52 protein-coding genes (2 of these 52 cut by a window edge) are annotated in these 57,671 nt (G+C 59.8%); 32 read left to right on the top strand and 20 right to left on the bottom strand.

Annotated elements, in window-relative coordinates; translation table 11 throughout:
* Window positions 1–499 carry the 5' portion of a response regulator transcription factor gene (locus AGR1_RS00525; protein WP_080789800.1) on the bottom strand. 236 nt of this gene lie to the left of the window's left edge, so 499 of the gene's 735 nt are visible here — the first part of the coding sequence; its start codon is at window positions 497–499; its stop codon lies off the left edge, out of view.
* 239 nt (window positions 500–738) lie between these two features.
* Here AGR1_RS00525 and AGR1_RS00530 point away from each other — a divergent pair, with 239 nt between their 5' ends.
* From AGR1_RS00530 to AGR1_RS00545, 4 genes are all read left to right on the top strand, one after another.
* The gene (locus AGR1_RS00530) at window positions 739–1,737 is read left to right on the top strand and encodes an ABC transporter substrate-binding protein (protein WP_149147245.1); all 999 of its coding nucleotides are present in this window, start codon (window positions 739–741) and stop codon (window positions 1,735–1,737) included.
* Window positions 1,738–1,847: 110 nt separating this feature from the next.
* On the top strand, window positions 1,848–2,873 hold the full coding sequence (locus tag AGR1_RS00535) for an ABC transporter substrate-binding protein (protein WP_149145888.1): 1,026 nt from the start codon (window positions 1,848–1,850) through the stop codon (window positions 2,871–2,873).
* A 98-nt stretch (window positions 2,874–2,971) separates the two neighbouring features.
* Window positions 2,972–5,203 (top strand): iron ABC transporter permease, encoded by a 2,232-nt coding sequence (locus AGR1_RS00540; RefSeq protein WP_149145889.1) that lies wholly within the window; start codon window positions 2,972–2,974, stop codon window positions 5,201–5,203.
* A complete protein-coding gene (locus AGR1_RS00545) occupies window positions 5,200–6,261 on the top strand; it encodes an ABC transporter ATP-binding protein (RefSeq protein ID WP_149145890.1) in 1,062 nt (353 codons plus the stop codon). Before AGR1_RS00540 ends, AGR1_RS00545 begins: the two co-directional genes overlap by 4 nt.
* A gap of 76 nt (window positions 6,262–6,337) precedes the next feature.
* Here AGR1_RS00545 and AGR1_RS00550 read toward each other — a convergent pair whose 3' ends face one another.
* Window positions 6,338–8,374, bottom strand: coding sequence for an NADH:flavin oxidoreductase (locus AGR1_RS00550; protein ID WP_149145891.1), 2,037 nt, complete (start codon window positions 8,372–8,374; stop codon window positions 6,338–6,340).
* Window positions 8,375–8,514: 140 nt separating this feature from the next.
* Here AGR1_RS00550 and AGR1_RS00555 point away from each other — a divergent pair, with 140 nt between their 5' ends.
* From AGR1_RS00555 to AGR1_RS00570, 4 genes are all read left to right on the top strand, one after another.
* Window positions 8,515–9,147 carry a TetR/AcrR family transcriptional regulator gene (locus tag AGR1_RS00555; RefSeq protein WP_187772004.1) on the top strand — a complete coding sequence of 211 codons (633 nt, stop codon included), beginning with the start codon at window positions 8,515–8,517 and terminating at the stop codon, window positions 9,145–9,147.
* A 172-nt stretch (window positions 9,148–9,319) separates the two neighbouring features.
* Complete coding sequence (locus AGR1_RS00560) at window positions 9,320–9,994, top strand: response regulator transcription factor (protein ID WP_149145892.1); 675 nt, start codon at window positions 9,320–9,322, stop codon at window positions 9,992–9,994.
* 35 nt (window positions 9,995–10,029) lie between these two features.
* The gene (locus AGR1_RS00565) at window positions 10,030–11,424 is read left to right on the top strand and encodes a HAMP domain-containing sensor histidine kinase (RefSeq protein WP_187772005.1); all 1,395 of its coding nucleotides are present in this window, start codon (window positions 10,030–10,032) and stop codon (window positions 11,422–11,424) included.
* 252 nt (window positions 11,425–11,676) lie between these two features.
* Entirely contained in the window at window positions 11,677–12,306 is a 630-nt protein-coding gene (locus AGR1_RS00570) for an outer membrane protein (RefSeq protein ID WP_149145894.1), read from the top strand.
* Window positions 12,307–12,430: 124 nt separating this feature from the next.
* Here AGR1_RS00570 and AGR1_RS00575 read toward each other — a convergent pair whose 3' ends face one another.
* Both AGR1_RS00575 and AGR1_RS00580 read right to left on the bottom strand, forming a co-directional pair.
* The gene (locus AGR1_RS00575) at window positions 12,431–12,820 is read right to left on the bottom strand and encodes a hypothetical protein (protein ID WP_149145895.1); all 390 of its coding nucleotides are present in this window, start codon (window positions 12,818–12,820) and stop codon (window positions 12,431–12,433) included.
* A gap of 130 nt (window positions 12,821–12,950) precedes the next feature.
* The gene (locus AGR1_RS00580; RefSeq protein ID WP_004433168.1) at window positions 12,951–13,382 is read right to left on the bottom strand and encodes a MarR family transcriptional regulator; all 432 of its coding nucleotides are present in this window, start codon (window positions 13,380–13,382) and stop codon (window positions 12,951–12,953) included.
* Between the two features lie 205 nt (window positions 13,383–13,587).
* On the opposite strand from AGR1_RS00580, the gene graD reads away from it, so the two are divergent.
* From graD to AGR1_RS00615, 7 genes are all read left to right on the top strand, one after another.
* Window positions 13,588–14,127, top strand: coding sequence for an FADH(2)-dependent resorcinol hydroxylase reductase component (gene graD / locus AGR1_RS00585; protein WP_149145896.1), 540 nt, complete (start codon window positions 13,588–13,590; stop codon window positions 14,125–14,127).
* Window positions 14,128–14,164: 37 nt separating this feature from the next.
* Window positions 14,165–15,394: an FADH(2)-dependent resorcinol hydroxylase oxygenase component gene (gene graA, locus AGR1_RS00590; RefSeq protein WP_149145897.1), complete on the top strand. Its 1,230-nt coding sequence runs from the start codon at window positions 14,165–14,167 to the stop codon at window positions 15,392–15,394.
* Between the two features lie 46 nt (window positions 15,395–15,440).
* Window positions 15,441–16,424 carry a gamma-resorcylate decarboxylase gene (gene tsdA, locus AGR1_RS00595; RefSeq protein ID WP_149145898.1) on the top strand — a complete coding sequence of 328 codons (984 nt, stop codon included), beginning with the start codon at window positions 15,441–15,443 and terminating at the stop codon, window positions 16,422–16,424.
* Between the two features lie 3 nt (window positions 16,425–16,427).
* Window positions 16,428–17,483: a maleylacetate reductase gene (gene graC / locus AGR1_RS00600; RefSeq protein ID WP_149145899.1), complete on the top strand. Its 1,056-nt coding sequence runs from the start codon at window positions 16,428–16,430 to the stop codon at window positions 17,481–17,483.
* A 15-nt stretch (window positions 17,484–17,498) separates the two neighbouring features.
* The gene (gene graB / locus AGR1_RS00605; RefSeq protein WP_149145900.1) at window positions 17,499–18,386 is read left to right on the top strand and encodes a hydroxyquinol 1,2-dioxygenase; all 888 of its coding nucleotides are present in this window, start codon (window positions 17,499–17,501) and stop codon (window positions 18,384–18,386) included.
* Window positions 18,383–18,721: a YciI family protein gene (locus AGR1_RS00610; protein ID WP_149145901.1), complete on the top strand. Its 339-nt coding sequence runs from the start codon at window positions 18,383–18,385 to the stop codon at window positions 18,719–18,721. The genes graB and AGR1_RS00610 overlap by 4 nt, the downstream gene beginning before the upstream one ends.
* Before the next feature lie 221 nt (window positions 18,722–18,942).
* Window positions 18,943–20,229, top strand: coding sequence for an aromatic acid/H+ symport family MFS transporter (locus tag AGR1_RS00615; protein ID WP_187772006.1), 1,287 nt, complete (start codon window positions 18,943–18,945; stop codon window positions 20,227–20,229).
* Between the two features lie 87 nt (window positions 20,230–20,316).
* Here AGR1_RS00615 and AGR1_RS00620 read toward each other — a convergent pair whose 3' ends face one another.
* From AGR1_RS00620 to mprF, 3 genes are all read right to left on the bottom strand, one after another.
* Entirely contained in the window at window positions 20,317–21,645 is a 1,329-nt protein-coding gene (locus tag AGR1_RS00620; RefSeq protein WP_149145902.1) for a telomere resolvase, read from the bottom strand.
* Window positions 21,646–21,866: 221 nt separating this feature from the next.
* The gene (locus AGR1_RS00625; protein WP_149145903.1) at window positions 21,867–23,237 is read right to left on the bottom strand and encodes a virulence factor family protein; all 1,371 of its coding nucleotides are present in this window, start codon (window positions 23,235–23,237) and stop codon (window positions 21,867–21,869) included.
* A complete protein-coding gene (gene mprF, locus AGR1_RS00630) occupies window positions 23,234–25,834 on the bottom strand; it encodes a bifunctional lysylphosphatidylglycerol flippase/synthetase MprF (RefSeq protein WP_149145904.1) in 2,601 nt (866 codons plus the stop codon). The genes AGR1_RS00625 and mprF overlap by 4 nt, the downstream gene beginning before the upstream one ends.
* 275 nt (window positions 25,835–26,109) lie before the next feature.
* Between mprF and AGR1_RS00635 the strand changes: the two genes are divergently transcribed.
* On the top strand, window positions 26,110–26,403 hold the full coding sequence (locus tag AGR1_RS00635) for a hypothetical protein (RefSeq protein WP_080789818.1): 294 nt from the start codon (window positions 26,110–26,112) through the stop codon (window positions 26,401–26,403).
* A 58-nt stretch (window positions 26,404–26,461) separates the two neighbouring features.
* On the opposite strand, the gene AGR1_RS00640 is transcribed toward AGR1_RS00635, so the two are convergent.
* Window positions 26,462–27,502, bottom strand: a complete 1,041-nt coding sequence (locus AGR1_RS00640) for a dipeptidase (RefSeq protein WP_149145905.1) — start codon at window positions 27,500–27,502, stop codon at window positions 26,462–26,464.
* Between the two features lie 234 nt (window positions 27,503–27,736).
* Here AGR1_RS00640 and AGR1_RS00645 point away from each other — a divergent pair, with 234 nt between their 5' ends.
* The 7 genes from AGR1_RS00645 (at window position 27,737) to AGR1_RS00675 (ending at window position 35,581) form a co-directional block, all read left to right on the top strand.
* Window positions 27,737–29,332 carry an ABC transporter substrate-binding protein gene (locus tag AGR1_RS00645; protein WP_080789819.1) on the top strand — a complete coding sequence of 532 codons (1,596 nt, stop codon included), beginning with the start codon at window positions 27,737–27,739 and terminating at the stop codon, window positions 29,330–29,332.
* 2 nt (window positions 29,333–29,334) lie between these two features.
* On the top strand, window positions 29,335–30,348 hold the full coding sequence (locus AGR1_RS00650) for an ABC transporter permease (protein WP_187772007.1): 1,014 nt from the start codon (window positions 29,335–29,337) through the stop codon (window positions 30,346–30,348).
* Window positions 30,345–31,247: a nickel transporter permease gene (nikC, locus tag AGR1_RS00655; protein ID WP_004433196.1), complete on the top strand. Its 903-nt coding sequence runs from the start codon at window positions 30,345–30,347 to the stop codon at window positions 31,245–31,247. The genes AGR1_RS00650 and nikC overlap by 4 nt, the downstream gene beginning before the upstream one ends.
* A gap of 3 nt (window positions 31,248–31,250) precedes the next feature.
* On the top strand, window positions 31,251–32,081 hold the full coding sequence (locus AGR1_RS00660; protein WP_080789820.1) for an ABC transporter ATP-binding protein: 831 nt from the start codon (window positions 31,251–31,253) through the stop codon (window positions 32,079–32,081).
* The gene (locus AGR1_RS00665; RefSeq protein WP_149145907.1) at window positions 32,078–32,818 is read left to right on the top strand and encodes an ABC transporter ATP-binding protein; all 741 of its coding nucleotides are present in this window, start codon (window positions 32,078–32,080) and stop codon (window positions 32,816–32,818) included. Before AGR1_RS00660 ends, AGR1_RS00665 begins: the two co-directional genes overlap by 4 nt.
* Before the next feature lie 226 nt (window positions 32,819–33,044).
* A complete protein-coding gene (locus tag AGR1_RS00670) occupies window positions 33,045–34,556 on the top strand; it encodes a serine hydrolase domain-containing protein (protein ID WP_149145908.1) in 1,512 nt (503 codons plus the stop codon).
* Window positions 34,557–34,684: 128 nt separating this feature from the next.
* Window positions 34,685–35,581 (top strand): LysR substrate-binding domain-containing protein, encoded by an 897-nt coding sequence (locus AGR1_RS00675; RefSeq protein WP_149145909.1) that lies wholly within the window; start codon window positions 34,685–34,687, stop codon window positions 35,579–35,581.
* 7 nt (window positions 35,582–35,588) lie between these two features.
* On the opposite strand, the gene AGR1_RS00680 is transcribed toward AGR1_RS00675, so the two are convergent.
* The 9 genes from AGR1_RS00680 to AGR1_RS00720 all read right to left on the bottom strand — a co-directional run bounded on the left by AGR1_RS00680 (window position 35,589) and on the right by AGR1_RS00720 (window position 44,513).
* A complete protein-coding gene (locus AGR1_RS00680; protein ID WP_080789823.1) occupies window positions 35,589–36,455 on the bottom strand; it encodes a D-amino-acid transaminase in 867 nt (288 codons plus the stop codon).
* 20 nt (window positions 36,456–36,475) lie between these two features.
* Window positions 36,476–37,534, bottom strand: a complete 1,059-nt coding sequence (locus AGR1_RS00685) for a P1 family peptidase (RefSeq protein ID WP_149145910.1) — start codon at window positions 37,532–37,534, stop codon at window positions 36,476–36,478.
* Between the two features lie 142 nt (window positions 37,535–37,676).
* The gene (locus tag AGR1_RS00690) at window positions 37,677–38,636 is read right to left on the bottom strand and encodes a sugar kinase (protein WP_149145911.1); all 960 of its coding nucleotides are present in this window, start codon (window positions 38,634–38,636) and stop codon (window positions 37,677–37,679) included.
* Window positions 38,637–38,656: 20 nt separating this feature from the next.
* Window positions 38,657–39,715 carry a sn-glycerol-3-phosphate ABC transporter ATP-binding protein UgpC gene (ugpC, locus tag AGR1_RS00695; RefSeq protein ID WP_149145912.1) on the bottom strand — a complete coding sequence of 353 codons (1,059 nt, stop codon included), beginning with the start codon at window positions 39,713–39,715 and terminating at the stop codon, window positions 38,657–38,659.
* A 32-nt stretch (window positions 39,716–39,747) separates the two neighbouring features.
* The gene (locus AGR1_RS00700; RefSeq protein ID WP_169538611.1) at window positions 39,748–40,569 is read right to left on the bottom strand and encodes a carbohydrate ABC transporter permease; all 822 of its coding nucleotides are present in this window, start codon (window positions 40,567–40,569) and stop codon (window positions 39,748–39,750) included.
* A gap of 14 nt (window positions 40,570–40,583) precedes the next feature.
* The gene (locus tag AGR1_RS00705) at window positions 40,584–41,522 is read right to left on the bottom strand and encodes a sugar ABC transporter permease (RefSeq protein WP_080789826.1); all 939 of its coding nucleotides are present in this window, start codon (window positions 41,520–41,522) and stop codon (window positions 40,584–40,586) included.
* Window positions 41,522–42,850, bottom strand: coding sequence for a sugar ABC transporter substrate-binding protein (locus AGR1_RS00710; protein ID WP_149145913.1), 1,329 nt, complete (start codon window positions 42,848–42,850; stop codon window positions 41,522–41,524). The genes AGR1_RS00705 and AGR1_RS00710 overlap by 1 nt, the downstream gene beginning before the upstream one ends.
* A 100-nt stretch (window positions 42,851–42,950) precedes the next feature.
* Complete coding sequence (locus AGR1_RS00715; RefSeq protein ID WP_080789828.1) at window positions 42,951–43,607, bottom strand: GntR family transcriptional regulator; 657 nt, start codon at window positions 43,605–43,607, stop codon at window positions 42,951–42,953.
* 21 nt (window positions 43,608–43,628) lie between these two features.
* On the bottom strand, window positions 43,629–44,513 hold the full coding sequence (locus tag AGR1_RS00720) for a dihydrodipicolinate synthase family protein (protein WP_149145914.1): 885 nt from the start codon (window positions 44,511–44,513) through the stop codon (window positions 43,629–43,631).
* A 306-nt stretch (window positions 44,514–44,819) separates the two neighbouring features.
* Between AGR1_RS00720 and AGR1_RS00725 the strand changes: the two genes are divergently transcribed.
* From AGR1_RS00725 to rutF, 7 genes are all read left to right on the top strand, one after another.
* Window positions 44,820–45,431 (top strand): biliverdin-producing heme oxygenase, encoded by a 612-nt coding sequence (locus AGR1_RS00725; protein WP_149145915.1) that lies wholly within the window; start codon window positions 44,820–44,822, stop codon window positions 45,429–45,431.
* A gap of 404 nt (window positions 45,432–45,835) precedes the next feature.
* The gene (gene rutA, locus AGR1_RS00730) at window positions 45,836–46,927 is read left to right on the top strand and encodes a pyrimidine utilization protein A (RefSeq protein WP_149145916.1); all 1,092 of its coding nucleotides are present in this window, start codon (window positions 45,836–45,838) and stop codon (window positions 46,925–46,927) included.
* Entirely contained in the window at window positions 46,924–47,664 is a 741-nt protein-coding gene (gene rutB / locus AGR1_RS00735) for a pyrimidine utilization protein B (protein ID WP_149145917.1), read from the top strand. The genes rutA and rutB overlap by 4 nt, the downstream gene beginning before the upstream one ends.
* A 25-nt stretch (window positions 47,665–47,689) precedes the next feature.
* Complete coding sequence (gene rutC, locus AGR1_RS00740) at window positions 47,690–48,076, top strand: pyrimidine utilization protein C (protein ID WP_149145918.1); 387 nt, start codon at window positions 47,690–47,692, stop codon at window positions 48,074–48,076.
* Between the two features lie 13 nt (window positions 48,077–48,089).
* On the top strand, window positions 48,090–48,869 hold the full coding sequence (gene rutD, locus AGR1_RS00745) for a pyrimidine utilization protein D (protein WP_187772008.1): 780 nt from the start codon (window positions 48,090–48,092) through the stop codon (window positions 48,867–48,869).
* Window positions 48,870–48,898: 29 nt separating this feature from the next.
* Window positions 48,899–49,489 carry a malonic semialdehyde reductase gene (locus AGR1_RS00750; protein ID WP_149145919.1) on the top strand — a complete coding sequence of 197 codons (591 nt, stop codon included), beginning with the start codon at window positions 48,899–48,901 and terminating at the stop codon, window positions 49,487–49,489.
* A 26-nt stretch (window positions 49,490–49,515) separates the two neighbouring features.
* Entirely contained in the window at window positions 49,516–50,040 is a 525-nt protein-coding gene (gene rutF / locus AGR1_RS00755; RefSeq protein WP_149145920.1) for an NADH-dependent FMN reductase RutF, read from the top strand.
* A 177-nt stretch (window positions 50,041–50,217) separates the two neighbouring features.
* On the opposite strand, the gene AGR1_RS00760 is transcribed toward rutF, so the two are convergent.
* The 3 genes from AGR1_RS00760 to AGR1_RS00770 form a co-directional block, all read right to left on the bottom strand.
* A complete protein-coding gene (locus tag AGR1_RS00760) occupies window positions 50,218–51,663 on the bottom strand; it encodes an NAD(P)(+) transhydrogenase (Re/Si-specific) subunit beta (protein ID WP_149145921.1) in 1,446 nt (481 codons plus the stop codon).
* A gap of 20 nt (window positions 51,664–51,683) precedes the next feature.
* A complete protein-coding gene (locus AGR1_RS00765; protein WP_149145922.1) occupies window positions 51,684–53,255 on the bottom strand; it encodes a Re/Si-specific NAD(P)(+) transhydrogenase subunit alpha in 1,572 nt (523 codons plus the stop codon).
* A gap of 191 nt (window positions 53,256–53,446) precedes the next feature.
* Window positions 53,447–55,330, bottom strand: coding sequence for an MFS transporter (locus AGR1_RS00770; RefSeq protein WP_162927297.1), 1,884 nt, complete (start codon window positions 55,328–55,330; stop codon window positions 53,447–53,449).
* 498 nt (window positions 55,331–55,828) lie between these two features.
* On the opposite strand from AGR1_RS00770, the gene AGR1_RS00780 reads away from it, so the two are divergent.
* Together AGR1_RS00780 and AGR1_RS00785 are read left to right on the top strand one after the other, a co-directional pair.
* Window positions 55,829–56,863 carry an aspartate-semialdehyde dehydrogenase gene (locus tag AGR1_RS00780; protein WP_080789838.1) on the top strand — a complete coding sequence of 345 codons (1,035 nt, stop codon included), beginning with the start codon at window positions 55,829–55,831 and terminating at the stop codon, window positions 56,861–56,863.
* Between the two features lie 216 nt (window positions 56,864–57,079).
* Window positions 57,080–57,671 carry the 5' portion of a lytic transglycosylase domain-containing protein gene (locus AGR1_RS00785; RefSeq protein WP_080789839.1) on the top strand. It continues 224 nt past the right edge of the window, so the window shows 592 of its 816 coding nt (coding positions 1–592); the start codon lies at window positions 57,080–57,082; its stop codon lies off the right edge, out of view.

Below are 57,671 nucleotides of genomic sequence, written 5' to 3' on the forward strand. Positions count from 1 at the left end.
CAGTCGTCAGCGTTCGGCTGTGATCGCTCAGGCAGACCGCCCGGCGGGCGTCGAGATCGATCGCCCAGTCGCCAAGGCACAGCGCCCCGCGCCCTTGATCGCTGTCCTTGTCCTGTTTCAGCGAAGGGATCGTTCGCCGCAGGACGGCCTTGATCCGGGCCGTGAGTTCGATCGGTTCGAAGGGTTTGACAACATAATCGTCGGCGGCTGTTTCCAGACCGAGAACCCGGTCAGCGGCGCTGCCGGCGGCGGTGACCATGACGATACCGATGTCGATCTGGCTGCGCAGCCGCTGGGCGAAGGTGCGTCCGGACGTGCCCGGCAGATTGTGATCGACGAGCACAAGCTGCATCCTTTCGCGCGCCAATATCTCGTCCGCCTCCTCGGCGGAGCGCGCGCAGGTGGGCAGCCAGCCCTCCGCCTCGATGAGGTCCGAGATGAGCTCGGCCATATCCGGATCGTCCTCGACGATCAGAATGCGAACCTTCTGATTAAGCACTGCACTTTCCTCCCATCACCATCATAGGCATGGCAGCGGCGATCTTCAAAGGCTCGCTGGTTATCTCCCCTGTCATAAATGTAATATCTGTAATCTTGTCCGGCGGTGCGGTGAAAGATTGGTAACCATTCTTCGATTGCGGTGCGGACAGGATGTGACATGCTGTTGGTGGAGACTGGAACGGGGAGGTTCCGGGCAGGGAGGCTTAATTGAAAGCATTGACCGCACTTGCGGTGAGCATGGTCCTATGGCTGTGCGGCGCAGGGCATGGCATGGCCGAGCCGAAGTTGAACGTCCTGTGCGGCGTCGACGAGGCCTGGTGTTTGACCATGAAGCAGGCTTTCGAAGCCAGGGCCGGTCTCGAGATTTCGATGGTGCGAAAGAGCACCGGTGAAATCCTCGACCAGATTCGAGCCGAACGATCCCATCCCGCTGTCGATGTCTGGTGGGGCGGTACCGGCGACACCCATTTGCAGGCCGGCTCGGAAGGGTTGCTGGATGAATACCGGCCCGTCCACCAGCAGGATTTGTTGCCCTGGGCGCAGAATTTCTCGGTAATGTCGGGATCGCGGTCTGCGGGGATTTATGCCGGCGCGCTGGGGTTTGCCTATAATTCGGAACTGCTTGCGAAGAACAATCTGCCAGCGCCGACCTGCTGGAAGGACCTGGCGAAGGATGTCTATCGCGGCCATATCCTGACCGGCAATCCGAACTATTCCGGCACGGCCTTCACCATGCTGGCCACCCTCGTTCAGCTGTTTGGCGAGGAGGAGGCTTTCGGTTTCATGGCGAAACTCAACCAGAATGTCGTGAGCTATACCAAGGTGGGCGCTGCGCCCGTCAAGGCGGCGGCGCGGGGCGAGATCATGATCGGGATTTCCTTCATGCACGATGCCGTGACCCAGAAGATCGAAGGTTTTCCGCTGGTCATCGTCGCGCCGTGCGAGGGCACCGGTTATGAAATCGGGGCTGTCAGCATCGTCAAGGGCAATCGCAATGCGGCCCTTGCACAGGATTTCGTGGAATTTGCGCTGAGCCCGGAAGGGCAGGCGACCGGGGCCCAGGCCGGCCAGAACCAGGTGCCTTCCAATGCCCGGGCGACATTGCCGCTCACGGCGCCTGACATATCGATGATCAAGATGGTGGATTACGACTTCGCCACCTTCGGACAGCCGGAAGAGCGAAGTCGGTTATTGAGCCGCTTCGACAGCGAAATCCACCCCACACAGACCCAGTAGGGCCAAAACCAACATCCCGAAGAGACAGCGCGCGCTGCAAGGTGCCGCGACCGGCAGCGCCATGTCTGTGCGCGGCCAAGAATTCAGACGCAAGCTACAGGAGGATAACCATGCGACTGACGATCTTTTCCACCCTGCTTTTTGCCGGCACGGCACTCAGCTCCGTTTCCGCGCAGGCCGCGGGCGAACTCAACCTGATCTGCTCGGCCGATGTCGTCATCTGCGAGCAGATGAAGGGCGATTTCGAAAAGTCGCACGACATCAAGGTCAATATGGTGCGCCTGTCTTCGGGCGAGACCTACGCCAAGGTTCGCGCGGAAGCCCGCAACCCGAAGACAGACATCTGGTGGGCTGGTACCGGCGATCCGCATATGCAGGCGGCATCCGAAAACCTGACGCTCGAATACAAGTCGCCGATGCTGGACCAGTTGCAGGACTGGGCCGTGAAGCAGGCGGAAAGCACCGGTTACAAGACTGTCGGCGTTTATGCCGGTGCACTTGGCTGGGGCTACAATACCGAAATCTTCACGTCCAAGGGTTACAAGGAGCCGAAATGCTGGGCCGACCTGCTGGCGCCGGAGCTGAAGGGCGAAATCCAGATCGCCAATCCGAATTCGTCCGGCACCGCCTATACAGCTCTTGCCTCGCTGGTGCAGATCATGGGCGAGGATCAGGCGATTGATTATCTGAAGAAGCTCAACGCCAATATCTCGCAATATACCAAGTCGGGTTCTGCACCGGTCAAGGCGGCGGCGCGCGGCGAAACCGCGCTCGGCATCGTCTTCATGCATGATGCGGTGGCGCAGACGGCGGAAGGCTTTCCGATCAAGTCCATCGCGCCGTGCGAAGGCACGGGCTACGAGATCGGCTCCATGTCGATCATCAAGGGCGCCCGCAATCTCGACAATGCGAAAATCTGGTACGACTGGGCGCTGAAGCCTGAAGTCCAGTCGCGCATGAAGGACGCCAAGTCCTTCCAGCTTCCCTCCAACAAGACGGCGGAAGTGCCGAAGGAAGCGCCGAAGTTCGAGGATATCAAGCTCATCGACTATGACTTCACGACCTATGGCGATCCGGCCAAGCGCAAGTCGCTGCTGGAGCGTTGGGACCGCGAAGTCGGTGCGATCGCAAACTGATCTGAACCACTGATCTGAACTCAGGCGACAGGCATCCCGGCTTTTTAAGCCGGGGTGTCCGCCACTCTTTCATCGGCATGAAACAAGCGAGGTCGGCCATGACACGTGGCAATCGCAGGCTGGACATCGTCCTGGCGCTCGGGGCTTTTGCCCTCATTCTTCTCCCCTGGTATCGCATCGAAGGCGGCTTTTTCAGCTTCCGCTGGCTGTCCGGATTTCTCTCTTCCGCCAGCGATGCGCCCGGTGTGCTGCAAATATTGTCCTATGGAAAACCATGGCTCGTCGGCGTCGTTGTCTTTTTCCTCGCCGCGTGTCTTGTCCGGTTCATCCGTGATCCGATGCGGCGCGGCGGGCTGCTTGCCTTCATCGGCGCCGCCGGTCTCTTTTTCCTCGCCTTGCAGGGGCTGGCGATCGGCTTTAGCGGCTGGACCTGGACGGCGAGCGAAAACCTCTTCGGCATGCTTGCCGACGGCCAACCCTCCATGGGTGCCGGTGCCGTCGTCATCTCGTTCGTCTTCGTGCTGCTTTTCGCCTTCGGTCTTGCCGAACGCGGTGTCATGAAAGGCGACGCCTTTGTCGTCGCCGCCATTTCTGTTCTGGTCTTCCTCGTCGCGGTTTTTGTCTTCTATCCGATCGGCAGCATGTTGGTCGCGTCCGTTCAGGATTTCGACGGCTCCTTTAATGCCGATGGTTTTATTCGCAATATTCAGGATCCCGGCATCTGGAGCCTTGGCTGCGTTACGGGGGAAGAGCGTTGCGGCGTTGCCTGGCGCACGCTGTTTCTTGCCCTGATGACGGCCTTCGGTTCGACCGTGCTCGGTCTCGGCTTTGCTCTGATCGCCACCCGCACGCGCTTTCCTTTCAAGAAGGGCCTGCGCCTTCTGACGGTTCTGCCGATCATCACGCCGCCTTTCGTCATCGGTCTTGCTTTGACGCTGCTTTTCGGCCGCGCCGGTGTCGTCACCGAATGGCTTTCTTACCTCTTCGGCATTGAACCGGGCCGCTGGCTTTATGGCATGACTGGCATCTGGATCGCACAGGTTCTGTCCTTCACGCCCATCTCGTTTCTGGTGCTGATCGGTGTGGTCGAAGGCGTCAGCCCGTCAATGGAAGAAGCGTCGCAGACGCTGCGCGCCGACCGCTGGCGCACCTTCTGGCGCGTGTCGCTGCCGCTGATGAAGCCCGGTCTCGCCAATGCTTTTCTCATCGGCTTCATCGAGAGCATGGCGGATTTCGGCAATCCGCTGGTGCTTGGCGGCACCCATGGCGTGCTGTCGACGGAAATCTTCTTCGCCGTCGTCGGCTCGCAGAACGATCCGTCCCGCGCTGCGGTTCTGGCGATCATCCTGCTGTGCTTCACGCTTTCGGCCTTCCTTGCCCAGCGCTTCTGGCTGGCGGGCAAGAATTTTGCGACGGTGACGGGTAAGGGCGACAGCGGCGCGCATATCGCGCTTCCGCGCGGCCTGTCCATCGGTGTTCACGCCATCGTCGTGCCGTGGATGATCTTCACCATCGTCATTTATGGCATGATCCTTGTCGGTGGTTTCGTGAAGACCTGGGGTCTCGACAATTCGCTGACGCTCGACCACTACATCCGCGCCTTTTCCGTCAGCTTCTCCAATGGCTCGATTGCCTGGACCGGCGTGGCCTGGAATTCGTTCTGGACGACCATGAAGATCGCATTGGTTTCCGCACCGCTGACCGCCGCCGTCGGCCTGCTGACCGCCTATATCATCGTGCGGCAGAAATTTGCCGGGCGGAACCTCTTCGAATTCGCGCTGATGATGAGCTTTGCCATTCCCGGCACGGTCATCGGCGTCAGCTACATCATGGCCTTCAACCTGCCGCCGGTGGAAATGACAGGATCGGCACTCATCCTCATCGCCTGCTTCGTGTTCCGCAACATGCCGGTGGGCGTGCGGGGCGGCATCGCGGCGATGAGCCAGCTCGACAAGAGCCTCGACGAGGCCTCGCTGACACTGCGGGCCAATAGTTTCCGCACTATCCGCAAGGTCATCCTGCCGCTCTTAAGGCCCGCAATCACGGCGGCGTTGGTCTATTCCTTCGTGCGCGCCATCACCTCCATCAGCGCCGTCATCTTCCTCGTCAGCGCCGAATACAACATGGCGACCTCCTATATCGTCGGCCTTGTCGAGAACGGCGAATATGGGGTGGCGATCGCCTATTCCTCCATGCTGATCGTGGTGATGATCACCGTCATCACAGGCTTCCAGCTCATTGTCGGCGAGCGTCGACTGCGGCGTGAAAACCGCGTCGCCGGCCTGCCGTCCGCTTCCTCCGTTCCTCTCGCTCAGGAGAAAACCGCATGATTTCCGTCAAACCCGGCTCCGTTACCTTTCAAAATGTCCGCAAGACCTTCGGCGCCTTCGCCGCCATCCCTGATCTGTCGCTGACCATCGAGCCCGGCACGCTGGTGACGCTGCTCGGTCCCTCCGGCTGCGGCAAGACAACAACGCTGCGCATGCTGGCGGGTCTTGAACACCCCACCTCGGGCCGCATCCTCATCGGCGACAAGGATGTGACCATGCTGCCCGCCAATGAGCGCGATGTCTCGATGGTGTTCCAGTCCTATGCGCTTTTCCCGCATATGACGGCGCTCGACAATGTTGCCTACGGCCTGCAATCTTCCGGGCTGCGCAAGGCGGAAGCGCGGGAAAAGGCGGAAGAGGGCCTAAAACTCGTCGGCCTCGCCGGCATGGGCCATCGTCTGCCTGCTGAACTTTCCGGCGGCCAGCAGCAGCGCGTTGCGGTCGCCCGCGCTCTGGTGCTGGAGCCGCAGGTGCTGCTGCTGGACGAGCCGCTTTCCAACCTCGATGCCCGCCTTCGCCGCCGGGTCCGCACCGAAATCCGCGAATTGCAGCAGCGGCTTGGCTTTACTGCCGTCTATGTGACGCATGATCAGGATGAGGCGCTGGCTGTTTCCGACCGGATCATCGTGATGAAGGAGGGCGAAATCGCCCAGTCGGGTGCGCCACGCGATCTTTACGAAGCCCCGGCCTCCGCCTTCATCGCCGATTTCATGGGTGAGGCGAATGTTGTCGGCTGCGAGGTCATTAGCGTTGAGGGTGCCGATGCGCTGATCCGCGTCGGGGGGATCGATCATCGGGTCGCAGCTCGCAATGCCCGGCCGGGTCCCGCCGAGCTTGCGGTTCGTCCCGGCTCGATTTCCATTGGGCAACCGGGCGGACAGGGGCTTGCCGGACGGGTGCTGCACAGCGCTTATCTCGGCGGTCACGTCGAATATGAGGTGGAAACCGATATCGGTACGCTTTTCATTGTCGATCATGCCGTGGAGACCAGCCTGCCGGCGGCGAGCGACGTGACGCTGGGTTTCAAGAGCCGGGGTATTGCCTTGATTCAGGCTTGAAGCCGCCGCCGATCCCGCATTCCTGTCGCGACAGAGGCAGATTTATTCTGCCTCTGTCTGTCGGGAAGCGCCGGTCTCAAATATCCTTTGCCAGACGCAGCGCGTCGTAGATCGCCGCATGGGTATTGCGCGCGGCGACCGCATCGCCGATCCGGAAGAGCCGGTAGGCGCCTTCCGGGTTGCGCTCAACCGTCTGGGCCGTTCCCGCAAGCAGGGCGTCATAGGAGATTTCGCCAAGGTTCTTCGAACCGGGCTTGAGTTCGAAATAAAGGTCATCCAGCGGGATTGTGCCGTGGTTGACGACGATCTGGTCGACGGTTCTCGATTTCGCCACGCCGCCATAGTCGCTGCCGACATGGGCGATAAGCTGGTTGCCATTTCTTTCCGCCGCTTCCAGCCGGTAGGTAACGGTGAAGGTGACATCGTGTTTTTGCAGCGAGCGCATATAGGGAACGAGGTTCATGGCCATAACTTCCGGGGCGAAGGCGCGGTCGGGTGTCATGATCTCAACCCTTGCGCCTGCCTTTGCCAGAAATTCGGCGGCCTGCAGACCTGCATGGTCGCCGGCATCGTCAAAAACCAGCACATTCGTTCCCGGTTTGACGTCCCCGGAAATGATATCCCATGCCGAGACGACGAGATCGGCGCCGCTGGAAAGCACATCGGTGTGCGGCAGACCGCCGGTGGCGATGATAACGACGTCAGGGTTTTCCGAAAGAACCGTGTCCGCTTCGGCCCAGTTGTTGAAGTGGAAGGTGACGCCCAGCCTTTGACACTGGCTCATGCGCCAGTCGATGATGCTGATCATTTCCCGGCGGCGTTCGCTTTGCGCGGTTAGCCGGATCTGGCCGCCGGGATTGTTGGCGGCCTCGAACACAACGACCTCATGGCCGCGTTCGGCACAAACGCGCGCGGCCTCGAGCCCGGCCGGACCGGCGCCGACGATCACCACCTTCCGGCGCTCCGCCGCTTTGGGTATCTCGTGCGGCATGGTTTCCTCACGGCCCGTTGCCGCATTGTGAATGCAGAAGGCGAGACCGCCCTGATAGATGCGGTCGAGACAATAATTGGCGCCCACGCAGGGGCGAATATCGTCCTCGCGTTTTTCCATGATCTTGCGCACGATATGCGGATCGGTCATGTGGGCGCGGGTCATGCCCACCATGTCCACCTTGCCGGCGGCGATGGCGTGGCGGGCGGTGGCGACATCGGGGATCTTGGCGGCGTGGAATGTCGGGAAACTGGTCGCGGCGCGGATTTCACCGGCGAAATCGAGATGCGGCGCGTTGGCCATACCTTGGATTGGGATGACGTCGGTCAGGCCCGGGTCGGTGTCGATATGGCCCCTGATGACATTGAGATAATCGATCAGGCCGCTATCCTTCAGGCGTCTGGCGATTTCGATACCCTCTGCCTTTCCGGTGCCGCCCTCAAGACATTCGTCGGCGGTATAACGGACACCGAGGATGAAATCCTCGCCCACGCGTTCGCGCATCGCCCTGAAAACATCGAGACAGAAGCGCATGCGGTTCTCGAGCGGACCGCCATAGGGGCCATCCAGTTCGTTGGTCAGCGGCGAGACGAACTGGTCGATCAGATGGCCATAGGCTTCCAGTTCAACACCGTCCATTCCGCCCGCCTTCATGCGTTCGGCGGCGTCGGCGAAGTCCTTGATGATACGCTCGATATCCCAGTCCTCGATCTTCTTCGGAAAAGCCCGATGCGCCGCTTCGCGATGATGGGACGGCGCAAGGATCGGCAGCCAGTCCCCCTTGTCCCAGCGGGTGCGGCGGCCGAGATGCGTGAGCTGGATCATGATCGCAGCACCCTGTTCATGCACGGCGTCGGTCATTTCCCTAATCCACGGGACGATCTCATCCTTGTAGGCGAGCAGATTGTTAAAGACGGGCGGGCTGTCCCTCGAGACGGCAGCGGAGCCGGCCGTCATTGTCAGCGCAACGCCACCCTTCGCCCGCTCGACCGTATAGGCGCGGTAACGCCCCTTGGGCATGCCGTCTTCGGGATAGGCGGGCTCGTGCGAGGTGACGATGATGCGGTTGCGCAGCGTGAGGTGTTTTAGCTGGTAGGGCTGAAGAAGGGGATCGCTCGACATAGCCTGCTCCAAAAGGGTTTCTGTCCCAAGGCTAAGCGAGAATGTACACTTGTGTCAATTTACAAAACGCCATTGTCTTTTTTCTCGACATAGGTGTACATCCGCTTGTCGCGAAGAGGCCGATTTGCTACGAACGCGTCATGGAAACGACATTGAACGACACCGGCTGGCGTGGATCGCAGGAGGGGTGGCTTGAGGCCGCCTATCAGGCTTTGCTGGAATCGGGCGTGGATTCCGTCAAAATCCTGCCGTTGGCGAAAAAGCTCAATCTGTCGCGCACGAGTTTCTACTGGTTCTTCAAGGACCGGGAGGAGTTGCTGGCCGCGCTCGTCGCCCGCTGGCGGGAAAAGAACACCGGAAACATCGTCAGGCAATCCGAAGCCTACGCCGAGACGCTGGCCGAAGCCATGCTGAATGTTTTCGATTGCTGGCTGGATTCCTCGCTTTTCGACAGCAGATTTGAGTTCGCCGTTCGAAGCTGGGCCCTTCAGTCCGATGAGATTCTTGCGGAAGTTCGCAAGGCTGACGAGATGAGAATGGCGGCGCTTTCACGCATGTTCGTGCGGTTCGGTCACAATGAAAACACGGCGGATGTGCGTGCCCGGACCACCTATCTGGTGCAGATCGGCTACATTTCCATGCAGTCCGAGGAAGATGTGGCAGTGCGGATGCAGAGGATTCCGGACTATATCGCCATCTATACCGGTGAGATGCCGCAGCAGCGCGAGCTTGACCGGTTTTATGCGAGACACGGGTACAGACCGGGTTCATAAACCTTAGGCGACACGTCCATAAGACCTCCCTTTTGCGAAAACACACGCAATGTCGTCGGATTTTGGCAGGCAAGGTGGTAGAAGATGAACTGTCCGTGCGCCCTCGTGCAATGTAGCTGCAACATTCAGCGAACAGTGGTGAGGGTGGCAAGGATTCATCTGGGGAACGTCATTGCGTATCTTGCTTCTTGAGGATGAACCCGAAATGGCGCGCGCGCTTCTTGAAGCCCTGCGTCGGCGCGATGTGCTTGCCGATCATGTCCGCACCATCAGCGATGCTGAAGCCCTTGCGCGGGACGGGTCTTACGATGTTCTGGTTCTGGATCGCCGCCTTCCCGATGGCGAGGGGCTGAATCTGGTGGCTTCGCTTCGCCGGAGCAGGCATTCCGTGCCTATCCTTGTTCTGACGGCGCTTGGAAGTGTCGATCACCGTGTCGACGGGCTCGATGCCGGAGCGGATGATTATCTTGCCAAGCCCTTTGCAATCGAGGAGCTGCTCGCTCGCCTCAGGGCTCTGCATAGACGCGGCCCTTCTCTTTCCGACAGATATACGCATTTCGGAAATCTGAGCATCGATCCGCGCAGCAATGAGGTCAGCATTGCCGGCTCCATCATCGAGTTGCGGCGTCGGGAATATCTGGTGCTGGAGGCGCTGATGCGGCGTCCGAACCGCATCGTCACGCGGTCGAACCTGATTGAGGCGGTCTATACGCTCGATGACGAGATCGAGTCCAACGCTCTCGACGCGCACATTTCCCGGATCAGGAAGAAGCTGGCGCAGGCGGAAGCCTCGGTGGAGATAAGGGCCGTGCGGAATATCGGTTATCTCGTCCGGTTGAAGACATGACACAGGAGCGCAATCGATCCCTGCGATGGGGGCTGATGAAGCGCCTTTTCGCATTGCAGGCGTTTCTGCTTGTCCTTTTTGTCATCCTTCTCATCGGCTGGATATGGATCATCGATCCGCGGCTCGAAGGTGCGAATGAAGAGGCTGCCCGCATCGTCGCGGAGAGTGTGAGAAAAGATGGACAGGGCAGGCCGCAACTTTCGGCGACGCCGGAGCTGGCGGAGCTGAAACGGCGCTATCCGAATCTCTGGTTTGTGGTGCGGGACGCCAATGACATCATCTTGCAATACGGCGTTGTCCCGGGGCCTGCCCTGTCGGCCGTATTTCCCTGGAGTTTTGACCGTGCGCGTCTGGAGGCGGACGGCACGCTTCGCGCCACCGTGGAAAATCGCGATACAGCCGCCGGGCGGCTTCAGTTCATTGCCGGAACGGAGGAAGGAATTCCCAATGACGGGCTGAGTATCTGGATCAATGTTCAGCTGGATCTGGAAAAGGATGCCGAGGGAGCCATCCGTTGGCTGACGGTGCTGCCAGCGCTGGGTTTCATCATCCTCATCGCCGTCGTGCCCATGCTGATCCTGACGGGCATCGCGACACTGCTCGTGACCCCGCGGGCGGTCGGCCGCTCTTTGAGCGGGCTGATGGAAACCGTGAAGCAGGCGCAGTCCATCAATTTCGAGAACCGGTCCGAGCGTATCGATCGTTCGAAAGTTCCCCTTGAAATCATCCCGCTGGTAGATGCCTTCAACGTCGCGCTGTCGAGGCTCGATGACGGGTATAATCGCCGCAACCGCTTTCTTGCCGATGCGGCGCATGAACTGCGGACGCCGATCGCAATCGTACGCACCAGAGCCGACCTCTTGCCCGATGATGCACTGAGCCGTCAGATCAGGGCCGATATCGACCGCTTGACCCGCGTTGCGCACCAGCTGCTGGAAATGCAGGCGGTGGGTGCGGTGAAACTGCCGGCTGAGCCGCGCGATCTCAATAGGCTTGTCGAGCGCATCGCGACCGATCTCGCCCCGATTGCGATGGATGCCGGTTACGAATTCGATTTCGAGCCAGGCGTGGGCGAAGTCGTTTTCACGGTGCAGACTTCGATTATCGAGATGGCGGTCGTCAATCTTGTGCGCAACGCGATAGACCATGCCGGGGGCAAAGGCGCAATTACGATCCGGATCGATCCGGCCGGAGCCATCGAGGTCTGCGATGAAGGACCGGGCATACCTGTTCCGGAGCACGGGCAGGTATTCGAGCCGTTTTACCGTATCAACACGAACTCGCCCGGAGCAGGCCTTGGGTTAAATCTGATCCAGAAGGCGGCGGAGCTTCATTGCGGTCGTGTTCTGTTCCTCGATCTCAACCCCGGCTTTTGTGTCCGGCTTGAAATTCGATCGATAGTTTTGAAAGGCGCTGCGACCGCGCTCTGATAATGAAATTTCTTACGATTCGGTTAAGAAAACAGGTCCAACCCATTTAAATAAATAAATAATTTCTAATAAAATTCGCCCATGTAATGCAGACGCAATTCTCGTGGGGAAAATCCCCTTATCTGCTGAACGCATCCGCATGTCATGTCGGCCGGCGCAGCAGACTAACGGGAGCCGGTTTCCGGTTCTTCAACGCGAACTGAAACTTGGCTGCGCCACAAGATGGCGCATCGGTTTCGTCTGGAGTCATTCATGTCGATCATCAAGAAATCGCTTGTCGCCGTGACCATCGCCGTCGCCGTTGCAGGCAATGCCTACTCCGCTGATCTCACCAACTACAATACGCAGCAATCCTTCGATTATGGCAGTCCGCCAGCCTTCTCCTGGGGCGGGGCCTATGTGGGTGTGCATGGTGGCGTCTCCTCCCCGAAATTCAACCCACTGGCCAGCGGCCGCGGCCTGACGGGCGGTGTTCAGGCCGGTTATAACTTCCAGTTCGGTTCGGGCGTGGTCGGTGCGGAACTCGAAGGGTCCTATCTCGGGAACGAGGCGCGTGTGCCGAACGGCCGGTTGCGGGAGCGTTTCCGTGGCGCGGCCAAGATGAAGGCCGGCGTGGCGCTCGACCAGACGCTCATTTACGGCACTGCCGGCCTGACCACGACGAAGTTCAAGGACGGCAATGGCGTGACGGGTCCCGATGGCTGGAAACAGGGTTATCTGGTCGGGGCAGGCGTTGAACAGAGCTTCGGCGGCGGCCTGTCGGCAAAGTTCGAATATAATTATGTGAGCACGGGAAATGTGGCCACGACGACTTCAAGCGGCAGGTCGAAGACCGATATCAGCGATCATGTCATCAAGGCCGGCCTGAACTATCGTTTCTGATCGGCCCGCCCCATGACAGGCTCAGGGAGAATTTTCAAAAGAAAACCGCCGCTTTCAAGGTGAAGGTGGCGGTACAATAACATGGACCGCAAAACATGCGGCGCCGGATGAAATCCGGAAATGATCATTCGCATTCAAGCGACGGCTGCCGGAAACCTGTTACGTACCACTCGTTGCCGGAGCTGCGCGTGTAGAACGTATAATAGCAATCGATGCGTTCGACATAACCTGGCGTTTCCGACACTTCATATCGCTCACCGCGCCGCGTTGTCCGCACCTCGCCACTCGATGACCCGGAAACAACCTGTGTCTTTTTCTTCCGCCATTGAAAGGCCTGCTGGCCGGGACCCAGGTTATAAATATTGTCCGGCGGCCCATAGTCCAGCATCACGCTGGTAATGGGCGCGCCAATATAGTTTTTCATGACGGTTGAGGCGCAGGCCGTGAGCAGCATGGACGCGCCGGCGATAAGGATGATTGCTGTCGGCACTGCGAGTGAGGCTCTGCTGGACATGGGAATTCCTTTCAGCTGCGGGGACATACCGCAGGGATAGGAACAGCTTGTTGCAAGTACATTGCACGGCAAGATCGCTGGGCGGGCCGTGACTGCCGATTGGTCTCAGCTAGTTCGCCGGCTATCTGCGTCAGAGGCCGGCGATGTTGCGACCGATATGGCGCAGGATGCTTTTGAAGAGTTTCACTTCGGCCGGGTCGAGGCCTTCAATGGCTGTTTTTTCGAACATGGCGGCGATGGGCATAAGTTCGTCGGCCAGTTCCTCACCCTTCGGGGTGAGGGTGATGCGCACGATGCGTGCATTGTCGAGCGGTCGTTCGCGGCTGACGAGGTTACGCCGGACCATCAGCCCCACAAGCCTAGACAGCGTGGAAATCTCCACCGACACCATGTCCGAAAGCTCGGTCAGCGTCTTGCTCTCCTGCTGCCGCAGCGTCGCCAGCACCCGGTACATCGGCAGGGTGATGTCATAGGAGGCCAGTCTCACGGAAAAGCGCTCGCCAAGCCGAACGCCCACCCAGTTGAGCAGGTAGGGTACCGAGTCGGTGAATTGATAGGACACGAGCAAATCCCCGTTTGAGAGCCATCTGCGCAGATGCTGATGCGCGCCTATCGGCTGTACCGGCACAATCCATCCGTTTCAATAGCTTCGCCCCATAAGACGGGGAATGCGGCGTTCTTCCTTTTACAAAAAATGACGAAAAACATTTGCATTGACAAACGTTGCAAATGCAAGTAAATAGAAATGCAGGATTTGGGAGGATCTCATGACATCAGCATTGTTTGGCCTGAGCAGTCTTGCACCCGAAGGCGTCGGTCAGAATTTCCGTTCAACGATGCGTCGTTTTCCGGCAACTGTGACTGTTATCACGGCCTGTGCTTCGGGTGAGCAGCGCGATCACGGCATGACGGTCACGGCCGTCACTTCGGTCTCGATGGAGCCGCCATCCCTGCTGGTCTGCCTGAACAATCGCACCCTGCTGCATGAACTGCTGCTGTGCCGGCCCGATTTCATCGTCAATGTGCTGACGCAGGATCAGATTGCCTTATCGGATGCCTTTAGCGGCAAGGTGTCGCCGGAAGAGCGCTTCCGCGACGGTCAATGGCAGCGCCACGACAATGGCGTTCTCTATCTGCCCACGGCCCATGCCGCGATCGCCTGCCGCCGGGTCGCGGCCATGCCTTATGGAACCCATACCGTCTTCATCGGGCAGGTTGTTTCGGCCGATGTCAGCGAGGCGACACGGCCGCTGCTTTACGAAAATGCCCAATATTGCGCGGCAAGCCCCTCGCACGAACCCGCCTGATTTTCCGCGATCAGAGCATTCCCGCAAGGAGACAATCATGAACGATATGAGCCATGCGCCGCTGCCGGCGCAAACGAACCCGCGTGCCCGCCTCGCAGGCCGCGTTACCGGCATAGCCGATCTTTTCCGGGCGAGCGCCAGGCAGACGGAAGAAGCCCGGCGCGTTCCGGCCAGCCACATCGAGGCGCTGCGCGGCATCGGTTATTTCGATATCGTCAAGCCCCGCGCCTTCGGCGGCAAGGGCGGAGATTTCGCCGAGCTGGTCGAGGCTAATATCGAGCTTTCGGCCGCCTGTGCGTCGACCGGCTGGGTTGCCGGCCTGCTGTCGGCCCATCAATGGCTGTTGGCGATGTTTCCGGAAGAGGCGCAGGCCGATGTCTGGGGTGAAAACCCCGATGCACTGCTGTGCGGTTCCTATGCGCCGGTGAAGATGGCGGAGCTTGCCGATGGCGGTTACCGCCTGAGCGGCAAATGGGCCTTCGCTTCAGGCTGTGAGAACGCGCAATGGTCCCTCTGCGCCGCCATCCTGCCGCCGCAGGGCGAGGGAAAGCCGGTTCCGGCCTTCCTGCTCGTTCCCGCCGGGCAATATGTGATTGAGGACACCTGGCACGTGGTGGGCCTGGCCGGCACGGGTTCCAAGACGCTCGTTCTCGATGATGTCTTTATTCCCAAACACCGGGTTCTGACCTTCCCCGACGCCACCAGTGGCAAGACGCCCGGCGGGCATTATTATGCGGAGGAAGGCCTGTTCAACATGCCGCTTCTGACCGGCATTCCCTCCTGTCTCGCGGCGGCAGGCGTCGGTGCTGCCAGGGGCGCGCTTGCCGCCTATGTCGATCACGTCGGCGGCCGGGTGACGCGCGGTGCGGTGGCGGGCGGCAATAATCGCATGGCCGAATTTCCAACCATCCAGCTGCGTGTCGCGGAAGCAGCGGCGAGCGTCGATGCGGCGTGCGAAATATTGCTGCGCGATGTCGCCCGGGCGCAGGCGCTTTCGCAGGCGAGGATCGGAGGTCGGGCGGAGTTTACCGTGGACGACCGCCTTCTCAGCCGCCGCGGCCAGTCCTTTGCGGTGTCTCTCGCCCTGCGCGCCGTGCAGGCGCTCAACGACTCCACCGGCGGCGTCGGGCTCGATCTTTCCAACCCGGTGCAGCGGGCGTGGCGCGATGCCAATGCGGTCGGCCGCCATATCAGCATGAACTGGGACGCCGTCGGCACCATGATCGGTCAGGGCATGCTCGGGCTGGAACCCAAGGGCCAATATTGATCGCTTCGCAGGCGGCAAATCATACAGTGAATTCGGAGGAAATAACATGCAAGGCAAGGTCGCTCTCGAGGAGCATTTCGCAATCCCGGAAACACTTCAGGACTCGGCCGGGTTCGTACCCGGGGACTACTGGAAGGAATTGCAGCATCGCCTGCTCGACATTCAGGATACGCGCCTGAAGCTGATGGATGCTCATGGCATCGAAACCATGATACTGTCGCTCAATGCCCCTGCGGTGCAGGCTATTCCAGACCGCAAGAAGGCGATCGAGATCGCGCGACGCGCCAATGATGTGCTCGCCGAAGAATGCGCCAAGCGGCCGGACCGCTTTCTCGCTTTCGCAGCTTTGCCTTTGCAGGACCCGGATGCGGCAACGGAGGAATTGCAGCGTTGCGTCAACGATCTCGGTTTCGTCGGCGCGCTCGTCAACGGTTTCAGCCAGGAGGGTGACGGGCAGACGCCGCTTTATTACGATCTGCCGCAATATCGCCCGTTCTGGGGTGAAGTCGAAAAGCTCGACGTGCCTTTCTACCTGCATCCGCGCAATCCGCTGCCGCAGGACTCTCGCATCTATGACGGCCATCCCTGGCTGCTCGGCCCCACCTGGGCTTTCGCGCAGGAAACGGCGGTCCATGCGCTGCGTCTCATGGCCTCAGGCCTGTTTGACGAATATCCGCGTCTCAACATCATTCTCGGCCATATGGGCGAGGGCCTGCCTTACATGATGTGGCGCATCGACCATCGTAATGCCTGGGTGAAGCTGCCGCCGCGTTATCCGGCCAAGCGCCGTTTCGTGGATTATTTCAACGAGAATTTCCACATCACCACCTCGGGCAACTTCCGCACCCAGACGCTGATCGACGCCATTCTGGAAATCGGCGCCGACCGCATTCTATTTTCCACGGACTGGCCCTTCGAGAATATCGACCACGCCTCCGACTGGTTCAACGCGACGACCATTGCCGAGGCCGACCGCGTGAAGATCGGCCGCACCAATGCGCGCCGCCTGTTCAAACTCGACGGGAACTGATCCATGCAGCCGTTCGTCTACACGGCCGCGCCCGCCCGCATCGTTTTCGGCGCGGGCAGCTCGGCGGCCGTGGCGGAGGAAATCCGCCGCCTTGGCCTGTCGCGGGCGCTGGTGCTTTCCACACCGCAGCAGAAGGGTGACGCTGAGGCGCTTGCCGCCCGCCTCGGCCCGTTTGCGGCCGGTGTCTTTTCCGGTGCGACCATGCATACGCCGGTCGAGGTGACGAAAAATGCGGTCGAGGCGTATCGCGATGCCGGGGCGGATTGCGTGGTCTCTTTGGGTGGCGGTTCCACCACGGGTCTCGGCAAGGCGATTGCGCTGCGCACGGACGCGCCGCAGATCGTCATTCCGACCACCTATGCCGGCTCCGAGGTGACGCCCATTCTCGGCCAGACGGAAAACGGCGTGAAGACCACAATGCGCGGACCGGAAATCCTGCCGGAGGTGGTGGTTTACGATGCTGAACTGACGCTCGGACTGCCTGTCGCCATCAGCATGACGAGCGGGCTGAACGCCATGGCGCATGCGGCGGAGGCGCTTTATGCGCAGGACCGCAATCCCATCGCCAGCCTGATGGCGGTCGAGGGGTTGCGGGCGATGATTGAGGCGCTTCCCGGCGTGAAGGCTGGGCCGCGGGATATCGAGGCACGCGAGACCGCGCTTTATGGTGCGTGGCTGTGCGGCTCGGTGCTTGGCGCCGTCGGCATGTCGTTGCATCACAAGCTTTGCCACACGCTGGGCGGCAGTCTCGATCTGCCACATGCGGAAACCCATGCGGTGCTTCTGCCGCATACCATCGCCTATGTGGAACAGGCGGTGCCGGATCTGCTCGCGCCGCTCGCCGCTCTTGTCGGCGGAAGGGCAGGGGCTGGACTTTATGATTTTGCCGCCCGGCTTGGCGCGCCGGCAAGCCTTACGGCTCTGGGGGTTCGGTCGGACAATCTCGACCCCATGGCGGAGCTGGCCACTGCCAACCCCTACTGGTGCCCGCGGCCAATCGAAAAAACTGCGATCCGCGACCTTTTGCAACGCGCCTTCGAGGGCGCGCGGCCGGAGTAACGGGAGGAGGAGACGATGGATATGAAGATGAGCAATGATGACGGCTACTTCATCGAGGAGCGCTCGGCTGAAACCGTGATCGCGCGGATGCGCGATTGTGACGATCCGCGCCTGAAGGAAATCATGGCGGTCGTAACACGCAAGCTGCATGAGGCGGTGAAGGAAATCGAACCGACCGAGGAGGAGTGGATGAAGGCCATTCATTTCCTCACCGAGGTCGGCCAGATCTGCAATGAATGGCGGCAGGAATGGATCCTTTTCTCCGATATTCTCGGCGTCTCCATGCTGGTTGACGCCATCAACCATCGCAAGCCGAGCGGTGCGTCGGAATCGACCGTTCTCGGCCCCTTCCATGTGGCCGATGCGCCGGAAATGCCGATGGGTGCAAACATCTGCCTCGATGGCAAGGGCGAGGATATGGTGGTCACCGGCCGCATCCTCGATATCGAGGGCTCGCCGGTCGCCGACGCGCGCATCGATGTCTGGCAAGCCAATGACGAAGGTTTTTACGATGTGCAGCAGAAGGGCATCCAGCCCGATTTCAACCTGCGCGGCGTCTTCATCACCGGCGAGGACGGGCGCTACTGGTTCCGGGCCGCCAAGCCGAAATATTATCCGATCCCGGATGACGGTCCGGTCGGGCAGTTGTTGCGCGCCATGGGGCGGCATCCCTACCGGCCGGCGCACTTGCATTATATCGTCTCGGCGGAAGGCTTTACCACGCTCGTCACGCATATCTTCGATCCCGATGACCCCTATATCCGTTCGGATGCGGTCTTCGGCGTAAAAGAAAGCCTGCTTGCCGATTTCCAGCGGGTTGACGATGCGCGGAAGGCGAAAGAACTGGGTTTTACCAACGATTGGTTCTGGTCGGTGAACCATGATTTCGTACTTGCCCGATGAGCGGCCCGAGAAACCCAACACGGCTTTACGTGCGTTTCGCCGAAAGCGATCCCGCTATGGCTTCGCAACGTGCAGCCCATCTGGACGCCCACAAGGCCCACCTGCGCAATGGCGACGCGATGGCTGACGGTTTTAGAATTCTCGCTTCCGGCCCAATGAGCGCCGTTTCCGGCGTCTCATCGGCCGCGCTTGTCATTGCCGAAGCTCTCTCGATCGAAGACTTCATCGCTTTCAGCGAGGCCGACCCCTTCGTCATTCACGGTGTCTATAACCGGATTCGTATTTTGAACTGGACGCCGACGCTGTCGACGATTTCCGGGCTGGAGGCCGGCTAAAATTTCGTCGGCGCGGTGCGCTTGGCAGCGGATAATATTTCATTTGCAATTTTTGCAAATGCAACATTTAATCGAAGGCGGGTGATACTGGCGATATGTGGCTTGACGGGAGCGAGATACATATCAGGGTGGAGCAAGCCGGGCACTCACGGAGGATATCGCAGGAACGGCAATACGCTTATCCATTCCGGGTGGCGCGTTCATGCGTGAAAGGGAGGAAGATGTCCACGAATTATCTGAGCGCCGCGTCAGTGCGGACGAAGAACCCGGCCGGCGTTATCGCGACATGCGGCCTGATGATCATGTTTGATGGTTACGATCTTGTCGTTTATGGCGCCGTCGCACCGGCGCTGTTGAAAGAAAGCGCGTGGGCGCTCAATCCGGCGATGGTCGGGCGGGCTGCCGCGTTGACGCTGGTGGGCATGTTGCTCGGCGCGCTTTTTGCCGGCACCATGGCCGACCGCATCGGCCGCCGCAAGGTGGTTCTTCTCAGCCTCGCCGGCTTTTCGGCGATGATGATCGCCTCGGCCATGACGCCGAATTTTCTCGCCTTCGAAATCACGCGCTTCTTCGCCGGTCTCGGGCTTGGCGCGCTGTTGCCGACGGTCACCGCGCTGGTGCTGGAGTTTTCGCCGCCGCATCGCAGGGCGCAAGCCAACTCCCTGTCTTTCCTCGGTTATCTTATTGGCGGCATCATTTCCGGCGTCATGGGCATCCTTCTTCTGGAGACCTACGGCTGGCGGCCCCTGATGTTGATCGGCGGCCTGCCGCTTATTCTTCTGCCGATTTTCATGCGGTTTCTGCCGGAATCGCCGGAATGGCTGGCAAGCAAGGGCCGGCAGGCGGAGGCTGATGGCATTTGCGACAGCTATGGCCTGCAACGCATCGTGCCGCATGCGAAAATTCAAAAGGGCGGCGTCGGCGCATTGTTTTCGGAAGGCCGGATGCTCTCGACGCTGAATGCCTGGGGCATCCACTTCTGCTCGCTGCTTCTCACCTTCGGCATGGTCAACTGGCTGCCCACCATCATGAACAGGATGGGTTATGACATCAGTTCCGCGCTCAGCTTTTCCGTCATGCTCAATGTCGGGGCCGCGGTCGGTATCCTCATCGGCGGGCGATTTGCGGATAAGGGGAACGTCAAGGTGGTCGTGGCGATCCTGTTTGCCATCGGCGCCGCCTCGATCTTTGCCCTGACGGTGAACAAGGGTCCGCTTCTTTATGCCTTCGTCGCCCTTGCGGGTGCGGGCACCATCGGAACGCAGATCCTCGCCAATGTTCTGGTCGGGCGGCTTTATCCCGTCCATATTCGCGGTACGGGTCTCGGCTTTTCGCTGGCGGTCGGGCGGCTTGGCGGCATTGCCGGCCCGATGATCGGCGGCCTTGTGCTGCAGCGGGGTCTGGCGCCGGAGTGGAACTTCTATATTTTCGGCTCCGTCGCACTTGTGGGGCTGATGCTGACGGTATTGACCCTGCTTTACCGCACCTCCGGTGATGCGCGGGCTTGATGAATGAAACGGCCGGCCACGGAGGACTGAACTCTGCGGCCGGACCATTTCCGGTAACGCTACCGAGCGATTTTACGCCCGGAAGCATCATGCCTTACGGGACACCGGCGCTATTGTCGCCATCTGCTGCAACGTCCGCTCGTTGATGCGTTTGGCCCGCGCCAGCGCATCGTGGCGATCTTCCGGCAGTGTATAGGTCATATAGGACAGCGAGGTTTCGAGGTCGTTGTTGTTATGTCCGAGAATGGCGGCGAAATAGCTGTTCTTGGTGACGTGCGGCGGCGCAAAATTGTGAAAGGCCACCTCGGCATAGAGATGCCGCAGGCCATAGGGCTTGGGAAGCTCTTCCTTCGGCCAGAGATCCTCGAACAGGTTAAAAACCGTGTCCCGGAGCAGCAGGCGGGTTTCCGATGAGAAATCGTCAATCGACATGCCGCGCCACATTTTTCCCTGCCCGCTTTCGCGCAGGCGCTTATAGGCGGCAAGAATGGTTTGCGAGCGGGCAAGCACCGGGATTTCATAGGTAATACCGTATTTCGTTCCTTCGCCCTGTTTCGTCTTGGCCTGGCCGTTGAACAGGAGGCTCCATTTGGAGACGCCCTTGCCATAGGGGGCAGGCGAAAACTCCGCCTGGGTAAAGACTTCGTAGGGGCGACGTCCGGTCATGCCGATCAGGCCGATGCCGATCATCAGGGGATCGGCCGACAGCAGCTTGTCGGCGCAGATTTTCAAAACCTGCCGGTAGTTCTCGAAGGTGATCAGCGCGCCGTGCTTCCTGGCGATCTTTTCCATCTTCACCCGCCGTGCATCGTCATACATCGCCGCGTCGCCGGTGGCGATCTTCAGCATTGGATGGTCGTCGCCGAAGGCCTCGCGGATGGCGTTGCGATATTTGGTGATGTAGGAGATGATCGTTGTCTGGGCCCTGCCCTTCATGGTGCTGATTTCAGCGTTCCACAGGGTCTGCATCTCTTCTTTCGTTCCCATGCCGTTCATCGCCGAAATGAAATCCGCGATGCGCAGCAGAACGGTCGGCTTGCGACCGGCGGTATTGAACTCCGCCCGTTCGATTTTCTCGACGATGGACGTCGCCACACCGGTCTTCGTATAGTCGGCCCGCGCAATATAGGTGTTCAGCCGCTCGCGCAGCTTCTTCATGTTGCAGATGGCAAGCGGCGTGCTCTTCGGCCCGAACTCGGCCTTTAGCGCATTGCGATATTTCATGATGTAGAGTTCGAGCGTCTTTTCGGTGCGGCCATTGTCGAAATGGTAGCGGACCTCGGCATCCCACAGGTCGCGGATTTTTCTGTTGCGCAGGGTCTCATCGCTTTTCATCGCCTCTTTGACCTGGCCGACGAAATGATCGATGCGTTCCACGAGGACTGGTGTTTTCGTCTTTCGCTTTAAAGCGGGCATGCGGCGGCTCCCTGAACCCGTCCGGAAATACAAAATCCATGGTTGGCGATCAACAGCAGCACGGTTGCGGAAATGTGATGAACATCCACTGCAGGCCGGTTTCTTTTGAATAATAGTTTAGGCGATTCCGCAAGCACGGCCGCGACGCGAAGACGCGTCGTCGATGCGTTCGCCGTCAAAGATTATCCGAGATGTGGAATATCGGCCTGTGGTGATGCAGGCTATTTCGGCAGCCGGGTCTTCAGCGATGTCACGATACGCTTGGCCAGCCCCTCATAGTCCTCGTCAAAATGGTGGCCGCCCTCGATGCCGACCGCTTCCACGCCCTTGGTTTTCAGGCCGGGGCAGGGGTCTTCATCTTCTTCTTCCGTGCCATAGATGCATTGCACCAGCTTCGGATCGATCTTGGCGATGTCGTCCACCGTCTTGCCGCCCTTGCCTTCACCGGCAACGCCAAGCCAGCCTTCGACGGAAATCTCGAAATCCACTTCGGTCGAAAGTCCCATCAGGGTCAGTTGCACGACATGCGACTTGTCGCGGTCAGGCAGCAGATTATAGGTGGCGGGAAGAATATCGGCGCCGAAGGAATAGCCGATCAACACCACATTGCGGACTTTCCATTCCTTGCGATAGGTGTCGATGATGCGCCCGAGATCTGTGGCGACTTCCTGCGGTTTCTTTTCCTTCCAGAAATAGCGGAGCGAATCGACGCCGATGACGGGTATGCCTTCCTTCTGGAAGGCGCCGCCCACTTCCTCATCGAGATCGCGCCAGCCGCCGTCGCCGGAATAGATCACCGCCATGGTGTCCATCACCGGGCTGGTTTCCAGAACCTTGATCGGCAGACCGAGCGGGCTGTCGGTGTCGCCTGCGGCGTCGATCTGGTCGGATAGCGTCTGGGTCAGAACCTCGTCCGCCTTGTCTTCCACATCCGTCACGTCGATATCGGGATGCAGCTTGACGAGCGCATTGACGTGGTCGCGGCCCTTCTGATCCGCGGCAGGCGTGAACAGCACGCTGACGGGGGCGGGCAGCGGGCCGTCGGTCAGGCCATAGACCGTTTCGCCATCCGCCTTGTCCTTGGTGGCGGGGGTGCAGAGGATTTTCTCAAGCGGCAGGCCGGCCTTGGGGTCAACGGCGATGGCTTCGCGGACGGTGGAGACGGGGCTCTGCGCAATCATCGCCAGCGCCAGCGTTCCGCCCTTGCCGATGCCGGTGAGGATGGGCTGGCGATAGCTGCTCGTGCCGGCTGTGCGTTGAATTTGCTGCGAGAGCGACTCGATGTCCGAGATCATATAGATGCACTCGTCGTCATCGGCCTCGAGCGCCTTCAGATATTCCTTGAAGTCGACGCCGACCACGGCGGCGCCCTTTTCCACCAGCGCCTTGGCGCGGGTCTCATCGGCGGCCGTCCATCCGTCCGCGTCGGAAATCAGGAAGACGCTGGCGAGAATTTCGCCATCCGGCACCATGATGTGCTCGGCGGGGATCATGCCGGTCTCGTAAGCGGGCTTGTCCTCAGCAAAAACTGCGGTGGAGGCAAACAGGGCGGAGGCGGCAAGGACCGCTTTCAACACGCTGGATTTTCTCATTTTCCGATTACTCCTCTGACGCCGCCGCTAATCAGAACCGTCGCGTCCATCAGCGCCAGAGCGGCGTCTGCGCCATTCTGCACGGCGAGGTAACGCGGTTCCCATTTCGGGTGGAACTTTGCCTTGAAGGCGCGAAGTCCCTTGAAGTTGTAGAAACGTTCGCCGTGTTCGAACAGCGTGCTGCCGATGCGGTCCCAGACGGGGGCGGCGTCGCGTTTCGACATGCCGGACATGGGGGCCATGCCGAGATTGAAGCTCGCATAGCCTGCCTCGCGCAGATATTGCATGATGCTGACGAAGAGAAAATCCATCGAGCCACGCGGCGCATCCGGCGAAAAACGCATGAGGTCGACGGTGGCTTCCTTTTTCGTGTCCGTCACCATGAGATTGGCGAAGGCGGTGATCTTTCCATCCTTGCGCAGCACGGCGACGGGTTGAGACAGGATGTATTCCGGCTCGAAAGCACCAAGCGAGAAGCGCTTTTCCCGGGTATTGTGGTGGGCAAGCCAGCCGTCGGAGACCTGTTTCAACTCATCCATAATATCCGCCACCTGCGCTTGCTCGACCACCTCGAAGGTCAGTCCGTCGCGCGCGCCGCGGCTCAGCGACTGGCGAAGATTGGCGAGCTTTCCGCCCTTCAGTTCGAATGCGGTGAGATCGACCAATGCCAGTTCGCCGAGCTTGAAGGCGCGCAGGCCCGCATCGGCGCAATGGGAGAGGAGAAAAGGCGAAATCTGGTAGAAGGCGGCGCGCGCGCCGGCACCACGGGCGGCTTCCACGAATTGCCAGACCAGATCGGGGAAATCATTCTCGTCACCGACCGGATCAGCGAAAGCGATCCATGAGCGGCCCTGAATCCCATACATGATGAAGGCGTTGCCGTTTTCCGAAAACATTACGTGTTTGTCGCCCATGCGCACCAGATTGGCGTCGGCCGCATCCTGCGTCATGACGATACCGGTCGCTCTCGTGACGTCGTCGGCCTTGATGGCCTCCGGCCTGAAGGCCACCGGCCGCATCAGGCTGAAGATGGCTATGGTGGAGGAGGCGAGCACGAGGCCTAAAAGGGCGCGCAATCCGCGCGGCGCTTCCTCGGAGAATTCGAACTGCCACCATAATGTCTGGCTGTAATCCGTATCGCGATAGACGAAGAGCAGGATTGTCGCCGCGCCCGCAATGATCACGGCCATGGCGGCGAGCCAGCTTGGCCCCAACGCCTGCTTCACCAGCGAGGCATGGCGGTTGAAGCTGCGCATATTGACGGAAAGGGCCACGATGAAGACGCCGAGGATGGCGGCTTCGAACACGGCGATGGCCTTGACGAGCGAGAGGACCAGCGCCAGCGAGGCGGCTACCAGCGCAATCCACCACGCGCCGTCCAGCCGCTGCCCGAGGCCGCGCGAGGCGACGACAAGTACGAGGCCGAGAATGCTTGTCAGAAAATGCGCGGCCTCGACGATGGGAAGCGGCACGAAATTGGAGAGGAAATCCAGATTGCTGTCCGGTGTCGGCGTCACGCTCGAAAAGATCAGCATGGCACCGAGGATCATCGCGAAGGTCGATAACAGCGGCGGCGCGAGCCTGACGGCAAGCTGGCTGATATCGGAGACAACAGGCTTTGCCGCGAACTGCTTCATCTCCGAGACGAGCATGACCAGAATGGCCACTACCAGCGGCAGCACGTGATAGATCACGCGGTAGAGAACGAGGCTGCCGAGCAGCTGATCGACGCTGATGGCGTTGCCAAGCCCCGCAACCATGACGGTTTCGAAGACGCCGAGGCCGGCGGGCACATGGCTGAGGACGCCAAGGCCGACGGCGGTGGCGTAGATGGCGAAAAATGTCGGCCAGCCGAGATGTGTGTCGGGCAGGAGGACATAAAGCACGGAAGCGGAAGCGGCGATATCGAAGGCGGAGACGAGGAATTGCCGCGATGATGTCCGGCTGTCCGGAAGGCGCAGACGCCATGCGCCGAGCCGGATGACGCGCCCGTTGCGCCCGACAAAGGCCGCCGCCACGAGAACCGCGATTATGGCAAGCGCCGCACCTCTGAGGATAGCGGCATCGACGTCGATGATGGCGGCGATGCGCGGCGCGACGATGAAGGTGGAGATGGCGCTGACCGAAAGCAGCCCAAGCCCGAAGGACAGCGTGATGAAGGCGATGACGCGGGCGATTTCACCCGGTGAAAGACCTAGCCGGGAATAGGCGCGAAAGCGGATCGCACCACCGCTCAAGGGGCCGAAACCGGCGGTATTGCCAATGGCATAGGCCGCAAACGCTGTTGCCGCCATGGGCGGAAAGGGCAGCTTGCGCCCGATATATTCGATGGCATTGGCGTCGTAGAATATCAGCGCCAGAAAGCTGAGCCCGGTGAAGACGATGGCAAGCAGCACCGCCGACGCCGAGGTCTGCGTCAGCGCATCGATGACGTCGTCATAACGGACTTCGGAGGTCAGGTGATAGATGGCGAACGTCATCATCACGAAAACCAGCGTGATGGCGATCGCGGTCAGATAGGGGCGGTTTCTGGCAAAAAAGCTTTCAACCGCAGATTCCGTAACATCGGTTTGTGTAATTTCGCTCTTGTCTGCCATTTATTTTGCCCAGCGCCAGTTCCTGTTGGCGAACCACAGGATTGTGTCGCTAATTCGTTGCGGTTGAGGAAATGTGATTAGCAGAAAAGCATGAAGTGTCGATGTGAACTTTGTCGCCGGTTATTCGGGAATAACCGGCAGTTTAATCGCGCAAATACAACTGAAGAATGCAATATTTTGGAGATCGTTCCCAAAGGGACAAAATTGACCGCGGCGGTTGCCTGGTGGCGGTGTTTGATGCCATTACACGCTCCTTTTGATTGAAGGAGATGCAGATGAATACGCCATCAAGAATAGCGCTTTCGCTGGTTGTCGCCCTCGTGGCGGGCGGCGGATACATGGCGGTGGACAAGATGCGCGGCGCCGAATGGGTCGTTTCGCCGCAGCAGATTGCGGAGGCCAAGGCGAAAGGGCAGATGGGTTATGAATCCCGTCCGGGTACCGTGACCGTGTTGCCGATCCGCAGCGAGACGGCGGATGTACTGCCGATGAAATGGGCGATGATCGGTGTCGTCGCCGGGCTTCTGGCCTTCCGGGCAAGCGGCAGGAAAAAAGCGGCAAAGGCTTAACGGCCTGCCGCTTGATGTCTCCGGCGTCCTGCGCCGGAGATGCACTTGATGGGAGGTCTTACGCGCCCCAGGTCTTTTCCAGCATGCGAATCCAGTTGCCGTGGCAGATTTTGGCAAGCGCCTCGTCGTCATAACCACCCTTGCGCAGGGCTTCGACCAGCAATTGCAGGTCGGCCGCATCCTTCATGGCGGCGGGAATGGTGGTGCCATCGAAATCCGAACCGAGCGCGACGTGGTCGATGCCGATGCGGTTGACGATATAGTCCACATGGCGGACGAGTTCGTTGAGATCGGTATCCGGGTTCTTCACGCCGTCCTGGCGCAGGAACAGAACGCCGAAATTGATGCCGGCAAGGCCGCCCGTGTCGCGGATGGCATCAAGCTGGCGATCCGTCAGGTTGCGGCTGTGATTGCAAAGCGCATAGGCGTTGGAGTGCGACGCCACCAGCGGCGCGTCGGAAATCCCGGCAATGTCCCAGAAACCCTGCTCGTTCATGTGCGACAGGTCGACCATGATCTTCAGCTCGTTGCATGTCTTTATCAGCCGCTTGCCGGCATCGGTCAGACCGGGGCCGATATCCGGCGTCGAGGGGAAACGGAACGGAACGCCGTAAGCGAAGATGTTCGGGCGGCTCCAGACCGGCCCAAGCGTGCGCAGGCCCGCTTCATAGAGAACGTAGAGCGCATCCAGATCGGCGCCGATCGCCTCCGCACCTTCGATATGAAAGACGGAGGCGAAAGCGCCTTTCGTCATGGCGTCGCGGATATCGGCGGCCGTGCGGCACACCTTCAGTGCTCCCTTCGACTGCGTCTCGGCCCGCAGCAGAAGGCCGGCCATGGCGAGCGTCGCCTTCAGCGCATCCGCCTCGGCAGGCGTCGGGTAATCGCCGTTGGCGTCCTTGTCCATGCTGGGCGAAGGCACATAGGCGGCGCAGAGGCCACCGGCCAGCCCGCCTTTCTTGGCGCGCGGCAGGTCGATGTGGCCGACGGTATCGCCTTCGATGAGAAGCGTTTCGGGGGAAGCCTTGCCCGATCGCCATAACCGCAGAAGCACGTCGTTGTGGCCGTCGAAGACGGGTACGGTTTTTTGATCGGTCATGGTCATTCACCTTCGGATAGGGGGAGGGCGCGGACGCGCGTCCATCAGACTTTTGTGAATTGGTAGAGGAAAGGTCAAGGCGGGGGCAAATGCAATCCGTGCATAGGCTCTGCCAAATTTGGAATTGGTCGGGCCTCGTTTGCTCGTGGTAATCGCGGGAAAACATAAAAAAAATGACTGGATTGGGGCAAACCCAATGTTTTCCGAAAAATAAGGTCCGAAAGGGGATTTTCGATGATTTCAAGACGCAACCTGCTGATCGCCGGCGCTGCCGTTCCGTTCCTGTCCTATGCGCGCATTCCGGCCTTTGCCGCGACGCCCAAGGATATTCTGGTGGTCGCCCAGCAGCTGGACAATATGACGAGCCTTGACCCGCATGAAGGTTTCGAAGCCGTCGGCGGTGAAATCATCTCCAACATGTATCAGAAGCTGGTGCGTGCAAACCGTGAGGATTCCACCAAGGTCGATCCGGTTATCGCGAAATCCTGGGAAGCCGATGCGGACGGCAAGGTTTTTACCTTCACGATCGGTGACGATGCGACTTTCTCCAGCGGTGCGAAAGTCACGGCGGAAGACGTTGCCTTCTCGCTGCAGCGCGCCATCAAGATGAACAAGAGCCCGGCCTTCATCATCGGCCAGTTCGGCTTCACGCCTGAAAATGCCGAGACGACCATCGTTGCCGCCGACGACAAGACGGTAAAGCTGACGACGGCCAAGCCGACCGCCATCTCCTTCCTGCTCTATTGCCTCTCCGCCAATATCGGCGCGATCGTTGAGAAGAAGGCTGTCCTTGCCAATGCGTCCGGCGAAGACCTCGGCAATGGCTGGCTGCAGAAGAACAGCGCCGGTTCCGGCGATTTCATGCTGCAGGCCTGGAAGCCCAGCGAAAGCGTCGCGCTGACGGTCAACCCGAATGGTCCCTACAAGGGCAATATCAAGCGCATCGTGCTGCGCCATGTTACCGATCCGTCTTCTCAGCTTTTGATGTTGCAGAAGGGCGATATCGACATTGCCCGTGACCTGACGTCGGAGCAGCTGCGGACCGTCAAGGACGACGCCAATATTGAGCTGCAGCGCAAGTCCATCGCCTCGCTGGTGCTGATCTCTCTCAACCAGGGCAATGAAAACCTTGCCAAGCCGCAGGTCTGGCAGGCCATCAAGTGGGCGCTGGACTATAAGGGCATGCAGGAAAACATCGTGCCGCTGACGCACGAAATCCACCAGAGCTTCGAGCCGAAGGGCTTCCCCGGCGCCGTCAACGACACGCCGTTCCAGCGCGATGTCGAAAAGGCCAAGGCATTGATGGCCGAAGCCGGCCTTGCCGATGGTTTCGAGATCACCATGGATCACTATTCCGCCCAGCCTTACCCGGATCTGGCACAGGCGATCCAGGCGAACCTTGCCGATATCGGCATCAAGGTGCGTCTGCAATCGGCAGAGAACCGCCAGGTTCTGACCAAGATGCGCGCCCGCGAACACCAGATGGCGCTTTCGGCCTGGGGCACGGATTATTTCGATCCGCATTCCAACGCCGATGTCTTCAACATCAACAAGGACAATGGCGACGACGCCAAGTCGAAGCCCTTCCTGTGGCGTTCGCGTTTCAAGAACGACGACTTCGCCGCCAAGGCCGAAGCCGCGCGTGACGAGAAGGATCCGGCAAAGCGCGTGGAGCTTTATGAAGCCCTGCAGCGCGAGCACATGGAGAACAGCCCCTTCGTGTTCATGTTCCAGACCACCAAGACGGCTGCCTTCCGCAAGGGCGTTTCCGGTTTCGAACTCGGCGTTCTTTCCGAAGGCAATTCCTACCACGATGCGAAGAAAGCGTGACATTGAACAAGCGCGTTAAAAGCATATCGTCTATACTGAGCAGCGTCCTCCTGACGCTGTTCGGTTTGATGATCATCACCTTCATGATCGGGCGGGTAATGCCCGTCGATCCCGTCATCGCGGCGGTCGGCGATAACGCGCCCGAAGACGTCATCGTGCGGGTGCGGGCCGAAATGGGTCTCGACCAACCGCTGGTCGTGCAGTTCTTCCATTATGTCTCGCAGGTTCTGCATGGCGATTTCGGCAATTCGATACTGACCCGCAATCCGGTCTGGATCGATATCAAGCGTGTTTTCCCCGCTACGTTCGAACTTGCTACCGCAGCCCTCATCCTTGCCGCTCTCATCGGCATTCCGCTCGGTGTCTGGGCCGCCGTGAAGCAGGGCAAGATCACCGATCAGGTTATCCGCGTCGTCTGCCTTGCCGGCCATTCCGTGCCTGTTTTCATGCTGGCGCTGATTTCGCTGCTCGTGTTTTACGCCACCCTTGGCGTCGCGCCGGGACCGGGCCGGCAGGACATCATCTATGACGGCATGATCACGCAGGTCACCGGCCTGATGACGGTCGACACGCTGCTTGCGGGCGACTGGGACGCCTTTTACGACGCCATCGCCCACATGGTGCAGCCTGTCTGCATTCTCGCCTATTTCAGCATGGCCTATATCACCCGCATGACGCGTGCCTTCATGATCGACGCACTGAAGGGTGAATATGTCATCACCGCCCGCGCCAAGGGGCTTTCGGCCAGGACCGTCATCTGGGGACACGCCTTCCCGACGGTCGCCGTGCAGCTCGTCACGGTTCTCGCGCTCACCTATGCCGGCCTTCTCGAAGGCGCCGTGGTGACGGAAACCGTCTTCAGCTGGCCGGGCCTTGGCCAATATCTCACTGTCTCGCTCATGAACGCGGACATGAACCCCGTCGTCGGAGCAACCCTGTTGATCGGCTTCATCTATGTCGCCCTCAACCTGCTCGCAGACGTGCTTTACAGAGTTATGGATCCTCGCGTTCGATGATGTTAGCTAATTTCAGAAACTGGGCGCTGGATGAGACGCCGCATTCGCGAACACAGGCTGCCTGGGGCAACCGGTATCGCATCTGGCTCAACCTCAAGTCCAACCCGCTGGCGGTGATCGGTCTGACGATCATCGTTCTCTTCATCGCGCTGTCGCTGCTGGCGCCACTGCTTGCCCCTTACGATCCGGCGACGCAGAACCTCGGCAACCGTCTGGCGTTTCCGAGCGCCGAACACTGGTTCGGCACGGATGAGCTTGGTCGCGACATTCTTTCGCGCATTCTCTATGGCGGCCGCGTCACGCTCGGCATGGTCATTGCCGTCGTCGTTCTCGTGGCACCCATCGGTCTCGCCATCGGCTGCATCGCCGGTTATTTCGGCGGCATCGTCGACACGGTGCTGATGCGGGTGACGGATGTGTTCCTGGCCTTCCCCCGCCTCATTCTGGCGCTGGCCTTTGTCGCGGCGCTGAAGCCGGGTGTCGAAAGCGCCATTCTCGCCATCGCGCTCACCGCATGGCCACCCTATGCGCGTCTTGCCCGCGCCGAAACCATGACGGTTCGCGGCAGCGATTTCGTCGCGGCCTATCGGCTGACCGGTGCTTCCGCCTGGCGCATCATTGCGCGGCATATTGCACCGCTCTGCGTGCCGAGTCTTATCGTGCGCATCACGCTCGATATGAGTTCGATCATCATCACCGCGGCAAGCCTCGGCTTCCTCGGCATGGGTGCGCAGCCGCCGTCGCCGGAATGGGGTGCGATGATCGCCACCGCCAAGCGCTTCATCTTCGAACAATGGTGGGTCGCCACCATTCCCGGCATCGCCATCTTCCTCGTTTCGCTCGCCTTCAACTTCCTTGGCGATGGCCTGCGCGACGTTCTCGACCCGAAGGGACATTGAGCCATGCTGGTCGAAATCGACAATCTGAAGATCGCCTTCCAGACCCGCACCAGCCGTTTCGAGGCGGTGCGTGGTGTCTCCATGAAGCTCGGCACTGAAAAGCTCGGCATTGTCGGCGAATCCGGTTCCGGCAAGAGCCTGACGGCGCGTGCGCTGATGAAGCTCCTGCCCTCCAATGCGGATATCCGCGCCGACAGGCTCGCTTTCGATGGTATCGACATACTCTCCGCCAGCGAAAGGCAGATGCGCCAGATCCGTGGCAAGCGGGCCGGTTTCATTCTGCAGGACCCGAAATATTCGCTGAACCCGGTCAAGACCATGGGTGCGCAGATCGCGGAAGCCTGGCGCGCCCATAAGGGCGGCAGCAAGCGTGCGGCCATGGAAGCGGCCATCGCGCTGCTCGATCAGGTGAAAATCCGCAATCCGCGTCAGGTCGCCTCATCCTATGCGCATGAGGTTTCCGGCGGGATGGGCCAGCGCGTGATGATCGCCATGATGCTCGCGCCCGATCCGGAATTGCTGATTGCCGACGAGCCGACCAGCGCGCTCGACGCCACGGTGCAGGCGGAAATCCTGCGGCTGATCGAGGAGCTGGTGTCGGAACGCGGCATGGGCCTCATCCTCATCAGCCACGACCTGCCGCTCGTTTCGCATTTCTGCGATCGTGTTGCCGTCATGTATTCCGGCCGGGTGATGGAGGAACTGAAGGCTTCCGAACTTCTGAAAGCCGAACATCCCTATACAAAGGGACTTCTGAACTGCATTCCCTCGCTGACGCATCCGCGCGAGCGTCTTCCTGTCCTCAACCGTGATGCAGCGTGGTCCAGCCAATGATCGATGTCGAAAACCTCCGTATCAAGTTCGGTGACCGCGAAGTGGTGAAGGGCGTTTCCTTTTCGGTGGAAAAGGGCGGCAGTTTCGGCATTGTTGGCGAAAGCGGCTCGGGCAAGTCCACCATCCTGCGCGCCATGGCCGGCCTCAATGAAAGCTGGGAAGGCCGCATCGCCTTTGCCGGCAAGGATGCACCGCTGCGTCGTACGCCGGAATTCTTCCGGCAGGTGCAGATGGTGTTTCAGGACCCCTACGGGTCGCTGCATCCGCGCCAGACCATCGACCGTATTCTCAGCGAATTGCCGCTGGTGCACGGCATGGACAATATCGAAAAGCGCATCCAGCAGGCTTTGTCCGATGTCGCGCTGCCGCAGGCGGTGCGGTTCCGTTTCCCGCACCAGCTTTCCGGCGGCCAGCGCCAGCGCGTGGCGATTGCCCGTGCACTGATTGCCGACCCGCAGGTGCTGCTGCTCGATGAGCCGACGTCGGCGCTCGATGTTTCGGTGCAGGCGGAAATCCTGAACCTGTTGCAGGACCTGCGTTCCGCGCGCAATCTCACCTATATTCTCGTCAGCCACAATCTGGCTGTCATTGCGCATCTGTGCCCGCAGGTGGGCGTGATGCTGAACGGGGAAATGGTGGAGCAACTGAGCGCGGGTGATCTGCGCGAGGGACGGACGAAACATCCGCATACGGAAGAATTGCGCAGCCTGAGTATCCGGCTGGAAGAACCGGCCTGACGGCCGGTTACCTAGCTTACGTTACATATGGATCGAGCGGGTGCCGCTCGCTTCTTCTCCCCGAGGGGGAGAAGTCCGCGGCAGCGGGATGAGGGGGCAAGCTCTCCGAAATCCGGCAACCTTGCCCCCTCATCCGACCCTTCGGGCCACCTTCTCCCCGGCGAGGAGAAGAAACAAGCGGCGATGGCGGGGCTTTCCGCAACCACCACAGACACGAGACCGAACAATGTCACAGAAACTCGACTGGAACGCCGCATCAACGCTTGCCGAGAGCTTCGTCTCGCAATGGGCGGGCGACGAGCCGGGCGGGGCGGTCATCGGTTTTGATCTTGATGGCATCCGTTTTGCCCATGCGGGCGGCGTCGAAAGCCTTTCGACCTTTGCGCCTTTCACGCCGCAGAGCGTGGTACGTTATGCCTCCGTCACCAAACATGCCTTCTGCGCCATGGTGCTCGCCCATGCCGATCTCATCGGGCTGGACGATCCACTTGGCAAACACCTGCCGGACCTGCAATCGCCTCTGCGCGATGTTACGGTCGGGCAGGCGCTGGATATGAGCGGCGGCCTGCCGGATACGCGCGAGTGCCTCTCTTTGCTTGGCCTTTCTGTCTATACCGAAACGAAAGCCGGACCTCTCCTCGACTATCTCTCTCGACTGACGAGGCTGAATTTTAATGCCGGCACCGAGGTTTCCTATTCCAATACCGGTTATCGTCTGGTGGAAGCGGCGCTGGAGCGCCGGGGTTTCCGTTTCGATGATTTCGTGCAGAAACAGATTTCCGGCCCCTTCGGCGTGTTTCTGAAGGCGCCGGATGTCTGGAACGATCCAGTCGACGGGCTGGTGCCGGGCTACTGGAAAGCCGAAGACAACTGGCAGCTTTCGGCGGCTGGCCTGCATATTTCCGCTTCGGGTAGCCTTGCGGGCAGCGCCGAAGCACTTACTCGTTGGTTGCAGGGTTTGATGCGGGGCGAGGGCAGCTTTGCGGGTGTTCTCGACAGGCTTTCGTCTGAGCGGCCGCTCGCCGACGGACGGATGAGCGACTATGGCCTCGGCCTGCGCTGGTCGCATTTGGGCGAGCGCCGGTTTGTCGGACACGGCGGTTCGCATCCCGGCTACAAGACTTACTTCCTGCTCGACCCTGAAAACGGCACGGGATTCGTCGTGGTATCCAATCGCGAGGATACCAACGGTTTCAAGATCGCGCTGGAAAGCATGGCGACTTTGACCGGTCTGCCTTTGCCCAAACCTGCCGCCAGCCTGCCTGATGGTCTTTATGTGACCGAAAGCGGGCCGTGGTGGCTGGAGATCAAGGGCAGCACCGCCACCTTCATCGATGGCGACGACACGCTTTATGAAGATGTCGATGGTTGGGTTTCTTCCCGTTCCGCTTCATCTCCCATGCGTCTCAGGTTAGACGGCGATGCGATTGTGGGCGAGGCCGGTCATGCCGCGCGCCGCTTCCTGCCTGTTACCGATCACGGCGTCCCGGATGATCTTTCGGGCGCATGGCATTCGGATGAGGGCGCGGAATTTTCGATCGGCGGTTCCTCACTGAATATGGGCATCGGCCCGACCCGCCGCAGCATGCCGCTCAAGGCGCTCGGCAATGGCCGTTTTCTCTTTACGCTCACCGATGGGCCCTGGACGAAGCGGGTCTGCCTCAACCGGCTCAGCAACAACCGGATCGAACTCGTCTCCAGCCGGGCGCGGATGATCGAATATTATCGCAGCCGTTAGGTCGTCCGGCCGATCCGGCGATTTGGCCGCAGCCCTGCGCCTTACAAGAGGGTTTCATTCACGCCTCATTGCACCTAATAAAGACGCTTCTGAATAACCGGAAAGATTTTTTGTTGGGAGTATGAGCCGTGGAAGTCAAATGGCTCGAGGATTTCCTGGCGCTGGCCGGAACGCTCAATTTTTCGAAGGCGGCGGATGAGCGGCATGTGACGCAATCCGCCTTCAGCCGGCGCATCAAGCAGCTGGAAGCCTGGGTGGGCGCGACGCTGGTTGACCGCGCATCCTATCCGTCACGACTGACGGAGGCAGGAGCGAAGTTCGTGCCAGTGGCGCAGGAGACGCTGAAACAGCTCTACCATGCGCGGCGCACCCTGTTGCAGGAAGATGGCGAGGATGCGAAGACCGTACGGCTGACCGCCCTCCATACCCTGTCCTTCACCTTTTTTCCTGACTGGTTGAAACGGGTGAATGACACAGCTGGCCCCCTGTTTTCCGTGCTGCGGCCTGACTCCGGCAGCATGGAGGAAAACCTCAACTCGCTGGTGGACGGGCAGAGCGATTTCCTTCTGACCTATGCCCACCATGAAGTACCGATGCTGCTTGATGCGCAGCTATTCGAATTTCGTGTGCTGGGTGCAGAGAATATAATTCCGGTCTCAGCCCCGACCAAGGATGGCACGCCGCTGCATGCGCTGGTCGAAAATGCGAAAAAACCGTTCGCCTATCTGGATTACGAGAAAGCATCGTTCTTCGGGCCGCTGCTGCGCGATCTCTTAAGCGCAAGGCTGCCGCAATTCGAGCGGGTTCATGAGGGCAGCATGTCGGTGGGGCTGAAGGCGATGGCGATGGCCGGATGGGGGGTCGCCTGGGTGCCGGAAAGCCTGATGCGCCACGAGCTGGATAGCGGCGCTCTGGTACGCGCCGCCGATCCGAGTTTCGACATTGCCGTCGATATCAGGCTTTATCGTTCAAAGGAGAACCGCCGGCCCGTTGTCGAGCGCATATGGGCGGTTCTCGAAGACTAGAGCCTGTTTAGATGGCCGTGCGGCGGGCGTTTTCGAGGTAGAGCGCGCGCAGGCGGCTCACCATCGGGCCGGGCTTGCCGTTGCCCACCGGCTTGCCGTCGATCTTCGTCACCGAAACCACGAAGTTGGAGGCGCTGGTGAGGCAGGCCTCGTCAGCATTCAACGCCTCTTCCAGCGTGAAGGGTCGTTCTTCCAGCGTGAAACCGGCTTCCTTGGCCAACTGCAGGGCGGCGAGACGGGTGCAGCCGGGCAGGGTCTTGTTGCTGTTGCCGCGGGTGATGATCTTCTTATCGGAAGTGACGATGTAAGCGGTGGAGGACGCGCCTTCGGTCACGAACCCGTCTTCGATCATCCACGCCTCGTCGCAGCCTTCGGCCTTGGCGATGCGCTTCGCCATGACCTGCGGCAGCAGGCAGACGGTCTTGATATCGCGGCGTTCCCAGCGCTGGTCGGGAACCGATTTGACGGCGATGCCGGCTTCTTCGACCGGTGTGCCGATGAGCTTCTTGGCCTGGGTGAACATGACCAGCGTCGGCTTCAGATCGGCGGAGAACAGGAAGTTGCGGTCCTCGGCGCCACGCGTCAGCTGCAGATAGATCATGCCTTCAACGAGATTGTTGTCGGCGATCAGGCGGCGCTCGGCTTCAACGATCTCCTTCGTGGTGACCGGCAGGGGCACATCGATCTCACGGGCGCTGCGCTCCAACCGGGCCATGTGCAGGTCGCTGTCGATCAGCTTCCCTTCCAGAACTGACGTGACTTCGTAAATTCCGTCGCCGAACAGGAAACCGCGGTCGAAGATGGAAAGGCGGGCGTCTGCCTCGGGCAGGAATTCGCCGTTGACGTAAACGATGCGGCCGGATGGGCTGGTCATGAAAACTCCGTCTGGAAATGTCAGGCTGAAAGAAGGGTTTTAAGGGTGTCGATGGAAATGGCCTCGACCGTGGAGGCTTTGGCCGTTGCGGCATTGAAGCCCGTGGTCGTGGCCGCTGCGCAGAGCGAATTGAGGATTGCTTCCTCCGTTGCCTCTATCGCGGCTTCGAAAAGCGGCGAAATCGCATCGTTGGAAAGCTCAGGGTATTCCGTTACGGCCTTGCGGCGCGCCGGCGTGCGGCGTAGCCGCTCATCGGTGGAAAATGCCAGCGCATAATCACCGGAGCCATTGCTGAGCGCGGCACCCGTGCGTGCCAGTCCACCGAAGCTTCTGGCAGCGAGGCGCTTCAGATTGCGGGAGGAAAGCGGCGCGTCGGTGGCGACGATGATGACGATGGAGCCATCCTTGTCCTTGTGATCAGGGCTGACATAGGGCTTGCCGCAGACCAGCAGATGGCCGCCGTAATTGGACTGCACAAGGATGCCGATCGTATAGGTTTCTCCGGCAATCGTAACGCGGCGGGATGCGGTGCCGATGCCGCCTTTCATGCCGAAGGCTACCGTACCGGTTCCGGCTCCCACACCGCCCTCCGTAACCGGGCCTCCGGCAGCGTTTTTCAGCGCGGCCGAGATTTCCTCGATGCTCGGGCGGCCGGCGCGGATGTCGTTCAGGCGGGAATCGTTGGTTTCGCCGACAACGGCGTTGATCGAGACGACCTTCTCGTTGCCCGGCTGCGAAAGCGTATGGCGGTTGATCGCCTCTACGGCCCGGCCGGTTGCCAGCGTGTTGGTGAGGATGACGGGTGTTTCGAGTTCGCCCAATTCCTCGATCTGGGTGGAGCCGACAAATTTGCCGAAGCCGTTATAGACTGCGAAGGCGGCGGGCACCTTGTCCTGAAAGAGATTGCCGCCATGCGCAAAGATCGCGGTTGCGCCGGTGCGGATCGTCTCGCCTTCGATGACGGTTGAATGGCCGATGGTCACGCCTTCGACATCGGTGATGGCGTTGAGCGGGCCGGTTTCGAAATGGCCGGGCCGGAAACCGATATCGCGCAGTCTCGGGCGGGTCGTCTGATGCATCGGGCGATCACTTTTGCGGAATGCGGGCTGAATTCGGGACGTGTGCGGCTTGTGAAAAGCTTTGCTTGTCCGAACGTTAGCCTAGTTCGCCGGGAAACGGCATCGCAAAAATGGAATAGTTTTATGCGGGCAATGGATGCGTTCAGGAGGCGCGCATCGTGGCTTCGCCTTGACGCTCCAGCCATCGCTGCATCGCCTTTTCCGTTTCTTCGCGCGTCGGTGCGCCGATGCGGCCGCCGAAGACCGTGCATTTGAGCGCGGCGGCAACGGAGGAGAGGCGAATGGCGGCGCGGCTTTCCATGCCTTCGGCCATCGCCAGCGCAAACGTGCCGTGGAAGATATCGCCCGCCGCCAGTGTGTCCACTGCTTCGACCCGCATCGTCTCCTGAAAATGCACCGTGGGATCGCCGGCTTCCGTCCACCAGCAACCTGCGGGTCCGGCGGTGACGGCGATGAAGGTTTCAGGGTAGCGGGCATGCAGCACCGGCAGCATGTCTTTCACCGTTTCAAGCCCCGTCAGCCGGGCGGCGGCGGGTTCGGAAAAGACGATATGGCTCGCGGCTGGCGCAAGCTTCTCAAGGATTTCAACGGGTGCAACGTCCCCGTCGAGAATGGCCGGTTTTCCAAGCGTGCGCGCCACGGTGAGCACATCCAGCGCCAGTTCCGGCCAGCGCACATCCACCAGAACGGCGTCGAACGGCGCAATGTCTTGCGGCGTGCAAGGCCGCTTCTTTTCGTGCAGCCGATGATCGTAGAATGGCACGATCAGCCGCTCTCCCCTGTTATCGATGATGATCGTCGACAGCGCCGAGCGCGCACCGGCTGCGATGGTCATGCCGCTCGTGTCTATACCGCTTTCACTGAGATCGCGCAGGATGCGGGAGCCGGTTTCGTCATCCCCTACCGCGCCCCAGAGGCCGGCGCGGCCGCCCATGCGATGCACGGCATAGGCGGCACTGGACGCCATGCCTTCGGTGATCTGCAACATTTCATAGGGCAAGACCTTGCCTTCGCCCTTCGGCATGTCTGCCACGCGAAACAGGGTGTCGAGCACGGCGGCACCCACGCAGAGCACATGCTTGCCGCCCGCTTCCTTTACCATTCTCTCCGCTCCTGCCGTGTTCAGATGCGTTTGCCGCTGTCCTTGTCGAACAGATGCACGGTTGCCGGATCGATGGCAATGTGGATCGTATCGCCGAAGCGAACATTGAGGCGTTCGCGGAACAGGCAGGCGATGTCGTCGCCCTTGCAATCGAGTTTGGCGTAGATTTCCGAGCCGGTGCCTTCGACCAGTTCTACCCGGCCTTCGATACCGGTCTCGGCGGCGCGGATGTGTTCCGGCCGCACGCCGTAGACGAGATCGCGGCCGCCGAGCTTGCCGATATCGGCATGGACGGGCAGCGGCAGGCTGAGGCCTTTGGCGGTTCGAAACACGCCTTCCTCGACCCGGCCGCGAATGAAATTCATGGCGGGCGAGCCGATGAAGCCGGCAACGAAGAGATTGGCGGGATTGTCGTAAAGTTCGAGCGGCGCGCCGATCTGCTCGATCACGCCGTCATGCAGCACCACGATCTTGTCTGCCATGGTCATGGCCTCCACCTGGTCGTGGGTGACGTAGATGGTCGTCGTGCCGATGCGCTGGTGCATGGCCTTGATCTCGCCGCGCATCTGCACGCGCAGCTTGGCGTCGAGGTTGGAGAGCGGCTCATCGAACAGGAAGACCTGCGGATCGCGCACCAGCGCGCGGCCCATGGCGACACGCTGGCGCTGGCCACCGGAGAGCTGGCGCGGATAACGGTCGAGCAGTTTTTCCAGCCCGAGAATGGCGGCGGCCCGGTCCACCTTGGTCTTGGTTTCCTCCGCGCTCACCTTCTTCAGCTTCAGCGCGAAGCCCATATTGTCCTTGACCGTCATGTGCGGATAAAGCGCGTAGTTCTGGAAGACCATGGCGATATCGCGGTCGCGGGCGGGCAGGTGGCTCACCTCGCGCGGGCCGATGTGGATTTCGCCGTCGCTCAGCTCTTCCAGCCCGGCGATCATGCGCAGCAGGGTGGATTTGCCGCAGCCGGAGGGGCCGACGAGCACAACGAATTCACCATCCTTGATGTCGATATCGATGCCGTGGATGACGTTGACGGAGCCGAAGCGCTTCTGGACATTTTGAATATTGACCGGTGCCATATGGAGGTTCCCGTATTTCTTTGTTTGATGGTTCAGCCGCCCTTGACGGCGCCGGCGGTAAGTCCTGCCACGATCTGTTTCTGTGCGAACATGGTGAGCAGCAGCACCGGCAGCGTGACGATGAGCGCGGCTGCGGCCAGCGGTCCCCAGCTGACCTGTTCGAAGGACAGCATGTTGTAGACCGCGACCGGCAGGGTGCGCGTTTCACGGCTGGCCAGCACGATGCCGAAGACGAAGTTGTTCCACGAGAAGATGACTGCGAGGATAAAGGAAACGACGATGCCGGGCTTGGCAATCGGCAGCGCCACCAGCCGGAACACCTGCCAGGAGGATGCGCCGTCTATGCTTGCGGCCTCTTCCAGCTCCTTCGGCGTGGTCTCGAAATAACCGATCATGATCCAGACGACGATCGGCACCGTCACCACCAGATGGATGATGATCTGCGGCCAGAGCGTGCCGAGCAGGTTCAGCCATTGGAACAGCAGGAACAGCGGAATGAGGAAAGAAAGGCCGGGCGTCATGCGGGCGATCATGATGACGACGGCGGATTTTTCCGCCTTCAGCCGCGCAATGCCGTAACCGGCGGGCACGCCGATGACGAGCGCCAGAATGGTGGCCGCACCGGTGACGAGGACCGAATTCCAGAAATAGAGAAAGAAATTATTCTCCTCGAACACCTTCACATAGTTCGACCAGGCAAAGCGTTCGGGAATGAGGATCGGCGGATAGGCGCCGTTGTCGATTTCATATTTCAGCGACAGCGAGATCATCCAGATGAAGAACAGGATGACCGGCGAGATCATCACCAGCGCCACGAAGAACAGGCCGAGCCGGTCGAGATTTCTGCGTTTCAGGATTTTTGCGGACATCAGCGATCCTCCATCTCGTTCCATTGCGAGCGCTGGCGCACCATCAGAAGCACGAAGGAAAGCGCCACGATGATGATGAAGAAGACGACGGCCATGGCCGAGCCGTAGCCGATGTCGTAATAGGCGAACGCCGTATTGTAGAGGTAGATGTTGATGGTTTCCGATGCGGTGCCGGGTCCGCCCTGCGTCATCGCATAGATGATGTCGAAGCTTTTGACGGCATCGATGGAGCGGATGATGACGGCGATCATCAGGAACGGCGCAATCATCGGCATGGTCAGGTAACGGAACTTCTGCCAGGCATTGGCGCCGTCGATTTCAGCACTTTCATAGGGCTCGCGCGGCACGGCGGCGAGGCCGCCGAGCACGATCAGCATGACGAGTGGCGTCCATTGCCAGGTTTCCACCAGCACCAGCGACGGGATGACGGTGGACTGGTTGTAGATCCATTCCAGTGGACCGATGCCTATGAAGGACAGGAGATAGTTCAAGACGCCGAGTTGCGGGTGGAACATCATGGTCCAGACCAGCGCGATGGCGACCGGGGTCGCCATCATCGGCATCACGAAGACGCCGCGCAGAAAACCGCGCAGCGGAAACTGCGCATCGAAAACCAGCGCCGCCAATGTTCCGAGGATAAGCGGAGCGACGACCGACAGCACGGTATAGATGAGCGTATGCCAAAGCGATTCCCAGAACCTGAGATCGCTGGCGAGCCTGATATAGTTATCAAAACCGATAAAGCTCTGCTCCTGCCCGAGCGTCCAGCGGTGCACGCTCATCCAGAGTGTGAACACCCATGGAAAAACGATGACAGCCGAAATGACGACCAGTGCCGGTATGACGAAGGGCCAGTAGTTGGGAGCAAGCCTTGCCGGCTTGCTCCCTTCTCTTTGGCTCGCGCCTGTCTTGCTGTTTTCGATGCTCACGGAGGCCATTATCCCTCGCTACGCGCCAGAACGGGCGCGAACTGTTCCGTCGCCTTTTTCAGCTCGGCTGCCGGGTCCGCGCCGCCGATCATGTTGGTGAGGCCGACGCCGTAGATGTCGCGGAATTCCGTCACCGGAATGATGACGGGGAGCGCCAGCTGCGAGACCTTGCCGGAACTGACGACCGCATCCAGCCAGGTGGCCGGCATCTTGACGCCTTCGCGGACCTTCTGATCTTCGAGAATGGACTGGCGGAACGGAACGCCCGCACCGGCCTGCAAGAGACGCGCGCCCATTTCATGCGAAATCGCCCATTGGCAGAAGAGATAAGCGGCTTCCTTCTTGCTGCTGGCTTCGACGACGCCGAGACCATCGCCAAAGGTGCCGGCGGCCTGCGCTGCCGGGCCCTTCGGCATGACGCCGTAACCGACCTTACCGACCACGCGGGATTTTTCCGGGTTCTCGATCGGCGGCGCAAAACCGACGCCATCGAACCACATGCCGATCTTGCCCTGAAGGAAGGCCGACTGCGCTTCCGCCCAGTTGAAGCCGGAGACGCCGGGAGGGGCGGCTTTGGTCATCAGGCGCTGATAGAGCTTGGCGGCTTCCACCGCTTCGTTGGATTCGGTATTGATCTTGCCGTCCACGATTGGTTTTGCGCCGTAACCCAGCATCAGCGAGGTCCAGACAGGCGTATTGGCGTTCTTCAGGCCACGCGCCACGAAACCATAGGTGTTGGTTGCGGGGTCGGTGATCTTTTCCGCCGCCGTCACCAGTTCCTCGAAGGTCTCCGGGTATTTCAGGCCCTTGGCTTCAAAGAGTTCCTTGTTCCAGTAGACGATCCAGTAATCCACCGAGAAGGGCAGCGAGCGCAGCACACCGTCGCTATCCTTGGCAAACAGCATGCCGGCCTCGGCAAAGTCCTTTTCAGTAAGCGACGGATCGGTCAGCGACGGATCCTTCAGGAAGCCGCTGATATCGGCCAGCCACTTGCCCTTTTCGAACTGACGCTTCTGAACATGGTAGCTCAGATGCACGACGTCGAAGCTGGGCTTGCCGGAGGAAAGCTCGATCACCACTTTCTGGCGCTGCTGCTGTTCCGGCGTTGCCTCGGCATTGACCTTGATGCCGGTCAGTTCTTCGAATTCGCCGAGATATTTGATCAGCGTTTCGCTGCGCGGGCTTTTGACGAGGTTGACTTCAAGCGTCGTGCCGGCGTGTTTTTTCCAGTTCACCGCCGCCGATGCCGGACGAATGCCGAGTGCCGCGCTGCCGCCAAGCGCGGCCGTGCCTGCCAGAAAGGCGCGGCGCGTGGGGTTGAGCAATGAATGCGTCATGTCTGTTCTCCTCCAGTTAGCCGGAAATTCTCCTCACCCCGGCTTGTTGCTTATTTGCTGCAAGTCCGGCGCAGACCCTCTTTGTCCCGCCGGAGTTGCCTTAAACCGCCAGCGCCCTGTCCCTTGCGTTGCGGATATGGGCGGTCAGCCGTTCCACGGCGTCTTCGACGGATCGCCTCTCGATGGCTTCGAGAATGGCGAGATGTTCCTTCATCACCGACTTCACATGGCCGGCAATGCGAAAGCGCTCCTGATTGATGAGGCGCATCTTGATGGAATTGACGCGGTAGGCATTCGAGATGATCGAATTGCCGAGCGCATCGATAAAGGCGTCATGCATGCCCCAGTCCACCTGCTGTGCGTGCTGTTCCAGTTCCGGCGATTCCCCGCCATTTTCAGCCGCTTCGGCGATATCGCGGTGCTGTTTCAAGAGTTTGGCAATAGCCGTGTCTGAGGCAGAACGGGTAAACAGCGCCACGGCCTCCTTTTCGAGGAAGATACGGAACTGGAATGCTTCGCGGATGAGGTTGATGTCGATATGGGCGACCTGCAATCCACGCTGCGGTACCGTCTTGATCAGACCCTCCGCCTCCAGCCGCGGAATGGCCTCCCGGATTGCGCCGAGCGGTAGACCTGTCAATTCCACGAGGCGGCGCTGCGAGATGAATTGTCCCGGACGAACATCACGCGAGAGGAGGTGATGCGTAAAGCTCTCATACGCCCGTTCCCGCAATGTCTGTTCGCCGGTATCGTCCATGCTCAACCTTTCAAGCTTTGTTCAGGCGGCCTGTTTGCGAAACAGCGCGTCGAATGCGCCTTCGATCTGCCGCCGATCCTCAGGTGAAATGGCGACGAGCGGTGCGCGCACGTCAGACCAGATATTTTCCCCTGTCGTGTGTGATACCAGCACCTTGACGGCTGGTGTAACCGGGAATTTCAGAAGTTCCACAACAAGATCGACGATGCGTGGGTCGTCCTTGCCGTCGACGGCCATGGCGCGCACTTCCTGCGTCAGGAAATTGGCGACACCGGAGATGGCACCCTGACCGCCAAGGCGGACGCCTCTGGCGAGATCACGCTCATCGCCGATCAGGATGGCGATATCGCCGTGCTCTTTCAGCAGGCGCTCGGTATGGCTCCAGTTGCCGGAGGAATCCTTGACGCCGGTAACGATGCCGGGAAACGCCGCTTTCAGCCGTCCGACAAGCTCGACGGACAGTGTCACCATGGTCACGGAAGGGATGTTGTAGACGAGAATGTCGCGCGCATCCTTGCCGATCTTGGCGAATACCGCCGAGAACCAGGCAAACAGGCCGTCATCGCTGACATTCTTGAAATAGGAGGGGGGCGCGAGAAGAATATTGCGGGCGCCAGCTTTCAGGGCTTCGGCCGACTGGTCGGCCGCGTCCTCGATGGAATCCACCAGAACGCCGGTGACGATGCGCGATGGCGCAATGCCTGCTTCGACAAAGCGAGAGAGAATGACTTGCCGCTCGCGGCTGCCGACGGAGCATCCCTCACCAGTGGTGCCGAAGAGTGTCACGCTGTCGCAGCCGTTCGACAGGCAACGGCGGGCATGGGCGATCATGGCATCGATATCGACCGTTCCGTCCGTTTTGAAAGGGGTTGTCAGGGCTGCCGAAAGGCCGAATTTCTGGGACAATTAAGATGCTCCTCCAAGGTGACTGCGAATTGATGGCATACTGACATGTTAGTTGTAAAGTGGTAATTGCAGGGCGACTGTTCGGATTTGGTGGGCGCTGCAATTTGCTATGAAGATCTGGAGCTTTGCTTTGGGCCCGGCGTGTCCGGAAGGATTTTTGTGGTTTACACAATCGTCGCTTTTTGCCGCGTCTGTTCCTTCCGTTGCCTTTGCGCGAGGTCAGGAGATATGCGAAAATAAAATTTGACTGTTTAAGGAAAGATTTTTATCAGGCAGTTTGAATATAGGGATGAAGGGACTATCATCATGACCATTGCGGAGCCGACAGCGCCTGTGGAACAGATCGAACAGAGCCGCGTCAAGCGTCTGAAGGCGGCGACGCGGGACGCGCATGGTGGTCTTGATACCTTCATCATGGCAGCCAAGCCGTTCGAGAGCCGGGAGAACTTTGGCAAATTCGTGGAAACGCAGTATCTTTTCCACCGCGATCTCGATGTCTTCTTCGCCAATGAAACGCTTGACGGCCTGCTTCCCGATCTGAAAGGCCGCCGCCGTCTGGCGATGATCGAGCAGGACCTTGCCGATCTCGGTCATGCGATTCCCGAAACTGAAGCGCCGCGCTTCACCGCCGAGACGCCTTTCGATCTGCCGGAAGCCATGGGGTGGCTTTACGTGGTGGAAGGCTCCAATCTCGGTGCCGCTTTCCTTCTGAAAGATGCGGCCAAGCTCGGGCTCACGGAAGAATTCGGCGCACGCCATCTGGCCGGCGCGCCGGAAGGTCGCGGCCTGCACTGGCGTACTTTCACGGCAGCGCTTGATGAAATTTCTCTGACCGTTGAAGAGGAAGAGCGGGTCGTCGCGGGCGCCGAGGCTGCGTTCCGGGCCGTGCATGCCTATGCGCAGCAGCGGATGAGTTGAGGTTTTGACATAGCTCCTAAGGGAGCTATCCGCGATTGATCACAACTTCGACAATCCACCGCCGTCATCCTCGGGCTTGTCCCGAGGATCTGCAACCAATTGATTTTACTGAACGTGGATAGATCCTCTGGACAAGCCCGAGGATGACGAGGAGTGTGAAGCGCGCCTCTCCGCACTTTCACGACTATTTCTACAGCTTCCAATCATACGACTCCGGCATGCCTTTCTGCCGAATAAACAGGCAAATATTTTTACCAAATGATAAAAATTTTGTCTTTTGGTCAATGCTTGGCGCGGCCCCAAATTTTATCCATTTGATAAAATTATTTTATTTGGTCTGGCACAGAACCTGCTACTCTTTTGTCAAGTCAGGAGACACCTGATGCAAAAAAGGGAACAGCAAGATGGAAGTTGGTGTTTTTATACCGATCGGGAACAATGGTTGGCTGCTTTCAGAAAACGCGCCGCAATACAAGCCGAGTTTCGATCTGAACAAGGCGATTACGCTGAAGGCGGAACAATATGGCTTTGACTTCGCGCTGTCGATGATCAAGCTGCGCGGCTTTGGCGGCAAGACTGAATTCTGGGACTACAATCTGGAATCCTTCACGCTGATGGCGGGCCTCGCCGCCGTCACCTCCAAGATCAAGCTGTTCGGCACGGCCGCGACGCTGGTCATGCCGCCGGCCATCGTTGCACGCATGGCGACGACAATCGATTCCATTTCCGGTGGCCGTTTCGGCATCAACCTGATTACCGGCTGGCAGCGTCCGGAATATAGCCAGATGGGGCTGTGGCCAGGCGATGATTATTTCGGTGATCGCTACGAATATCTCGGCGAATATACTTCTGTTCTGAAAGAGCTGCTGACCGAAGGCCAGTCGGATTTCAAGGGCAAGTTCTTCCAGATGGATGATTGCCGCATGAAGCCGGTGCCGCAGGGCGACGTGAAGCTCATCTGCGCCGGGTCTTCCAATTCCGGCATGGCGTTTTCGGCCAAGTTTGCCGATTACAGCTTCTGCTTCGGCGTCGGCGTCAATACGCCCAAGGCCTTTGCCCCCACCAATGAGCGCCTGCTGGCGGCCACGGAAAAGAGCGGCCGTGAGGTTAAATCCGTCGTGCTGACCATGGTTCTTGCCGAGGAAAAATCCGAGGATGCCTGGGCGAAGTGGGAACACTACAAGGCTGGTGCCGACGAAGACGCCATCAAATGGCTTGGTCTGCAAAGTGCCGTCGATACCAAATCCGGCTCCGACACCAATGTGCGGCACATGTCCAACCCTGTCTCGGCCGTCAACATCAACATGGGAACGCTGATCGGCTCCTATGAGGAGGTGGCGGCGATGCTGGATGAAATGAGTGAAGTGCCAGGAACCGGCGGCGTGATGCTGACCTTTGACGACTTCCTCGAAGGTGTCGAAAAATTCGGCAAATATGTGCAGCCGCTGATGAAGAGCCGGGCGCATGTTCAGGCCGCACTGGAGGCAGCGGAATGAGTGAAGCCGTCGTGGCGGGTTACATGGGGCCGGAAAGCCGTTCGGAAAGCGTGACGCTTCCCGCAAGGCCGGAGCCGATTACCCTGAAACCCAGCGAGACCGCCGTTGTCGTGGTCGACATGCAGAATGCCTATTCCACCGAGGGCGGTTATGTCGATCTGGCCGGTTTCGACATAGCAGGGGCCAAGGGCACCATCGCCAACATCAAGAAGACGCTGGATGCGGCGCGGGCGGCAGGCGTTCAGGTCATCTATTTCCAGAATGGCTGGGACAAGGATTACGTCGAGGCGGGCGGACCGGGATCGCCCAACTGGCACAAGTCCAATGCGCTGAAGACCATGCGCAAGAGGCCGGAATTGCAGGGACAGCTGCTGGCCAAGGGCACCTGGGATTACGCCATTGTCGATGAGCTGCAACCGCAGCCGGGCGATATTCTGGTGCCGAAGACGCGTTATAGCGGTTTCTTCAACACCAATATGGACAGCGTGCTGCGCGCCCGTGGCATCCGCAATCTGGTGTTCGTCGGCATCGCCACCAATGTCTGCGTCGAAAGCTCGCTGCGCGATGCCTTCCATCTCGAATATTTCGGGGTGATGCTGGAGGATGCCACGCATCATCTGGGGCCGGACTATATTCAGCAGGCGACGGTCTACAATGTCGAGAAATTTTTCGGCTGGGTCGCCACCGTCAATGATTTCTGCGGCGTGATTTCGCAGGCCGCACCCGCCAGCGCTTGATATCCAACCACAAGAGGAGAACGAAATGCCGAAGAAGATCGTCGTGCCCGCCGGCACCAGCAAACCCATCGCTCCCTTTTCGCCGGGAACCCTTGCCGATGGCGTGGTTTACGTTTCCGGCACGCTGCCTTTCGACAAGGACAATAATGTCGTGCATGTGGGCGATGCGAGCGCCCAGACCCGCCATGTTCTCGAAACCATCAAGTCGGTCATCGAAACCGCGGGCGGCACAATGGAAGACGTGACGATGAACCACATCTTCCTTACCGACTGGGCGAATTATCAGGCCGTCAACGCGGTCTATGCCGAATATTTTCCCGGCGACAAGCCCGCGCGTTATTGCATCCAGTGCGGTCTGGTAAAGCCCGATGCGCTGGTGGAAATCGCCACCGTCGCCCATATCGGCAAATAGGGCGAAGCGGCAGATGATGCATTTCGAGGTTCATGGCAGGACCGATCCTGAGGCACCTATCATCCTGCTATCTTCGGGGCTGGGTGGGGCCGGCGCCTATTGGGCGCCGCAGATCGAAGCCCTTTCCGATCATTTCCGCATCGTCACCTACGATCATCGCGGAACCGGCAGGACCGGCGGCGAGGTGCCGCTGGATGGCGGCATATCGGCGATGGCCGATGATGTGCTGGAGATTGTCTCGGCCCTGAACCTCGAGAAATTTCACTTCATGGGACATGCTCTCGGCGGTCTGATCGGCCTCGATATCGCGCTGCGGCGGCCCTGCCTTATCGACCGGCTGGTGCTTGTCAACGCGTGGAGCAAGGCCGATCCGCATTCCGGGCGCTGCTTCGACGTGCGGATCGAGCTTCTGGAAAAGTCGGGCGTCGATGCTTTTGTCAAAGCGCAGCCGCTGTTCCTTTATCCGGCGGCGTGGATGTCTGACAATCAGGAACGACTGGCACGCGACGATGCCCATGGCGTGGCGCATTTTCAGGGCAAGGACAATGTGCTCCGGCGTATCGCTGCGCTGCGGGCCTTCGATGTGGACACACGGCTTGGCGAGATAGGCAATCCGGTGCTGGTGATGGCAACGAAGGACGATCTTCTGGTGCCCTATACGCGCTCGGTGCGTCTTGCCGACGGTTTGCCGCAGAGCGAACTATGCCTTCTCGATTTTGGGGCTCACGCGGTCAACATCACCGAGCCTGACCTTTTCAACGCCCGGCTTTTGCGGTTTCTGCTGCCGGTTTAACAAACATTCTGACAGGATTTTAGAGCACGATGACGAGAGCACTTGATGACGCGGCACTGGCAACGCTTTTTACAGAGGCCCGCACCCACAATGGCTGGACGGACAAGCTGATAAGCGATGAAAAGCTACACGCGCTTTACGATCTGACGAAGATGGGACCGACTTCGGCCAATTGCTCGCCGGCTCGTTTCGTCTTCGTGCGCAGTCCGGAAGCCAAGGAAAAGCTTCGGCCGGCACTCTCTTCGGGCAATCTCGAAAAGACCATGGCCGCACCGGTGACTGTCATTGCCGCCATCGACGGCGAGTTTTACGAGAAGTTGCCGGAACTGTTCCCGCACGCCGATGCGCGTTCGTGGTTCACTTCCAGCCCTGCCGTGGCCGAGGAAACGGCCTTTCGCAACGCCACGCTTCAGGCCGGATATCTGATCCTTGCTGCCCGTGCGCTGGGGCTGGATACCGGGGCGATGTCGGGTTTCGACAAGGCCAAGGTGGATGCGGCGTTTTTTGCCGGCACGACGTGGAAGTCCAACTTCCTGATCAATCTCGGTTATGGCGATCCGTCGAAGCTGTTTGGACGCCTGCCGCGTCTTGCCTTTGAAGACGCCTGCGTGCTGGCTTGATGGCCTGTTAAGGAAGGATGGGTTAGATGCAGATGATGTCTCTTGAAAAGGAAGCGGAAATGGAGACGAAGACTGCACAGCAGCGCAGCCTCGATTATAGAAACGCCATGGCGCGGCTGGGTGCGGCGGTCAATATCGTTACCACCAACGGTGCGGCAGGCCGCGCGGGGTTTGCCGCGACGGCGGTTTGCAGCGTTTCTGACAATCCGCCCACGCTTCTTATCTGCCTCAACCGCAATTCTTCCGCCTACAGGGTGGTGAAGGCCAATGGCGTCGTCTGCGTCAACACGCTCGCCGCCCATCACGAGGTGCTAAGCACGCTTTTCGGCGGCAAGACGCCGGCGGAAGAGCGTTTCGCTGCCGGCACCTGGGGCGTGCTCGAAACCGGCGCGCCTGTTCTGGAAGACGCACTCGTCTCTTTCGACTGCCGCATCCGCGAGGCGCATGACGGCGGCACGCATGACATTCTGATCTGCGAGGTCGTCGATATGAAGATCAATGCGGGCGATGAAGCGCTGATGTATTTCAACCGGCGTTACCGGGTGCTTTGAGGGCGCTCCTTCGAGCCGACGGCGGGGCTTCTCCTCCGTCATCCTCGGGCTTGACCCGAGGATCCACAACCTGACGCGCGATGGATCCTCGGGTCAGGCCCGAGGATGACGTCGAGGGGGTATAGCGTTCTGAAAAATCAATGGGCGTTCCCGGTCTGCCGGAAACGCCCTTTTCATTTATTTGATCAGCGGCAGAAGATCGTTGATCGACTTCTTGGCATCACCGTAGAACATGCGCGTATTGTCCTTGTAGAACAGCGGGTTCTCGATACCGGAGTAACCAGTGCCCTGGCCGCGCTTGGAGACGATGACAAGCTTCGACTTCCACACTTCCAGAACCGGCATGCCCGCGATGGGCGAGTTCGGATCGTCCTGTGCTGCCGGGTTGACGATGTCGTTGGAGCCGATGACGATGACGACGTCGGTATTGGGGAAGTCGTCGTTGATCTCGTCCATTTCCAGCACAATGTCGTAAGGCACCTTTGCTTCGGCCAGCAGCACGTTCATGTGACCGGGAAGACGGCCTGCGACGGGGTGGATGGCGAAACGCACGGTCTTGCCGTCGGCGCGCAGCTTGCGGGTCAGTTCCGAAACCGCGCTCTGTGCCTGCGCCACTGCCATGCCGTAGCCGGGCACGATGATGACGCTGTCGGCATCATTCAACGCCGCTGCGACCCCCTCGGCGTCGATCTCGACCTGCTCGCCTTCGATTTCCATCGCCGGACCCGTCGTGCCGCCGAAGCCGCCGAGGATGACCGAGATGAAGGAGCGGTTCATCGCCTTGCACATGATGTAGGAGAGGATCGCGCCCGAGGAGCCGACCAGCGCGCCGGTGACGATCAGCAGATCGTTGCCGAGCGTGAAACCGATGGCCGCTGCCGCCCAGCCGGAATAGCTGTTCAGCATCGAAACGACGACCGGCATGTCTGCGCCGCCGATGCCCATGATCAGATGATAACCGATGAAGAAGGCGGCAAGCGTCATCAGGACGAGCGTCCATGCGCCGGCGCCGTTGCAATACATGATGAGCAGCACCAGCGACAGGATCGCAGCACTCGCGTTCAGCAGATGTCCGCCCGGAAGCTTCTTCGCCTTGCCGTCCACCTTGCCGGCAAGCTTGCCGAAGGCGACGACGGAGCCGGTGAAGGTGACCGCGCCGATGAAGACGCCGAGGAAAACCTCAACCTTCATGATCGCCAGTTCCACCGGCGTCTTGTGCGCCAGGATGGCGGAAAAGCCCGTCAGCAACGACCGTGCGGTCTCATCGAGCGAGGCGACATGCGCTTCCTCGATATGGGCGTTGAAGCCGATGAAGACGGCGGCGAGACCGACGAAGGAGTGAAGGGCCGCCACAAGCTGCGGCATTTCGGTCATCTGCACACGGCTTGCGACGAAGTAGCCGAGAACGGAGCCGCCTGCCAGCATCAGCAGCACGACGAGCCACTGCCCGACACCCTTGCTGATCTCAGGGCCGAAGACGGTGGCAATAATGGCGAGGCCCATGCCGACAATGCCGTACCAGACGGCGCGTTTGGCGCTTTCCTGTCCGGAGAGGCCGCCGAGCGAGAGGATGAAAAGAACGGCTGCGGCAACATAGGCCGCGGAAACGATACCAATGGTCATTTATTAAATCCTCGCTTGGCTTACGACTTCTGGAACATGGCGAGCATGCGCCGTGTCACGAGGAAACCGCCGACGATGTTGATCGTCGCGATCAGGACGGAAAGCGAGGCAAGGATCACCACCAGCCAGTTGCCGGAACCGATCTGCAGCAATGCGCCGATGATGACGATGCCGGAAATCGCGTTGGTGACGGCCATCAGCGGCGTGTGCAGCGAGTGGCTGACATTCCAGATGACCTGGAAACCGACGAAGCAGGCAAGCACGAAAACGATGAAGTGGCTCATGAAGCTTGCCGGCGCATAAAGGCCGACGAGCAACAGGATGGCCGTGCCGGCGACCAGAAGTCCCACCTGATTCCTGGTCTGCGCCTTGAACTCGGCCTTTTCCTTGGCGTGCTTTTCCTCCGGGGTCAGCTCTTTTGCTTTTTCCTTCGGCTTCTGCGCGGCAATGGCCTGGATCTTCGGCGGTGGCGGCGGGAAGGTGATCTCGCCCTGATAGGTGACGGTCGCGCCACGGATGACGTCGTCTTCCATGTTGTGAACCGGCTTGCCGTTCTTTCCGGGCGTCAGATCGGTCATCATGTGACGGATGTTGGTGGAATAGAGCGTCGAGGCCTGCGTGGCCATGCGGCTCGGGAAATCGGTGTAGCCGATAACGATGACGCCATTCTCGGATACGACGCGCTGGTCGGGAACCGTGAGGTCGCAATTGCCGCCGCGCTCGGCGGCGAGGTCGATGATGACCGAACCCGTCTTCATCATCGCCACCATGTCGGCAAGCCAGAGTTTCGGGGCGTCGCGGCCCGGGATCAGCGCGGTGGTGATGACGATATCGATCTGCGGTGCGAGCTCGCGGAATTTCTCCAGCTGCTTCTCGCGGAATTCCGGCGAGGAGGGAGCGGCATAACCACCGGTGGCTGCGCCATCCTGCTGTTCGGCGAAATCGAGATAGACGAACTCAGCGCCCATGGATTCGATCTGTTCGGCCACCTCAGGGCGAACGTCGAAGGCATAGGTGATGGCGCCGAGTGAAGTGGCCGTACCGATCGCCGCTAGACCGGCGACGCCGGCGCCGATCACCAGCACCTTGGCGGGCGGCACCTTGCCGGCGGCGGTGACCTGACCGGTGAAGAAACGGCCAAAATTATTGCCGGCCTCGATCACGGCGCGATAGCCGGCGATATTGGCCATGGAAGACAGGGCGTCCATTTTCTGCGCACGGGAAATACGCGGCACCATGTCCATGGCGATGACGTTTGCGCCCTTTTCCTTGGCTTGCTCCAGAAGGTCCTTGTTCTGGGCGGGATAGAAAAACGAGATCAGCGTCTTGTCGGAAGACAGGCGATCAATCTCCGATGTTTCCGGCGGGCGAACCTTGGCGATGATGTCTGAGCCGGTGTAAAGCGCCTCAGCGCTTTCGACCACCGTCACGCCTGCGGTGCGATAGGCGTCGTCGGAAAAACCGGCCGCCTTGCCGGCGCCGGCTTCGATGACGCAATCATATCCGAGTTTTTGCAAAGCCAGCGCGCTGTCCGGCGTCATGGCGACACGCGCTTCGCCCTCATAGAGTTCCTTAGGTGTTCCGATTCTCAAAACTGCTCTCCCATTCCCGTCCTGATAAGCCGTCATAGCCCATTTCGAGTATTTTTGTCTTGTTATTGCTGTTTTCTACCTGCGGCGGATTGACAGGTCGGAAAAGCCCAGTTTGGGCGATGGCGGTACGGAGGCAACAAAAAACCCGGCGCCGAAGCGCCGGGTGATTTCTGCATTCTATCCGGTTTCACTCAATCCATGGCGTGGATATCGCGATCCTTGGTTTCCGGCAGGAACAGAAGACCGACGACCAGCGTGATGCCGGCGAAGATGATCGGATACCAGAGGCCGTAGTAGATGTCGCCCTTCGCCGCGCTCATCGCAAAGGCGGTGGCCGGCAGAAGGCCGCCGAACCAGCCGTTGCCGATGTGGTATGGCAGCGACATGCCGGAGTAGCGGATGCGGGTCGGGAACAGTTCGACCAGCAGGGCCGCAATCGGGCCGTAGACCATCGTCACGTAGATGACAAGGACGGTGAGAACCGCGATGATGACGACCCAGTTCACGGCAGCCGGGTCGGCCACCATGGAGAACGCGCCGCCGCCGGCAATGGTATAGACCGCCATTTCCGCCGCACCGCCGGTCTCGGCAGGCGTCAGCAGCTTGTCAGCCACCAGCTTGTCGGTCGCCACCATCTTCTTGTCGGTGGCGCGGACCGCATCGGCATTGAGGCCGAGTTCCGGGTTTGCGGCGATGAAGGCGTCCAGTTTCGCATCCGGCACCTGTGCTGCACCGCGTGCCAGCGGATAACCGCTGTCATGCATTGCGATATTGACTTGCTTCTGGAAGGCCTTGTCCTTCGCGGAAGCATCCGCGCCGGCCGCAATCGCATCGTAGCTGGCGATGGTGGCGTTGCCGATCTTCACGCTTGCCGGTTCGCCGGCGGCCCCCGCAACCACATCATAGGGCACGGAATTGCGCGTCAGGAACGAGGTGGCGATATCGCAGGACGTGGTGAATTTCGCAGTGCCCGTCGGGTTGAACTGGAACTTGCAGTCGCCGGGAGCCGCAGTCACGGTGGCGCGTACGGTGGACTGGGCCTCGGCGAGCGCCGGGTTGCCCGCCCAGGTGAGCGCCTTGAACAGCGGGAAGTAGGTCAGCATGGCGAGGATGAGGCCGGCCATGATGATTGGTTTGCGGCCGACCTTGTCGGAAAGCCAGCCGAAGATCACGAAGAAGCTGGTGCCGAGGACGAGTGCGACGGCAACCATGATATTGGCCGACTGGCCGTCCACCTTCAGAATGCTCTGCAGGAAGAAGAGCGCATAGAACTGGCCAGTGTACCAGACAACGGCCTGACCGATGACGGCGCCGACAAGTGCGATGATCGCGATCTTGGCGTTCTTCCATTGGCCGAAGGCTTCGCTCAGCGGCGCCTTGGAGGTCTTGCCCTCTTCCTTCATCTTCTTGAAAGCGGGCGATTCATTCATTTTCAGACGAATCCAGACCGAGACACCAAGCAGCAGAACGGAAACGAGGAAGGGAATGCGCCAGCCCCAGGCGGCGAAGGCTTCCTTGCCGAGCGCGAACTGCACGCCGAGAATGACCACCAGCGACAGGAACAGGCCGAGCGTCGCCGTCGTCTGGATCCACGAGGTGTAATAGCCCCTGCGGCCGTTCGGCGCGTGTTCGGCGACGTAAGTTGCCGCACCGCCATATTCACCGCCGAGCGCCAGACCCTGAAGCATGCGCAGCGCGATCAGAATGATCGGAGCGGCGATGCCGATCTGCGATGCGCCGGGCAGGACGCCAACGAGGAAGGTGGACACACCCATGATCAGGATGGTGATGAGGAAGGTATACTTACGCCCGACGATATCGCCGAGACGGCCGAACACCAGCGCGCCGAAGGGGCGCACGAGGAAGCCGGCGGCAAAGGCGAGCAGCGCAAAGATGTTACGCGTCGTTTCCGGATATTGGCTGAAGAAGTTCGCGCCAATATAGATCGCGAGCGAGCCGTATAGATAAAAATCATACCATTCGAAGACTGTTCCGAGAGAAGAGGCGAAAATCACCTTCTTCTCTTCGCCCGTCATTGGACGGGCAGCGCCGCTCACGGCTGCAACATTTGCCATTGTCTGTCCTCCACAGATGTCCCAATCGACGCATTGCGGAGCCCAGCTCTCTCCTCTGGACTCAACCTTTCGGCTGCAATACGCGGACCATGAGAGTGACAGAAAATTAACCCCAGTAAGAGCGATGCTTTCGGATTATGACTTTAGTCTAATATAAAGCGTCCCGAAAATGTCGCGGGGCTGGTTACAGCTTGTTTGCGCAAGCGCCTTTTTTCTTGACACAACCGAGAAACCTTCTAATAGCTTCTCGCGAAGAAGGAGCATCACCTTGCGCATGCATGTTGCAGACATGTTCGTCATGGCAGGACCGGCACAATCCGCCGGCGATGATCCGCGCCTTTCTCATTCTACCCGAATTACGGCCAAAACGACGATTAAAACCGTCTGACGTCTCTGGCCACCGCTCTCTCCCCGGTTTGGCTGGGGATCGAGGAAACCGCGATCTGATGCGGGTTCCCACCTCACCAAAAAGAGGAGAGACAGAAAGAGAGCTTGATCATGGGTTTCAAAGTTGCAATTGCAGGCGCCACCGGCAACGTCGGTCGCGAAATGCTCAATATCCTGGCCGAACGCGGTTTCCCCGCCGATGAAGTCGTGCCGCTCGCTTCCTCCCGCTCGCAGGGCACGGAAGTTTCCTATGGCGACCGCACGCTGAAGGTTGCCAACCTCGAAAACTACGACTTTTCCGACACGGATATCTGCCTGATGTCGGCCGGCGGCGATGTGTCGAAGAAGTGGTCGCCGAAGATCGGCCAGCAGGGCTGCGTTGTCATCGATAACTCGTCTGCGTGGCGCTACGATCAGGACGTTCCGTTGATCGTTCCGGAAGTCAATCCGGATGCGGTTGAGGGCTTTACCAAGAAGAACATCATCGCCAACCCCAATTGCTCCACGGCACAGCTCGTTGTCGCGCTGAAGCCGCTGCATGATTTTGCCAAGATCAAGCGCGTCGTCGTCTCCACCTATCAGTCGGTTTCCGGCGCTGGCAAGGAAGGCATGGACGAGCTGTTCCAGCAGACCCGCGCCGTGTTCGTGGCCGATCCTGTGGAAGCCAAGAAGTTCACCAAGCGCATCGCCTTCAACGTCATTCCGCATATCGACGTCTTCATGGAAGACGGCTACACCAAGGAAGAGTGGAAGGTTCTGGCCGAAACCAAGAAGATGCTCGATCCGAAGATCAAGGTAACCTGCACGGCCGTGCGCGTTCCTGTTTTCATCGGCCATTCGGAATCGGTCAACATCGAGTTCGAAAACGAGATCACCGCGGATCAGGCGCGCGACATCCTGCGCGAAGCGCCGGGTTGCCTCGTCATCGACAAGCACGAAAACGGCGGTTACATCACCCCGGTCGAATCCGCCGGTGAAGATGCGACCTATATTTCCCGTATCCGTGAAGATGCGACCGTTGAAAATGGCCTCAATATCTGGGTCGTTTCGGACAATCTGCGCAAGGGTGCTGCCCTCAACGCGATCCAGATTGCCGAGCTTCTGGTTAATCGTGGTCTCATCAAGCCCCGCAAGGCGGCTGCCTGATACGATTTTTTAATTTTCGTTAAGTATAACCCGTCTGTTCTGTGTGGGGCAGGCGGGTTTCATAATTGGCGACGATCACGGCCAGTTTATTTGCAGGCCTTGCTGCCGAAAGGCAATTTAGGCCGCCAAAAGACAGTTTTGGCACCTGAATCCATACAGTATTGACGGTTTGGTTCTCGGGAAAAACTTCCCAAAGTATATCGAAGGCAGATTTTGATGCGGGCAATGAAGGTAATTCTGGCTGGTGCGGCCATGGTTTCGGTTCTGGCAGCGGCGCCGGTTATGGCTGCGCAATGCGGCAACACTTCAGCGGGCTTCGATGCCTGGGTCAGAGCCTTCAAGCAGGAAGCGACGGGCCGCGGCGTCAGCGCCTCGGTGCTCGACCGTGCGTTCTCCGGCGTCTCCTACAACCAGGCGACGATCCGCGCTGACCGCGGCCAGCACAGCTTCAAGCTGTCCTTCGAACAGTTTATGCAGAAGCGCGGCGGTCAGACGATCATTTCGCGCGGCAAGACGATGAAGAAGAACAATGCTTCTCTCTTTGCGTCCATCGAGCGCGCCTATGGCGTGCCGGCCGGTCCGCTGCTCGCCATCTGGGGCATGGAAACCGGCTTTGGCGGCTTCATGGGCAACCAGCACACACTTTCCGCCGTGGCGACGCTGTCCTTCGATTGCCGTCGTTCGGATTATTTCACCGAGCAGCTTTATGCGGCCCTCAAGCTCGTCGGCAGCGGTTCGCTGAACGTCAATGCCAAGGGTGCTGCCCATGGTGAAATCGGCCAGACGCAGTTCCTGCCGCTGAACGTCG

The sequence above is a fragment of the Agrobacterium sp. B1(2019) genome (assembly GCF_008274755.1).
Lineage (GTDB): Bacteria > Pseudomonadota > Alphaproteobacteria > Rhizobiales > Rhizobiaceae > Agrobacterium > Agrobacterium salinitolerans.

Bases quoted from the DNA above. Each gene is read 5' to 3' on its own strand.
- AGR1_RS00530 (WP_149147245.1), top strand. From the start codon at position 739: ATGGTCCTATGGCTGTGCGGCGCAGGGCATGGCATGGCCGAGCCGAAG.
- AGR1_RS00535 (WP_149145888.1), top strand. From the start codon at position 1,848: ATGCGACTGACGATCTTTTCCACCCTGCTTTTTGCCGGCACGGCACTC.
- AGR1_RS00540 (WP_149145889.1), top strand. From the start codon at position 2,972: ATGACACGTGGCAATCGCAGGCTGGACATCGTCCTGGCGCTCGGGGCT.
- AGR1_RS00545 (WP_149145890.1), top strand. From the start codon at position 5,200: ATGATTTCCGTCAAACCCGGCTCCGTTACCTTTCAAAATGTCCGCAAG.
- AGR1_RS00550 (WP_149145891.1), bottom strand. From the start codon at position 8,374: ATGTCGAGCGATCCCCTTCTTCAGCCCTACCAGCTAAAACACCTCACG.
- AGR1_RS00555 (WP_187772004.1), top strand. From the start codon at position 8,515: ATGGAAACGACATTGAACGACACCGGCTGGCGTGGATCGCAGGAGGGG.
- AGR1_RS00565 (WP_187772005.1), top strand. From the start codon at position 10,030: ATGAAGCGCCTTTTCGCATTGCAGGCGTTTCTGCTTGTCCTTTTTGTC.
- AGR1_RS00570 (WP_149145894.1), top strand. From the start codon at position 11,677: ATGTCGATCATCAAGAAATCGCTTGTCGCCGTGACCATCGCCGTCGCC.
- AGR1_RS00575 (WP_149145895.1), bottom strand. From the start codon at position 12,820: ATGTCCAGCAGAGCCTCACTCGCAGTGCCGACAGCAATCATCCTTATC.
- graD (WP_149145896.1), top strand. From the start codon at position 13,588: ATGACATCAGCATTGTTTGGCCTGAGCAGTCTTGCACCCGAAGGCGTC.
- graA (WP_149145897.1), top strand. From the start codon at position 14,165: ATGAACGATATGAGCCATGCGCCGCTGCCGGCGCAAACGAACCCGCGT.
- tsdA (WP_149145898.1), top strand. From the start codon at position 15,441: ATGCAAGGCAAGGTCGCTCTCGAGGAGCATTTCGCAATCCCGGAAACA.
- graC (WP_149145899.1), top strand. From the start codon at position 16,428: ATGCAGCCGTTCGTCTACACGGCCGCGCCCGCCCGCATCGTTTTCGGC.
- graB (WP_149145900.1), top strand. From the start codon at position 17,499: ATGGATATGAAGATGAGCAATGATGACGGCTACTTCATCGAGGAGCGC.
- AGR1_RS00610 (WP_149145901.1), top strand. From the start codon at position 18,383: ATGAGCGGCCCGAGAAACCCAACACGGCTTTACGTGCGTTTCGCCGAA.
- AGR1_RS00615 (WP_187772006.1), top strand. From the start codon at position 18,943: ATGTCCACGAATTATCTGAGCGCCGCGTCAGTGCGGACGAAGAACCCG.
- AGR1_RS00620 (WP_149145902.1), bottom strand. From the start codon at position 21,645: ATGCCCGCTTTAAAGCGAAAGACGAAAACACCAGTCCTCGTGGAACGC.
- AGR1_RS00625 (WP_149145903.1), bottom strand. From the start codon at position 23,237: ATGAGAAAATCCAGCGTGTTGAAAGCGGTCCTTGCCGCCTCCGCCCTG.
- mprF (WP_149145904.1), bottom strand. From the start codon at position 25,834: ATGGCAGACAAGAGCGAAATTACACAAACCGATGTTACGGAATCTGCG.
- AGR1_RS00635 (WP_080789818.1), top strand. From the start codon at position 26,110: ATGAATACGCCATCAAGAATAGCGCTTTCGCTGGTTGTCGCCCTCGTG.
- AGR1_RS00640 (WP_149145905.1), bottom strand. From the start codon at position 27,502: ATGACCGATCAAAAAACCGTACCCGTCTTCGACGGCCACAACGACGTG.
- AGR1_RS00645 (WP_080789819.1), top strand. From the start codon at position 27,737: ATGATTTCAAGACGCAACCTGCTGATCGCCGGCGCTGCCGTTCCGTTC.
- nikC (WP_004433196.1), top strand. From the start codon at position 30,345: ATGATGTTAGCTAATTTCAGAAACTGGGCGCTGGATGAGACGCCGCAT.
- AGR1_RS00660 (WP_080789820.1), top strand. From the start codon at position 31,251: ATGCTGGTCGAAATCGACAATCTGAAGATCGCCTTCCAGACCCGCACC.
- AGR1_RS00665 (WP_149145907.1), top strand. From the start codon at position 32,078: ATGATCGATGTCGAAAACCTCCGTATCAAGTTCGGTGACCGCGAAGTG.
- AGR1_RS00670 (WP_149145908.1), top strand. From the start codon at position 33,045: ATGTCACAGAAACTCGACTGGAACGCCGCATCAACGCTTGCCGAGAGC.
- AGR1_RS00680 (WP_080789823.1), bottom strand. From the start codon at position 36,455: ATGACCAGCCCATCCGGCCGCATCGTTTACGTCAACGGCGAATTCCTG.
- AGR1_RS00685 (WP_149145910.1), bottom strand. From the start codon at position 37,534: ATGCATCAGACGACCCGCCCGAGACTGCGCGATATCGGTTTCCGGCCC.
- AGR1_RS00690 (WP_149145911.1), bottom strand. From the start codon at position 38,636: ATGGTAAAGGAAGCGGGCGGCAAGCATGTGCTCTGCGTGGGTGCCGCC.
- ugpC (WP_149145912.1), bottom strand. From the start codon at position 39,715: ATGGCACCGGTCAATATTCAAAATGTCCAGAAGCGCTTCGGCTCCGTC.
- AGR1_RS00705 (WP_080789826.1), bottom strand. From the start codon at position 41,522: ATGGCCTCCGTGAGCATCGAAAACAGCAAGACAGGCGCGAGCCAAAGA.
- AGR1_RS00710 (WP_149145913.1), bottom strand. From the start codon at position 42,850: ATGACGCATTCATTGCTCAACCCCACGCGCCGCGCCTTTCTGGCAGGC.
- AGR1_RS00715 (WP_080789828.1), bottom strand. From the start codon at position 43,607: ATGGACGATACCGGCGAACAGACATTGCGGGAACGGGCGTATGAGAGC.
- AGR1_RS00725 (WP_149145915.1), top strand. From the start codon at position 44,820: ATGACCATTGCGGAGCCGACAGCGCCTGTGGAACAGATCGAACAGAGC.
- rutA (WP_149145916.1), top strand. From the start codon at position 45,836: ATGGAAGTTGGTGTTTTTATACCGATCGGGAACAATGGTTGGCTGCTT.
- rutB (WP_149145917.1), top strand. From the start codon at position 46,924: ATGAGTGAAGCCGTCGTGGCGGGTTACATGGGGCCGGAAAGCCGTTCG.
- rutC (WP_149145918.1), top strand. From the start codon at position 47,690: ATGCCGAAGAAGATCGTCGTGCCCGCCGGCACCAGCAAACCCATCGCT.
- rutD (WP_187772008.1), top strand. From the start codon at position 48,090: ATGATGCATTTCGAGGTTCATGGCAGGACCGATCCTGAGGCACCTATC.
- AGR1_RS00750 (WP_149145919.1), top strand. From the start codon at position 48,899: ATGACGAGAGCACTTGATGACGCGGCACTGGCAACGCTTTTTACAGAG.
- rutF (WP_149145920.1), top strand. From the start codon at position 49,516: ATGCAGATGATGTCTCTTGAAAAGGAAGCGGAAATGGAGACGAAGACT.
- AGR1_RS00760 (WP_149145921.1), bottom strand. From the start codon at position 51,663: ATGACCATTGGTATCGTTTCCGCGGCCTATGTTGCCGCAGCCGTTCTT.
- AGR1_RS00770 (WP_162927297.1), bottom strand. From the start codon at position 55,330: ATGGCAAATGTTGCAGCCGTGAGCGGCGCTGCCCGTCCAATGACGGGC.
- AGR1_RS00780 (WP_080789838.1), top strand. From the start codon at position 55,829: ATGGGTTTCAAAGTTGCAATTGCAGGCGCCACCGGCAACGTCGGTCGC.